Source organism: Undibacterium paludis, from assembly GCF_022568815.1.
GTDB lineage: Bacteria > Pseudomonadota > Gammaproteobacteria > Burkholderiales > Burkholderiaceae_D > Undibacterium.
Genome location: NZ_JAKZHX010000010.1, coordinates 172,287 through 229,957, shown reverse-complemented (window position 1 = coordinate 229,957; position 57,671 = coordinate 172,287). Strand labels below are relative to the sequence as shown.

Genomic DNA, 57,671 nt, shown 5'->3' with positions numbered 1-57,671 from the left:
ATGCGGGTCAGCGTCCTGCAATGGTCGGCTCATGAATGGCACATGGTCTGGAGCCATCATCACCTGATACTTGACGGCTGGGCATCGGGCCTGGTGCTGGCTGCGGTATCGCAAGTCTATGCCGCTTTGTTGCAGGGGCAGGATATTGTGTTGCCACCAGAACGCCCTTATGCAGATTTCCTGCAATGGCTGGGCAGGCGTGACAACCTGGCGGCGGAAGATTACTGGCGTCATGCCTTGCGTGGCCTGGAGCAGGCGACCAGCCTGCCAGTATTAAAGCGCAATGCCAGTCAGGGCGGGCCTGCCCAGGTCCTTGTCTTTGAAAGCGTACTGGCCGTTGAGGATGTGGCGGCACTGACCAGCCTGACGCAGCAGGCTGGTGTCACCGCCGTCATCCCGGTGCTGGCATGCTGGGGTTTGCTGTTGTCGCGGTATGCAGGCAGTCAGGATGTGCTATTTGGCGTTACCACCTCAGGCAAACCGGCAGAGCTGGAAGGGGCAGGGCAGATGGTAGGCCTGTTCATCAACACCATTGCCTTGCGCATGAAGAATGTGGAGGGCATGACCAGCATCGCAGACTGCCTGACAGAGCTGCATCGTTACCTGGCCGCTGCGCGCGAACATGAACACACCAGCCTGAGCCGTGTTGCCGAATGGTCAGAACTGCCTGGACTGTCAACAGCTTCGTCCATGTTCGACAGCATCGTCGTGTATGAAAATTATCCACTGGCAGCACAGGGCGATCATTTAGGCGCAGCACGCATTGTCGATTACCATCTGCAGGAGGAATCGAATTACCCGCTGACGCTGATTGCCGAACCTTCGGCTACAGGCTTGCACCTGCGCCTGCTGGCCGACAGTACACGCATCGCACCAGAGGCGGCGCAGGCCATGCTGGACCAGTATTGCTACCTGTTGCAGCAACTGGCCCACACCAGCCCGACACAGCCTTTGAAGGACCTGCATCTGCTGACACCGGCGCAGCGTGAACGGCAATTGCAGCAATGGAACGATACAGCTGCAGACTATGACACCAGTGCGACCCTGGCCAGTATCTTCATCGCCCAGGCCAGCCGCACACCGGAGGCGATTGCCCTGGTCGATGCGCAGGGCAGCATGAGCTATGCTGCATTGCAGGACCGTGTCAGCCAGTTGCTGGCGGCGATAGACAGACTCGAATTGCCTGCCGCATCCCCGATTGCTGTCAGACTGACGCGTGACCGTGAAATGCTGGTCGCCTTGCTGGCCGTGGTGGCTGCCGGTCACCACTATGTACCCATAGAGCCGCAATTGCCGGCAGCCAGGGTGATGGCCATCGCTGACAGCCTGTCCATACGTTGCATGCTTACCGTCAACAGCCTGGCAGAAAGCAGCCATGCGCTGTGCCGCCAGGCGCAATGGACCATGCTCTGCGTGGATGATACGGCGGCGCAGCCGGTCAGCAGCCTGCAAAGCCGTGCCCGGCCGCAAGACCCGGCTTATGTGATCTTCACTTCCGGTTCCACCGGCAAGCCCAAGGGTGTACTGGTCCTGCATCAAAAAGCCATCAACCTGATCAGCTGGGTGAACCGGAGCTTCCAGGTCGGTGCGCAGGACAAGCTGCTGTTTGTTACTTCACCAGCGTTTGATCTGTCGGTGTACGATATCTTTGGCATCCTGGCGGCCGGTGGCGTGGTCAGGATCGCCAGTGAAGCCGAACTGGCTGATCCGGAACGGCTGCTGCATATCATGGAACGTGAAGCAATCACGTTCTGGGATTCTGCCCCGGCAGCCCTGTGGCAGCTGGAGCCGCTATTACCCCAAATGCCCAGGCACATCGTCTCTGCCAGCCTGCGCCTGATCTTCCTCAGCGGCGACTGGCTGCCGCTGGCCCTGCCAGACCGGATGAAAGCAGTATTTCCCAACGTTTGCGTGGTGGCCCTGGGTGGCGCGACCGAGGCGACGATATGGTCCAACTACCACATCGTCGGCCAGTTACAGCCGGACTGGGTCAGCATACCCTATGGCCGCCCCATACAGAATGCCCGTTACTACATACTCGATGCCGATTTGCAGCCCTTGCCTGTCGGTGTGCCAGGCGACCTGTACATAGGCGGTGACTGTCTGGCAGAAGGTTATGTGGGCCAGCCTGAGCTGACGGCAGAACGCTTTTTGCCTGATCCACATGCTGGTAAAAACAAGCCCGAGGCTCGCATGTACAAGACCGGTGACAGGGCCAGGTTTTATCCTGATGGCGTGATGGAATTCCTTGGCCGTCTCGACAATCAGGTCAAGATACGCGGCTTTCGCATAGAGCTGGGTGAGATAGAAGTCGCCATGGGCAGGCATGCCGCCGTACGCGATGCGATCTGCATTGTCCATGATCATGACAATACCGGTCCCGCTTCCGGCAAATCGGACAAAGAATTGATTGCCTACTATGTTCTGCATCCTGGTCAGGATTTATCTGCAGAGGAGCTGAAACAGCATCTGCAGCAGCAACTGCCTGCCAGCATGTTGCCCGCACACTTCATCCGTCTCGACAGCATGCCGGTATCGGTGAATGGCAAGGTTGACAGAAAAAACCTGCCGTTGCCGGAGCGTCAGGGTAATGCTGTTCAGCATGCAGGCGCTTCAAACAACACCGTGCAGGACATGATCGCTGCCGCCTGGTGCGAAGTGCTGGCACTGTCCAGTGTGCAGCCTGGTGACGATTTCTTTGCCCTGGGCGGCCATTCGTTGCGTGCCACCGCAGTCATGGCGCGCATGCGCCTGGCCTTTGGCAAGGACCTGCCCTTGCGCCTGATTTTTGAATACCCGGTCTTGCAGGACCTGGCCCTCGCGGTGCGCGAAGCCATGACCGGTCAAGAACAGCAACAGGTCGCCAGCCTGTCTGCGCTCGACAGGGCCGGCGGCCTGCCCCTGTCGCGTGCACAATCGCGTTTGTGGTTCCTGCATCAGATGGAACCAGCCAGCGCCAATTACAACGTGGCGCTGGCCGCCAGGCTGGATGGCAATATCGATGAACATGCATTCGTACGTGCAGCACAACAGGTGATAGCGCGCCACGAAATACTCAATACCCGCATCAGCCGACAGGGTCAGACTGCCTGCATGGTCTCGCTGGACGATGGCGGACCGCAATGCATGCTTGAAGATATCAGCATGCAAAGACCTGATGAAGCGCAGATCAATGCACGTCTGAAAGAACTGGCCGGCCAGCCTTTTGATCTTGAACGGCAGCGCCCGGTACGTGTCAGTCTGTTGCGCACGGCGGCGGCGCAGGCTTATGCATTGATACTGATACACCATATCGCCACAGATGGCTGGGCTATTGCCCTGTTTGCCGAAGAATTATTGCTGGCTTATGCAGCTCAGGTCAGTACATTGAAGCAGACAGAGCAGCCCGCCCTGCAATATGCAGACTTCATGAGCTGGTGGGAACAGCAGTTGCAGGAGCACTATCTGGATCATGAAATGCGTTACTGGAAGCAGCAACTGGCCAGTCTGCCACGTCTGAACCTGGCGACAGATATGGCAAGACCCGCAGTCAGCACACATGCCGGTGCGCGTCTGGCTTTCACGCTCGATGCCAAGCTCTCAGAAGACTTGCGCCGCTTGGCGCGCCAGCATTCGGCGACCCTGTTCATGGTCTTGCTGACGGCATTTGAAGTCGTCCTGCGGCATCGCTCCGGCCAGGACGATATCGTCATCGGTACTGATATCGCCGGCAGGGATCATCCGCTGGCAGAAAAAATCCAGGGCTTCTTCGTCAATCAGCTGGTCCTGCGCTGTGATTTTGCCGGCACGCAGAGTTTTGCCGATATGCTGGGCAAGGTCAGGCAGAGTACGCTGCAAAGCTTCTTTCATCAGCATCTGCCCTTTGAGAAACTGGTCGAAGAACTGAACCCGCCACGTGATGTTGGCGGCATGCCTTTGTTCCAGCACAAGTTCGTTTTGCAAAATGCCCCGCTGGCGCAATTGGCCACGCCGCATTTCAGTATTACACCTGTCGACCTGCATACCGATACCGCCAAGTATGACTTGCTGCTGACCGTGATTGACGAAACGCAGTTAAGGGGCACGCTGGAATTCAGCACCGAGTTGTTCAACAGCACAACGGCAGACAGCCTGGTGAGGGAGTTCCTGGCCGTGCTGGGCCAGGCCGCAGCCGATGCCAGCATCAGCTATGCCAGCCTGGCCGCCATGCTGGCGCTGGATGGTAGCGAGCGGCAGGATGCAGCAAAACGCGACCTGCGAAAAAGTGGCCTGCAAAGACTGAAAGACTTGCGCAAACCAGGGCAGGTATCATGACTATGGAACAAAACAATATCCCGCAACAGCCACCAGCCTTTACCTGTCATGACGTCGACCAGGTATTGTGGGACATCGCCATCGATGCCCCTGATCTGCTGGCAGCACTGCAGCATGATCTGCCAGATTTGCCGGCCAGACTGGAGGGCTTGCGTCGGCAACTGCCTTGTGCGCGCAGCATCAACCCTTTTCACAGCGATGACCTGCAAAGACCTTACCGCCACCTGCGTGCGTTTTATCAAAACACTGGTGTGGGCTCGGCAGTGCTGGCGCACAAGGGAACAGAAGTCCATGCGCATGACCGTGACCAGCACCTGGCCGTGCTGGCCGAATTCCGTATCGATTATCCTGTGCGCGGCAAATCACTGTTTTCTGCTGCCGAACATTTTGCCCTGGTCGAGCAAAAAATCCCGCTGGCGATCAGCAGCGTGGAAGCAGTGGAAGACGCCAGGGCAGCCTGCCAGCTACAGCAGGCGCACTGGCAGCGCTTCGGGCAACTGGCATGCATACCGACCCCCTTGCTGGTGATACAGTGGCCTGCTGCGGTGCGTGACAGCCATTTGCAAGCCTTGCGCAACCTGCTGTCCGGGCGCGCCATGCATATTGTCGACACCATGACGGCACAGGGGCTGGCGGCCATCATCTATCATTACCCCAGCCTGCCTTTGCGGGTGGCGCACCTGCCGGTTGAACTGAAAAAGCAGGGGGGCGGTACCTGGCTGCAAAGACTGGCCAGCCTGACCGCCAGTTACGGGCTGACGCCAGAGCAGGTGGTCGAACGCTGGATAGACCTGGTGGCGCGCATGCTGGCCCTGGGCTTCTTACCAGGTCGTACCGAGCACATAGGCATAGGCCATTGCCTGGAAATGCAGAACGCCGTCGTCGATGGCGGCTTTGTTGATCTTGGCTCCGTCGTTGCCATGACAGAGGTCAAATCCGACAGCGCCTTCATGGAAATGCTGATGGCCGCCTTTGCCGACCTGGCCAAGACCGTGCGCCACTTCATGCTTGGTCCCGTGCCGGATGTCGAGGCTGAATACCGTAATCCATCGCTGCTGATGCTGGCCTGCCTGCAAAGAGTGGTGCCGGCGCTCCTGCAAAGACTACGCACTTACCCTGACCTGGAACCGCGCCTGCAAGCCTACCTGGACCGTAGCGAGTCCACCTGTTTTACGGCCCTGGCAGAGGAGTTGCAAAACCTCAGTCCCAGGATGCTGAACCCGGCGGAGCATGCATGATGACAGAGCGACTGCTGACGACCATGGTGCCAGGCCTTGACGCCATGTACAAGCCGGTGGACCTGGTGCAAAGACCGACACCACTGAGCCGCGAAAGCAGCCTGGCGGCATGCTGGCAACTGGCTGACTTGTGGATCAAGCGTGATGACCTCAGCTCACCCGTGTATGGCGGCAGCAAGGTCAGGAATCTTGAGTATTTCTTTGGTGACGCCATCAGCAAGGGCGCCAGCAGCGTCGCCACCATGGGGCCTCTGGGCAGCCATCAGGTGCTGGCGACAGCCACTTTTGGCCGCCTCAATGGCCTGCACACCCGCGCCTTGCTGACGCCGCAGCCGAATGTGCATGAGGCCGGCCTTAACCAGCGCCTGTTGCCTGCGCTGGGCATGGAATTTTTGCGTTGCGAGCGTTTCATCGATGTGCCGCTGGCCTTTCTGCGCATACGCTATCAACGGCACCAGGGACAACGTCCTTACTGGATACCGCCCGGTTCACATCATCCCATCGGTGTACTCGGGGTGATTGAAGGTGCGCTCGAAATTGCCGCCGCCATTCGCAATGGTGAACTGCCCATGGTCGATGATATCGTTGTCCCCACCGGCACCTGCGCCACTGCTGCTGGCGTCTGGCTGGGTATCGCCATGGCTGGTCTGCCCATACGTACCGTGCCGGTACGCATGGTGCCGATGATGATCACCGGCCCCGGCAAAATGAAAAAGCTGGCGATGAAAACCCTGGCCCTGTTGCGTCAGGCTGGTTACACGGCAGAGCCACAATTTGGTGAGATACTCTGGGTCGATGATTTTGCCGGGCCCGGTTACGGGCAAGGCAATGCCGATGCCGAGCAGGCCGCCAGGGATGTGGCCCAGGCTGAGAATTCCAGCAACTTCAGGACCGAGACCACCTACATCGCTAAGACCCTGGCCATGTTCCGCCACCAGACCCTGCGGGGGCGGCGTGTGCTGTTCTGGAATACCTATAGCGCGGTTGATCCCGATCCTTCCACTCTCACGGCAAAGGTGGCAGCATGAGTGAACTGACTTTATCCCTGCTTGACCTTGGCATCATCGCTCCTGGCCAGGATGGCAAAGAAGTGCTGGCGCAAACCTTTCGGATGGCGCAGCTTGCAGACCAGCTCGGTTATGAACGCCTGTGGCTGGCTGAACATCACGAATCCCATTTCTCATGGGCAGCACCGGAAATGATGCTGGCTGCCATCGCCCGGGCAACGCAACGCATAGGTCTGGGTTCAGCCGCCGTATTGCTGCCCCTGTACAGTCCTTTGGCCGTGGCAGAAAATTATCGTGGTCTGTCGGCCTTGTCCGGTGGGCGCGTAGTGCTGGGTGTTTGTGGCGGTGTGCCTGCTGATCCGGTTGCGCTGGCTGCACTGACTGGCAATGATGACGCGCCCGCCATCATCACCAGGCAGTTTGCCGACAAGCTGGCAGCGCTGGTGAAATACCTGCATGGTGATTTCCCCGATGACCACCGTTTCACTCATGCCGCCACACCCTGTTTTGCGGCAGCGCCGCCGCTGTGGGTTATGGGGTCTGGTTTTGGTACGGCGGAACTGGCCGCCAGGTCTGCGGCCAGTTATGCCTATTCCCTGTTCCATCGCGCCAGTACTCAGGATGCAGCGATTACCGCCGCCTATCGCCGCCAGTTTGCCCAATACCAGCAAGACAGCAATGCAGCCAGGATTGCCGTTGCCCTCAGCTGCGTCTGTGCAGACAGCGAAGAGGTTGCCCAGACGCAAAAGCAGCAGGTGGAAAGCTGGATAGGCAACACCATGCGCGTCAATATCTGCGGCACGCCGACTTCCTGCCGCGACCAGATACTGGCCATACAGGAAACCTATGATGCCGACAGCATCATCATTTACCACATGTGGCATCTGGAAGAACGCAAACGGGCCGCAATCACAACGTTGGCTGAGCTGTTCCAGCTAGCTGCCATGCCATCATAGGAGTACGCAGCCATCATGACGACTTCTGTGCTGACACTGCTGGATAAATTTTTCCTGGATATTGCCTGGGAAGCCGATGCCCCCGCCATGTCCTGGATGCCGGAACGTTCACAAGATGCCATTGAGCATCTGAGCCGCGCCGCCCTGCATGATGCCAGTGAAGACATCGCTCGCGGCCTGTTGCAACTGGACTGGTCCTGCGACAGACCACGCATGGCCATCCTGGCGTTTTCCCCCGGTCTTGATTTCATCAAAGCCTTTCTGGCCTGCCAGATGGCCGGCGTGATCGCCATACCGATTGCCATGCCCAGGATGGGGCGCGAAGCCCATATACTCGAAGCCATCGTCAGCAACTGCGGCGCCGGCGTGACCCTGACCAGTGCCAATGAAACGGCACGTCTGCAAGAGGTGTTTGCATCGTCAGCAGCCCTGGCAAACATGCAGGTCATCAGCACGGTGCATTTGCAGGAGCTTGGCGTTGGTGGCAGCCTGGACAAGCGTATACCGCAGGACCATGCCTTCATCCAGTACACCTCTGGCTCCAGCAGCCTGCCCAAAGGCGTACTGGTCAGCCACGCCAACCTGGCCGCCAACCTGGCGCTGATACAGAAAGACTTCAGGGTTGATGCTGAATTTGTGATGGTCAACTGGCTGCCGCATTATCACGACATGGGCCTGATCGGTGGTTTGCTCACGCCCCTCTATGGCGGCATCCCCTGTGTCAGCATGGCGCCTTCTGCCTTCATCAAGCGCCCGGTGCGCTGGTTGCAATTGATTTCTGCGCAGGAAGAAGGGCGCAAGATCATGTCCGGCGGCCCCAATTTTGCCTACCAGCTTTGTGCAGACCGGGTGGCAGCAGAGGATATCGCCAGCCTGCAACTGCAAGCCTGGAAAACCGCCTATAACGGCGCGGAACCGATACGCGCCCTGACCCTGCAAAAGTTCGAACAGCGTTTTGCCAGAGCAGGCTACCGCACCGCCAATATGCTGACCTGCTATGGCCTGGCAGAAACCACCCTGTTTGCCACCGGCAATCATGACCCCGCAATACTTACCGTATCCATACAGGGGCTGGAGCAAGGCCTGATCAGCCCACCCTCTGATGAGGCCGATAGCCGTCAACTGGTAGCCAGCGGTCATGCTGACCCGGAGCGCATTGTCATTGTCGATGCACTCACCAGGACAGCTCTGGAACCTGGCCGTATCGGTGAAATCTGGATCACCGGCCCCAGCGTGCCCGCACAGTATTTCAATAATGAAGAACAAAGCAGACAGACTTTCCACGCCCGTCTGGGAGATCAGGCAGAACCGCGTTTTCTGGTGACAGGCGACATTGGTTCCATTGTTGACGGGCAACTATATGTCACCGGGCGCAGCAAAGAGTTGTTGATTGTTAACGGAAGAAATATATATCCCCATGACATAGAAACTATGGTGCAAAATGCCGTCAGCGGGATTGAGGATGTGGCCGTTTTTTCCTATGATGATGCGCAGGCAAAGAGTGAAAGCATCATCGTCATTTGCGAACTGCCACGTTCAGCCAGGAGCTGGTTCAAAGAAGGGGATGACCAGTCTTTGAGTGCTGAACTGGACAAGCTGGCAAACCAGGTCAGGCTGGCCGTTGCACCTGCTGAAATAACGATACATCATCTGCGTTTTGTTGGCCCCATGGGGATCAGCAAGACCACCAGCGGCAAGACCAGCTACGGGCAGAATCGCCGCAGCTTTGCTGATTTGCCGGTCAGCATCAGGCAGCGTCCGGTATCGGCAGAATTCCGCAACAAGGACTAAAACGTATTCGGGGCAGATGATGACCATGCAAAATGCAGACAAACAATGGAATGCAGAACAGCTCGAAGACTGGCTGATACGGCGTGTCGCCGCCATCCTGGGGCAAGACGCCGATGATGTCGATCCCGACATGCCCTTCAACAGCCTGGGACTTGATTCCATCAATGTCATGGACCTGATCGTTGAACTCGATGACCTGCTGGGTATCGAAATTGAATCGACGATCGTCTGGGATTACCCGACCATACGTCTGTTATGTGAATATGTCGCCACCTTGACCAACGAGACACACGCACTGAAATGAGGCCATCATGTCAGTATCTTGCCAGGCAGCCAGCGTATCGCCGAAATACCTGTGTTCAAACGATGTGGCAGCACCTGCATGCAGGCTGCTGTCCGGCCTGCTGCTGACCTGTATTCTCACCGCCTGCGGTGACAAACCCAAGCCTGTCCAGACTGATATTACTCCACGGGTCAAGACCATTACTGCCCAGGCTGGCGGCGAGCAGCGTTATCGCTCCCTGGTCGGTGAATTGCAACCGGCTGAAGTCTGGAACCTGGCCTTCCCCATACAGGGGCGAGTCACTCAGTTGCTGGTCAATGAAGGCGACAAGGTGAAGAAAGGGCAATTGCTGGCCAGGCTGGACCCCATGGCTTACGAACTCAAACTGAAAAACGCCCAGTCAGGCTTGCAGAGCGCCATCAGCGAACGCAAGGAAAAGCGTGATGCCCTGGCTGCCCAGACCCTGCTCAAGGAACAGGGCTACATGACCGGCAATATGCTGGAAAAACTCAGGGTCGACCTGGCGGCATCAGAGACCCGCCTCGCCAACAGTGAGTCAGCCCTGGCCTTGGCCAAGCGTGATCTTGACTACACAATGCTGCAGGCTCCTGCAGACGGCACCATATCCGGCCGACTGATTGAACCGTTTGCCGATGTCAATGCCGGTCAGGCCATCATGCGGCTCGATGGCGCAGCCGGCCTGCGCGTCGCCATACGGGTGCCGGACAAACTCATGCAGGATTTTGCACTGGGTACGCCGGTCAGCATACAGCTGGCAGACCGCAAGCTCGAAGGCAAGGTCAGCCGTATCGATGCGCGCGCCAGCGCCGGTGATTCTTTCCCCAGCTATGTCAGTATCACTGGCGACACCACAGGTCTGCGCCCCGGTGTCACGGCCAGGGTGCAATTTGCCGTCAATGGTAATACCGGCAGTGACGCAGGCAAGGACGTGCAGGTGAAGAGAAATATCCTGGTGCCGCTGCAGGCCATCGTTCCCGGCAATGCACCTGGCCATGGATTTGCCTTTGTGTTTGATAACAAGAACAGCAAGGTCAGACGGGTGGAAGTCCGTATCAAGGCTGTCAATGACAGCGATGTTGAAATCGATGAAGGCCTGAAAGCCGGTGATGAAGTCGTGGTGGCCGGTGTTGCCTTTCTGTCCGATGGTCAGGTAGTCAAGCCCATGGCGAAAGAAGGCAAGGGCGGCAGCAAGACTTGAGGTCATCTGATTGATGGTGGCAGCGGCTGCCTGTCTTTTTGCCCCGCCGCCACGCAGTTATACGAACCTGAATTTCCCTGATGTGGTTTTATCATTCTTCGTGAATCCGCTTCTTCGGTGTAAAGAAACAGAGAGAGACAGATGATCAACCTTACCGCTTATGCATTCAAGAATCCGCGCCTGCTGATTGCCTGCATAGTCATCATTACCGGTCTGGGTATCAGCCTGTTCCTCAACTATCCGGCGCAGGAAGACCCACCCATCAAGGTCAGGGAAGCCATCGTCAGCGCATCTTTCCCCGGCATGTCACCCGAGCGGGTAGAGCAATTGCTGACCCGCCCGCTGGAAGAAAAAATCCGCGAAATCCCTGAAGTGCAAAGAATCACGTCGACGGCTTTTACCGGCGGCACCATCATCAGCGTCAAGCTGTACGACAAGTACTTCCAGCTTGAACCCCTGTGGCAGAAACTACGCAACAAGATGGCGGATGCGCGCTCGTCCTTGCCCGACGGTGTCAGCGGTCCCAGCGTCAACGACGATTTTGGCAACGTCGCCATTGCCACCCTGGCGATTACTGCTGAAGGTTTCACCATGGCGGAGATGCGTCAGGTAGCATTGAAAATGCGCGATAACCTGACGACCCTGCCCGGCGTGCGCCGGGTGGAAGTACATGGCCTGCCGGCTGAGCGCATCTATCTGGAGGGTTCGCCCGCACAACTGTCGCGCCTGGGCCTGTCGCTCGGCGATGTGCTGGCCAGCCTGCAAAAGCAGAATGTGATCCTGCCCGGCGGCCAGGTGATCGCCAACAAGGCTATCGTCACACTGGAACCGACCGGCAATTTCAGCGACATGGCCGATATAGAAAAAACACCGATACTGATACCGAAGAGCGGCCAGGCGATTGCCCTGTCCGACGTACTAAGCCTGCGCCGCGCCTATGTAGAGCCGCGCAGCAGCGGCGCCATGTTCAATGACAAGACCGCCATCGTGCTAGCCATTTCCATGGCCGAGGGTGGTAATGTCGTCGCCTTTGGCAAGAGCCTCAAGGCCCGTATTGCCGAGATCAAGCCCGGCCTGCCACTGGGTTTCATGCTCGATTTCGCCACCTTCCAGCCCGAGGTTGTCAGTCACCTGATTGCCGATGTCGAGCGCACCCTGTATGAAACCCTGGTGATCGTGCTGGTCGTGGTCATGGTGTTCCTGGGCATGCGCACCGGCCTCATCGTCGGCACTATCGTCCCACTGACCATGCTGATGTCATTGATCATCATGAGCATGATGAACATAGAATTGCAAAGGGTATCGATTGCTTCCATGATCATTGCCCTGGGTTTGCTGGTGGACAATGGTATCGTCATTGCCGAAGACATCATGCGCCGCTTTGTCGCAGGGGAAGACCGCAAGCAGGCATGCATTGCCGCCGGAGTCAGTCTGTCCACTCCCTTGCTGACATCGGCACTGACCATCGTGCTGGCTTTCATGCCCTTGTTGCTGGCGGATGACCAGACCGGCGAGTATGTGCGTTCGCTGGCGCAGGTGACCAGTATTGCCGTGCTCAGTTCCTGGGTGCTGGCGCTGACCTTCACGCCGCTGGTGTGCTACCACTTCATGAAAGTCTCTGCCGGTCATCAGCAGGAATCAGACGAGCATTACGACAGCCGTTTTTATCGCGGCTATCGCCGTCTGCTGGAAAGTGTACTCAGGCACAGACTGATTTTTCTTGGCGTGGTCGGTTTTGCCTTTGTGCTGTCACTATTGGGCTTTGGCAAGGTGCCGCAGCAATTCTTCCCGAATTCAGAACGCAATCAGTATATGGTGCTGATCAATCTGCCAGCCGGTTCACCGTATGTGGAAACCGAGCAAATGGTCAAAAAGCTCAATGCCTGGCTGCTCGATAACAAGACCAATCCCGAAGTAAGCAGTGTCGTGTCCTATGTCGGTTACGGCGGCCCGCGCTTTGTGCTGGCCATGGCCCCCGTTGCAGGTGCGCCGCATCGTGCCTATCTGGTCGTCAACCTGCCCCAGGGCGGCAATGTCGACATACCGCTGGAGCGCACACGTAACTACCTGTTCGCCAATTTCCCTGAACTGCGGGCCGAGGTCAAGAAGTTCTGGCTCGGCGGTTCAGAGACTGGTCTGGTCGAACTGCGTATCACTGGCACCGACGCCACCATACTCAAGAACCTGGCCGAACAACTCAAGCAGCAATTGCGCAGCCTGCCCGATACCATCGACGTCAAGGATGACTGGGAAAACCGTACCTGGAAACTGCTGGTCAAGGTCGACCAGGCCATGGCAAGGCGTGCAGGCATTACCTCGGCTGATGTGGCGCTGTCATTGAATGGTGCTCTGTCCGGCATACAGGTCAGCGTGTTCCGCGATACTGACCAGACCATCCCCATCGTCATCACCGGCAAGGACAAGGAACTGATCTCTTACGACAGACTGAAAACCCTGAATGTGTTTTCAGAAAACGGCCAGACTTCCGTCCCCCTGACCCAGATAGCCGAACTGATAGGTGTGCCGGAAGACGGTGCTATACGCCGACGCAATGGCGTCAGGACAGTGACCGTATCAGGCAAGAGCCTCAGCATGTCAGCCAATGCCCTGGTCAAGGCCATGCGCCCGCAGATAGACAGGATCAAGCTAGACGATGGGTACCGCATCGGTGTCGGCGGTGAGCTTGAGACTTCCGGTAATGCGCAGGGTGCTCTGGTCAAGTTTTTGCCGGTGGCGCTCGGGTCCATCCTGCTGCTGATGCTGTGGCAGTTTTCGTCTTATCGCAAGGTGGCGATTATCGCCATCACCATTCCGCTGTGCCTGGTGGGGGCAGTGGCGGGCCTGCTGGTCACGCGGGCCAATTTTGGTTTCATGGCCATCATGGGTATCCTGGCGCTGGCGGGCATCATCATCAACAATGCCGTTCTGCTGCTAGAGCGCATAGCCGAAGAACTGCATGAAGGCAAACCACATTATGAAGCAGTGGTGATGGCGGCGCTAAAGCGCCTGCGTCCCATCGTCATGACCAAGCTGACCTGCATACTGGGTCTGGTGCCGCTGATGATTTTTGGTGGTGAATTATGGTTTGGCATGGCTGTCGTCATTGTCGGCGGCCTGGCTTTGGGAACGGTATTGACGCTGGGCGTCATACCGGTGGTGTACACAATTTTGTTCAGGGTTAAAAAACAGACCTGAATGGCGATCCGTTCAGGCAGACATCGATTGCAGTGATATTGAATCCGTAAACTGGAGCCAACATGAGTGAACAAACAAGCGCAGCCAAACCTGAAGCAGGCAAGGCGCAAGACGGGGAGCACAAGGTCACATTCTGGGCCTTTATCGGCCAGGCGCTAAGGCTGGCGTTTACCTATCGCCTGCTGGCCAGTCTGGTGGCCCTGGCCCTGCTGGTGCAGATAGGCTTCAACCTGCTGATGCCGCTGAGTTACCGCTACATCTTCGACAAGGCCATCGTCAACAAGGACATGCCCTTGCTGGCTATCCTGCTCGGTGTGCTGGCAGTCGGTTTTTTACTCAATGCCGGCGCCGGCCTGATGCAGGACTTTGGCACGGCCACCATAGGTTCCAGGGTATCCAAAAGCCTGCAAGAGCAAATGTTCAGTAACCTGCAAAAGCAGTCGACCGATTTTTTCAGCAAGACACCGCAGGGTGACATCATCGCCTGCTTTGGTCCTGACGTGATGGCCATAGAAACGGCGCTGGTGCGCGGCCTGCCCAGTTTCTGCATGCGCCTGGTGACCATACTGACCAGCCTGACTCTGCTGTTTGTCATCGAATGGCGACTGGCCCTGGTCGCGCTGGCGCTGATGCCCATGATTGCCTTTGCCCCCAAACCATTTGGACCCAGGGCACGCAAGTTCGGCCGTTCACGCGACGACCTGCAATCAGGCAATGCTGGCATGGTGCAAGAGAATTTGCTCAACCACCTGACCATACGTACCTTCAATCTCAGCGACTACCGTGCAAAGCAATTTGGCGAACGCCTGAGCCGCTTGCAGGAAGATGATTTCAGGGCCAATTTCTTCACCTCCATGATAGGTCGTTCCACCAATGTCGCTGCCGGTTTCTTGCAGATTGGCGTGCTGGGTGTCGGTGCTATCCTGGCTGTGATGGGTTTCCTGACCACCGGTCTGTTGATTGCCTTCATCGGCTTGTTGCTCAATATTGGTGGTGCAACAGATAACCTGACCCAGGCTATTCCCTTGCTGGTGCAGGGCATGAACAGTTATTCGCGCATACAGAAACTGCTGAGCGCCAAACCCGACCTGTCAGATGGCAAAGACGCCAGAGCTTTGCCTGCGATCAATGAAAATCTCAAGCTGCAGGGTGTGGAATTTTCTTACCAGGCCGGTCACCCGATATTACGCGGTGTTGATATCGAAATACCCGCCGGTCAAACCGTAGCTATCGTCGGCGGTTCCGGTTCAGGCAAGTCCACCGTCCTGTCGCTGCTGATGCGACTGTACGATCCCGTTCGGGGAAAGGTCATGCTAGACAACATGGACCTGCGTGACGGTACTGAGGCATCGTTGCGTGCGCAAACCAGCGTGGTCCTGCAAAATACCGCCTTGTTTGACACGACTATCGCAGAAAACATACGCATGGGCAGGCTTGACGCAACAGATGAAGAAATCGTCGCCGCAGCCAAGGACGCAGGCATCCATGACCTGATTGAAAGTTTTCCTGACGGTTATCAAAGTGTGGTCGGTAGCCAGGGCGGCAGTCTGTCTGGCGGGCAACGCCAGCGTATCGCCATCGCTCGCGCTCTGTTGCGCCAGCCACGCATACTCTTCCTTGACGAAGCAACATCGGCGCTTGATGCCCATACCGAAGCCGAGATCGGTGCTACCCTCGATGCCATTTCTGCCGACTGGACCGTGGTGTCAGTCACACATCGCTTTACCCACATCACTGGCTATGATCTCATCATCGTCATGGAAAAAGGCCTGGTGGTGGAGTCAGGCACGCATGAAGAATTGCTGGCCAAAGACGGGCGCTACGCCATGCTGTGGCGCAAGCAGAGCGGCTTCACGATTACCGACGATGGCAAGGCCAGCGTGTCGGTGGAAAGATTGCGCGAGATTCCTTTCCTGTCAGAATGCAATGACGAGATTTTGCAGAAGCTGTCCAAGTCCCTGGTATCAGAATCTTTTGCAGCAGGCAAGACAGTATTTGAAGAAGGCGAACCTGGCAGCAAGTTCTATATTGTCGCCCGTGGCAAGCTGGAAAACTATGTGAAGCTTGAGGGAGACAAAGAAACACCGCTGGGCATGCTCGACGACGGTGATTACTTTGGTGAAATGGCGCTGATACGCCCGGTACCGCGCACCTGGTCAGTCCGTGCCGTGGTGGACAGCACCTGTATCAGCATAGACAGGCAGCAATTCATGGAATTGATGGACGCCGACCCCAAACTGAAAGAAGCGGTAACGACAACCGCTTATGAAAGAGCGGCAGAGTGGACCCAGGCTATCATGGAAGCTGCTGACGTATAAGTCTGGTGCAAAAACAACAAAGCCCCTGCATATACAGGGGCCTTACTATCAGAGTAGCTAGTCGAATTGCGGTGGATGGCGTTCAGAAGCGCGCCAGCGCCGCATCCTTGCTGGTCTGTATATCGAGTATGGCATTGAAGCCACTGACCAGGAACACTTCATTGATCGATTCATTCAGGTTGCACAAAACCAGTTTGCCGCTACTGGCCTTGGTTTTTTTTGCAGTCAGCAATACGACGCGCAAACCGGCGCTGCTGATGTAGGCCAGGTCGGTAAAATCGAGCAGGATATGGTTGTCACCTGCGTCAAGTGCTGCGAGAAGTTCTTTCTCAAATGCAGCAGAGTTGTTGCTGTCGAGGCGACCTGCTGGCGTAAAGGTTTTTATGTTTGGCATATTGATCCTGAGAGGAAAGTTTTTTAGAACCTGTCTACGATCTTACTGTACTGATTGTCACTCTGGTGACGTTCGCTACAGAGCGTAATCGGATTCTGGAACTTGATGTTGCATATTCTAGACGTAATTTCCAACTATTCCGAATTTTTTACAACGCAAAAATAATAATATTTTTTTTGGCTTTGTTAAACACTAGACATCATTTCTGGGGGCGTGTAGTATGGCTTCGCTGCCTAAAATTTGAGCTTGATTTCGATCTGAACTCAGAGCTGAAACAGGCGGCGTTAAGTTTCGTTTCATTCCGATGTTATCTTCGTTGAACCACGTAAACTAGGGGTAATAAAAATGGCACATTTATACGACCAACTCGCATCTGCAATCGCAAAATCCGCACAAGATCCTGCATACCGTACCAAGCTGCTGTCTGACGCAAATGGTACTCTGAAAGCTGACGGCGTTGACATCGGCGGCGCAAAAATCACCATGGAATGGACAGAAATCACCAACGTCCTGAGCATCCTGGTAGAAAATGGCGGCGCCAACTGGAACGGTTCCATCGTTCTCGCCATCAAGAAATAAATTCCCCGCTGTAGAAAAAAGAGCACATGGCTCATCCGGGCTATGTGCCTGATGCGATAATTCGTTCCTCTTCAGTTACTCTTCAATTGGTTCCGGCGAGTAACCACCGGCAAAGAAATCTTCAATCGCAATAGGCCCGTAATAGAGGTAGTGCATCATGTAATAACGGTGCTTGCCTTACTCTCGCGCTTCCCCGATTCCTGGCTGGTGTTCTTGTTGCCAGAGCCATCATATGCTGGTCGTCGTGTTGCCTCAGAGAGAATTCCCAGCCCGCATCTGCCTGATTCGCGAGGCCATGTATCAGGTTCACCTGATCATCTGCATCGATACTGAACAGTACTGAGCGTACATTCGCTGACAGGCCATCACCTGTTGCTTTCAGATACGCCTCTTTCAATACCCAGTAGGCATAGAATCTCTGTGTCACGGTTTTATCAGACGGGCGATAGATATCGGTAATTTCATCAGGGTGACAAACTACGTCCGCCAGCTCCCTGATATTGACGTCGTGGTGCAATAATTCGACATCGACCCCGATATCGGCAACGAGGCCAAGCGCCACCACCACCAGTTCACCGGCATGGGAAATACTGACGCCCGGTACTGGCAAGTGCTCATTGGCAAGCAAGACAAAAGGCTTGCCAGACTCTTGCACAGCGATGCTGACATCGGCCAGGGGAGTCCGGCAAAACTGGGCCACAGCCAGTTTGGTCAGCGCCCGCCCACCCATATAACGGTCCCTGTCGTCCTGCTGCCTGTAGCGCTGGCAGCGCGCCTGTTCTGCTGCGGTCAGCAGATTTTGCAGCTTGTCCCGGTATTCACGTAAATGTGCCAGGCTGCACGTCCAGATTTCTGTAGCCCGGTCGCCGGTCAGTGATGATGTAGTGTCAGACATGATGCGTTTTCAGTCAATTTGCGGCATGATGTTTTGTTTTGCAAACCGCAATTTTAATCCAGTCCTAGTCGGGAGCCTGGAGTTTATTGATCAACGCCACAGGAATATATCGCTTGAAAATCATCGCCTATCCTTTTGCCGGCGGCAGCTGCTACAGCTATGCCAGTCTTGCCCGTGGTCATGATCACGAATGGATCACGCTGGACCCGCCCGGCCATGGCAGCAATATGCGTCAGCCTTTGATGCACAGCATACCTGACATGGTGACCGCCCTGCTGGAGCCGACCCTGCGCGCCAGCGCCGGCCAGCCCTATGTCTTGTTCGGCCACAGCATGGGCGCCTACATCGCCCTGGTGATGCTGGACAGGCTGGCGGAACTGGGCGCGAGCCTGCCGCAAAGGCTGGTGTTGTCTGGTGCTGCCGCACCACATAGCCGTGCACTGGAACACCATGCAGACTTACCGCAAAAAGAATTCCTGGAATGGGTTGGCAACATGGGCGGCATCTCGCCAGAAGTGCTGGCAGAACCGCAATTGATGGAATTATTTGAACCCATACTGCGCGCCGACATAGAAGCAGCAGAAGCCTATGTCGACGGCAGCGAACGCGACCACGATGTACCGGTACGCATACTGCTGGGAAAGAATGACAGGATAGCCTATGCCGATGGCAAGCCCTGGGCAGAATGTTTCAGCAACCCACCAGAGGTACATATCTTTGATGGCGGGCATTTCTTTTTGTTTGATGAGGTGGGCAGGGTACGGGATTTGATAGTGTGAACTGGGCCGTTTTTGATTTTGGCTCCTTCCCCTTCAAGGGGAGATTTGTGGGAATTCGCAAAGCATAGCTTTGTGCCACAAATTTCTAAGCAGCTTGCAAGCTGCGCCGTGGAATGGCTGGGATGGGGTTTTTGCCGCAGTTTGAATGACGGACAATTGACCAGACCCCCACCCCCTCCCTGACTCTCCCCTTGAAGGGGAGGGAATACAATGTTGCAGTCTGCGAGGTTGTAGAATGCCAGCAAGCATTTGCTGAACGGACTTACCGGTATGGAATCATGTGATTACGTGCCAAGGTCATGATGCTGCGTAATTTTGATTCAATCATGAATAATTCAGATCAAGAATATTTATTGCAAAAAGCAAGAGAAAAAATCGAGGCTGGTGCTTGCCGGGCCGCTTATAAAATCCTCGCGCCACTCATAGTAGCGAAATGCCCGGAAGCCTTATATTTGTACTCCACGTTTAGACTTATTCGCAAAGAAACTGATGAAGACTTCGAGAAACGTTCACTCGGTATATTGACTGAGGCCGCCAATTTAGGGAGCCCTGAAGCTCAATACCGCCTTGGCGCTTATTACGACGTTGGGGATGTGGTAGATAAAGACCGGGAAAAAGCTGCCCAGTTATTTAAATTGGCAGCTGAAGGTGGACATTCAAAAGCTAAGGCATTCCATGGGCTTGACCTTTTTTATGGATTAAATGGCATCTCTCAAGACAAGGCATCAGGGATGGGATTTCTTCGCCAGGCCGTTGACGAACATGTTGATGGGGCTGAATATGAGCTGCAGCGAATGTATGATACTGAAAACCAGACAAACTAATATCAATTAATCGGAGGTCTCTCATGACTGCCACATCTTATGCAGAACAATCTTTGCTTCGTGCGCGACTGTCTATAGTTTTTATGTTTGTCACAATTTTTGTCGGTGTGTTTTCAGGCTAAAAGAATTCGCTTGGAGCGGTAGTTGGATTATGTGCTTATCTCCTTGCTTTTTTTGCTGCACATGTGTTCCTTGGCCAGGCAGCGTCACGATGCGGCAGAAGCTGGGTCTACTATGGTTTTCTTCCTGTCCTTGTGCCGATATTAGGTAGTTTATTGTCATTTGGCGTATTGCGTAGCAAGATACCTTACGCAAAGACTGAGGCTTAATATAACTTTTGACTGTATGGAATCGAAATGAAAAGCGGACTTACCTGACAGGTAAGTCCGCTTTTAAAGCAGTTTACGTTGCTTGATGAACTAACAGATACTAAAACCGATACAACACCGAAGCCTCAATCGCACGGCCAAAGATAGGGCGGGCAAAGACCACGCTGCTGCCGCTGCCGATGACGCGGGAATTGCCTTCTGTCAGGCCAAGTTGATTGGTCAGGTTGGTGCCGGCCAGGCGGAATTCCAGGTTGTCGCCAAGTCCGACCAGGATACCGGCATCAAGTGTGTAATACTTGGGCAGGGATTGCTGGTTTTCTGCGTCGGCAAAGCGGGCATCGACATGGGTGTAAGTGCCGTAGAGCTTGATATCGGCATTGTCCAGGGGGATGCGGTAGCTCGGCGACAGGCGGAACTGCAGCTTGGGCTGGCGCTTGACTTCATGGCCGGTGTTGCTGCCATAATTTTCATACTTTGATTGCTGGTAAGCACCGCTCAATGAAATCTGGAAGTTCTTGACCGGGCGTGCCGCCACTTCAAATTCCAGGCCAGAGCCGCTGGAGCCGCCGATGGCCGTGACATTGCTGCCATCCGCCAGGAACTGCTGGAAAGGCAGGCCGGTGAAGGTGTTGTGGAAGAAAGTCAGGTAGGCGCTGACGTACTCAGACACGCTCTTCAAGCCAATTTCATATTGTTTGACCTTGGTCACCGGTGCAGTGACGCCATTGTCGCGTATGGTGTCAAACTGCGGCAGGGCAAAACCGGAATTCATACGGGCAAAGACGCTGAAATTTTCTGACACCTTGTAGTTGCCGCCCAGGGTGTAAGAGACTTCACTGTCGGTACGGTTGACCGGTGTATTGCTGCCGCTCAGTACCGATGCGTTGTTGTTGTACAGGGTCAGGGGGTTATTATCCAGGTCCACTGACTTGGGGTTGGAGATGACTCCATTCAAGCGGCGGTTCTCGGTACGTACACCGGCATCGATGCGTATTGCATCATTGATCTTCCATTCATCAGCCAGGTAGAAAGCCGTATTCTGTGCCGAGAAATTTTCATTCAGGGTGTAGAAGGATGCTCCGTCATGGCCATTGCCGCTGACTACCACGCCATTATTCAATTGCAGGTTGATCGGACGGGCATTCGGTGTCGCCGTCATCAGCACACCATTGCCCAGGTACCACATGTCCTTGGATGAATAATCGGCATAGTACAGACCGGCTGTCATGGTGTGGTCTTTGATGATTTCTTTGCTGACACGCAGTTCATCGGTGAAGGAACTCAGTTTCTTTTCCACCGACCAGATACCGGCCGACATCACTTGCTGGTCAGCAGCGACTGCGCCGCCACCATTGAGGTAAGTTGCCGTGCCCGATGTCGCCTGCTTGCCGCCAGCAGCAGCGACCACGTTGGCCTGGCCATTGGCAGACTGGATGGCGCTATTGATGTAGGCGGACATGCTCATTGGGCTGTTGCCGGTAAAAATCGCCAGGGTAGGGGCATCGCCAGAGAAATGGTTGAGTTTGTTGCTGACGGTCCAGCCATTGATGTTCTGGCTGAAGTCGACACCAAACAGATTGGCCTGCAAGCCACGACCATTCGCCAGGTCCTTGTTGATAACCTGGCCGGGGCCGACTTCGAGTGCGACATTGCGCAATTCGTTGCCGTACAGGGAACCGGTCAAGGGATCAAAACCAGGGAAGGCTGTGGGCTTGCCACCAGCCGTAGCAGCAGAAATCAGTGGTACACCGGTATAGAAAGTATTCTTGTCATTAACTGTACGCGCATAGAAAGTCAGCTCACCCTGGTCCAGTCTTTTTGTGACACTGGCAGTGACCTGGCCGCCTTCATCCGCAGGGTATTGTCCGTCACGTACACCCTGGGCGACGCGATAAAAACCGCCTATGGTGCCATACCAGCCATCGGCGATCTTGCCGCCATAATAACCGTCAATACGGCGCAGATTGCCCGTGCCCACGGTAGCGCGCAGACTGCCTTCAGCAGTGTCGCGACCTTTTTTGAGCAGGAAGTTCATCGTCGCGCCAGGCTGACCATTCGAGAAAATGGGGCTGGGGCCGCCGCGCAAGACTTCCACTCTTTCTACTGTATCGTCAATGCGGAACAGGGATGACCCTTCCAGGAAGGACAGGGTGGGCGGCGGGAACAAAGGCGAGCCATTGAGCTGTATGGTCACAAAAGGCGCATCACCATCGATAGGGAAGCCGCGCACACCGATATTGGCGCCGGCATTGCCGCCGCTGGATTCGGCATAGATGCCGGGGACGATCTTCAGCAGGTCAGCCGTGCTGCTGGGGGCGGCTTGTTTCAACTGTTCTTCATTCGCTGTCGTGATGGAATAGGAAGCATCGATCTTGCGCTGGCCGCCATTGCGGGCATTACCAGTCACGACGATCAGCTGGACTTCTTCCGGTTTGCCAGGCTTGGCGTTGCCGGCGTCGGCCTGGGCTGCCGTGCTGCCTTCAGCCTGGGGTCCTGACGGAGGTGTCGGTTGAGGTGCTTGTGCGTGAGCCTGGCTCATCAATGTCATCATGGCGAGCGTGATCGCCGACAACCGGAAGTGGTTGTTACAATTCATGTTGTACTCCTGAATATTATTAAAGTTTTTGTTTCGCCATCCGCAGGCTGCAAGCTGGTACTGCTACAACTCCCCGGCTGCCTGACACCACTTCCTAAATGAGTCTGGTCATTGTAGTCCTGACCTGATTTTCCCTGGCACTCAAGTGATGAGATGTAAAAACAAGCTCATTGAAACAAGAAATGTTATCGATGTCAATTTAAATGTTATCGATGTCATTTATTCGACACAAATCCTATTTGTGGTTTCATTGCTCATTGTTCCGATGGAAATTTCGGTTTTGCAAGCTGGTCCTGCGCCAATCCTGACACAACATTTGCCGAATATCTGACGCAATTATTGCTCTTGCAGTCGCGCCTGTTTGCTCGTCCACTTCCTTGCTGCCTTGCCGACTACCAGCTTGATACGCCAGGTCGCAAAGCAAGGTCAGCGAGAGATGGGGGGGGCTTTGCTCTGGGGTGCGAAATATTCCTTAGCCCTGCAAGCTCTGTCATAATGCGCCTGAAAATCTGATGTTTGCGCTTTGCGTATATATAAACGCAATAGACAAGAACATCGATACAACGAACACTGGAACAACAAACAGGCAGGGTCTTTGCATGGCAGCAAAAAAGAAAGGCGCACCCAATCCCGAATCCGGGGTAACGATGGAACATCTGGCGGCAATTGCCGGTGTATCCACCATTACGGTGTCGCGTGCCCTGCGCAATAGCCCCCTGGTGACGGAAGAGACGCGCGAGAAAATACGCAAGATTGCCGGGCAGCAGGGCTATCGCTTTAACGTCAGCGCCCGCAATCTGCGCCTGGGGCGCAGCCATTCAGTTGCCGTCGTAGTGGAAATGACACCCGCCAGCGACAGACCCATGTCTGACCCTTATCCATTGGAGCTACTGGGCGGCATCACCCAGGAACTGACCACTGCCGGCTATAGCGTGGTGCTGACTTCCATGCAGCTCATTGATACGCCGCCTGTGCAGGGGGCAGATGGCATGATCCTGCTCGGCCAGGGCTCGCATGGTGAAGCAGTGCGGCATTTGCAACGGTCCGGCTTGCCATTGGTAATCTGGGGCGCGCCGGATGCCAACCAGTCCTGCATCGTGGTCGGCAGTGACAACCGCAAGGGCGGGGCCAGCGTGGCGCAGCGCTTTATCGAGCAGGGTCGTCGCAAGATGTTGTTCATTGGCGATATTGATCACGCTGAAATCCAGGAGCGCTGCACCGGTTTTATGGAAACGCTGGAGCAGCAAAGCGGGCAGCAGCATGCAGTCAGCATCCTGCGTCCCAAGGCATTTACCTTTGAGGCGGGATTTGACTGCATGTCAGCCTACCTGGAAAAAGCAGACCAGTCCTTTGATGCTGTTTTCGCCGCCAGTGACTTGCTGGCCATGGGGGCGATACGCGCCATCACTGAAAAAAATCTCAGCGTGCCGGGGCAGGTGTCTGTCATCGGTTATGACGATACGCCCGGTGCAGCCAGCTTTATCCCTGCGCTGACCAGTGTGCACCAGTACCTGCGTGATGGCGGCATCCTGCTTGCCAAGAAGATCCTGGGGCTGATCAATGAAGAAACAGTCGAGTCCGAGGTCTTGCAGACCAATCTGGTGGTGCGCCAGACTTGAGGGGCTGACCTGGTCCGAGCGTCAGGCAAAGTTCTCGTCTGCCTTGCCTGTTTCCACGAGTCTTCCGCTGACGCAAGACTACAGTGATTTGTGTTTTCAATGTTCTCTGACGGCCGTGTTATTGCTTGGACATCAAATAAATTAGCATTGCGGCAAGGCATATTTCGGCCTGTTGTTCACCCTGGCATTCCCCAATTAATCACATACCTTGCCATTCATCTGAAAATAGTTTATTGACTTTTAAAACCGGTTTGAATAGAATTAATTTTAAATCCAAACCGGTTTGAGTTTTTCAATAAACAAGAAATAACCGGATTTCACTACTAAATGGCCAAATGCAACAAGCAATTGCAACAGCCAGACACAATAAAAATGAAGGACGACACTGTGCAATTATCTGATGCCACGCATCTGTCTTTTCCGCCAGAAAGCTGGGGGCTTACCGAGCAAAGTCTTGCTGATGTGAATAATCAGCTCAATGAAACCCTGTTCGCTCTTGGCAATGGCTACATAGGTTTGCGTGCTTGCGCTGAAGAGGGTGAGCAGCGCGCCAATGTCCCTTCCTTGAATGGCAGCTACCTCAATGGCTTTTATGAATCTGAAGCCATACAGTACCCGGAAAATGCTTACGGCCTGGCGCGTACCAATCAGTTCATGCTCAATGTGCCCAATGCAAAATGCATAGAACTGCACATCGAAGATGAAGTCTTTGACTTGCAGCGGGGCAGTCTTGACCAGTACCAGCGTCATCTCGATTTCAAGACCGGTTTGCTGACACGCACTCTCCAATGGACATCTCCCAAAGGGCGCAGCATACGTCTGCACAGCCAGCGTCTGGTCAGTTTTGACAACAAGCATCTGTTCGCGATTTCTTATGAAGTCACGCCATTGAATTTTTCTGGCCGTATCAGCCTGACATCCAGTATAGACAGCGCCGTCAAGAATATTGAAGCAGGCGATGACCCGCGTGTGGGCTCCGCCATCAGCGGCCCCGTGCTGCACAAGCTTGAAGTGATGCAGGACGGTGACTTTACCGCCACCTTGCACCGCACCCATAATAGTGGTCTGTGTCTGGCGACGGCCCAGCAGAACTGCCTGCACACCACCGCGTCCTACACCAGCACGTTGCAGCAGTCAGGCGAAAAAATCGGCCAGCGTTTTGATGTGGATGCCGTACAGGGCCAGGTCATCTGCCTGGAAAAGTTTTGCAGTTATTATTCTTCCCGCGATTTTCCGGCGGCATCGCTGCTGACAACAAGCAAGCAGGCCCTGGTCATGGCGCAGGTACAAGGCTTTACGCAACTGGCAAAGGCGCAACGTGCTTATCTTGATGATTTCTGGGCGCAGGCGGATGTACGTGTCTCAGGCGATGCCGCCTTGCAGCAGGGCATACACTTCAATATGTTCCACCTGCTGCAATCTGTAGGCCGCGACGGTAAAACCAACATCGCTGCCAAGGGGCTGACCGGTGAAGGTTATGAAGGCCATTATTTCTGGGATACAGAAATCTATATCTTCCCCTTCTTCCTCTACAACAAACCCGAGATTGCCAAAAAACTGCTGGAATACCGTTATCAATACCTGCCGCAAGCCAGGGAACGGGCGCGTCAGTTGTCACATGCCAGCGGCGCACTTTACCCATGGCGCACCATCGATGGTGAAGAATGCTCTGCCTACTTCCCGGCCGGTACGGCGCAATACCATATCAATGCCGACATTGCCTATTCCATCAAGCTGTATATGGAAGCCACAGGTGATACCGATTTTCTCTTGAAGCAGGGTGCAGAAATCGTATTGGAAACAGCGCGCCTGTGGATGGGGCTCGGTCACTTCACCCGCATGCGTGGTCAGCAGCAAGAAGTGTTCTGCATCAATGAAGTCACTGGCCCTGATGAGTACACGGCGCAAGTCAACAACAATTATTACACCAATGCCATGGCGCAAATGCACCTGCGCTTCGCTGTTGATATCGTCACGCAATTGCAGACGCAGCATGCAGAGGACTATCACCAGCTGGCAAAAAAAATCAGCCTGGACAATGCAGAGCTTGATGCCTGGCAGCGTGCCGCTGCACTGATGTTCCTGCCCTATGATGCAGAGCGAGGTATTCATGAACAGGACGACAGCTTCCTCAATAAAAAGCCCTGGGACTTTGCCGCCACACCCAAAGACAACTACCCGCTGCTTTTGCACTACCACCCGCTGGTGATCTACCGCCACCAGGTCTGCAAGCAGGCTGACGTGCTGCTGGCCCTGCTCCTGCTCAGTGACCAGTTCGCGCTTGACGACAAGCGCCGCGATTTCGATTTTTACGAAGCTGTGACTACCCATGATTCGTCGCTGTCCACCTGCATCTTCAGCATCATCGCGGCAGAAGTCGGTTATCACGACAAGGCTTACGATTACTTCATGCAAACCGCCAGACTGGACCTCGACAATACCCACGGCAATACGCATTATGGTGTACACACTGCCGCCATGGGCGGCACCTGGCTTGGCATCGCCTACGGTTTTGGCGGCATGCGCATCAGGCATGTACACACTGAAGGAGGCAGTGGGGAGCAAACCAGGGCGCAACTGAGTTTTGCGCCGGTATTGCCAAGACAATGGCAGGACTATCAGTTCCGCGTCCACTTCCAGGGGCAATTGCTGGAACTTGAAGTCAACCAGTCGCATGCCACCTATCGCCTGCTGCGCGGTAATGGCGTCAAGCTGAACCATGGGGGGCAAGTGCTGGAATTGACAACGGAGCAGCCGGTATGGATGTTGTCCATGCCTGCACAGGAGCCAAACCATGCGTAAATATGCCTACCGCGCCGTGATCTTTGACCTGGATGGTGTATTGACCGACACTGCCCACTATCATTACCTGGCCTGGAAAAAACTGGCCGACAGCGTAGGCGCCAGCTTTGATGCCGCCTTCAACGAACAACTGAAAGGCGTGGACAGGATGGGCTCGCTGAACCTGATCCTGCAGGCATCGGGTAAAGAATTCAGCGAAGCAGATAAACTGGCCCTGGCGCATCGGAAAAACCTTGATTACCAGGACTTGATCTCCGCCCTCAGCCCGGCCGATCTGCTGCCCGGCGCGGCGGCTGCCTTGCAGTCCATACGTGCTGCGGGCCTGAAGACGGCGCTGGCATCCGTCAGCAAAAATGCCCAGGCAGTGATAGAGCGGCTTGGTATTGCTGACCAGTTTGAATTTGTGGTTGATGCTGCCAACATACGTAACAGCAAGCCAGACCCGGAAATTTTTCTGGCGGCAGCAGCGGGCCTGGGTTTGCAGGTGCAAGACTGCTTTGGTGTGGAGGATTCGATAGCCGGCATACGCGCCATCAAATCCGCTGGCATGTTTGCCCTTGGCGTAGGCAGCCCGGCGGTATTGACCGAGGCAGATGTGGTGATTGCCGGGCTGGATCAGTTCAGTTTGCCGGATTATCTGAAAGAATGATTGTATGTAGCTGATGTTGGTGAATGGGATGGGATCGGGTTGTCATTGAAATGATGAAAATTGACTGAAACCCCATCCCCACCCCGACCCTCCCCTTGAAGGAGGGGGAATAAAAAATAAGACGGAGACAATATGTATGACACTCAGGCGTCACCCGCAGAGGTGAGCGAGCAGATACAAAGCCAGCAGATGCGCAGCCAGCACTATAACCGGCGGCGCATCATCCTGGCGCTGTTCCTGCTGTACTTTGTATTCGCCATTTTGCTCAACAGCGTTGGTACGGTGATACTGCAAGTCATCAAGACTTATGGTGTCAGCAAGTCGGCGGCCAGTGTGCTTGAGGCTTTCAAGGACTTGCCGATCAGCATAGTCTCGTTCTGCGTGGCTTCTTTTCTGCCGCGACTGGGTTATAAACGCGCCATGCTGACTGGCCTGGGCATTGTCACGCTCAGCTCTGCCACCATGCCGCTGTTGCCCGGATTTTTGATGAGCAAGCTCCTGTTCTTGAGCGTAGGTGTGGCCTTTGCCCTGGTCAAGGTATCTGTGTATTCCACCATAGGCCTGGTCAGTGCAGACCGCAAGCAGCATGCCAGCCTGATGAATACCCTGGAAGGCTTTTTCATGGTCGGTGTGTTGAGCGGCTACTGGATATTCTCTTACTTCATCGATGCTGACAACCCTGCATCAGCATCATGGTTGCATGTCTACTGGCTGCTTGCTGCTCTGTGCGCCACAACCTTCATGCTGATTGCCACCACCCGCTTTGAAGAATTTGAAGCAAGGCTGGTCAGTGAAAGAAACAAGCAATACAGGCAGGGCCAATTGGGTCAACCCGGCTTGTTTGACGATTTTGCCGATATGCTTAAACTGATGGCGCGTCCCCTCGTCTGCGTTTATATCATCTCGGCGTTTTTATATGTGTTGCTGGAGCAGGGCATAGGCACCTGGCTGCCCACCTTCAACAATGAAATCCTGAAGATGCCGGTCGCCATGAGCGTACAGGCCACCAGCATCTTTGCCGCCTGCCTGGCGATAGGCCGGCTCAGTGCCGGTGCTGTCATGCGCAAGCTGAACTGGTACCTGGTATTGAACATCTGTCTGCTCAGCATGGCTGCCCTGGTTTTGCTGACCCTGCCCCTGACGCATGACATCGTTGCCAACCCTGACCTGCGCTGGAGCAATGCACCCCTGGCAGCCTTCATCTTTCCTCTGATCGGCCTGTTCATGGCGCCGGTCTACCCCGGCATCAATTCTGTCATGCTCAGTTCTTTGCCCACGCATCGGCATGCGGCGATGACGGGTTTGCTGGTGCTGTTTTCTGCATTGGGCGGCACCAGCGGGTCCATGATTACCGGTTATGTCTTTGGCGCGCTGAGCGGGCAGACGGCTTTTTACCTGTCGCTGTTGCCGCTCAGTGTTATCCTGTTAAGCCTGTTTTTCTTCAGGCGTGCCATTGCCAGGCTGGAGCAGCCGGACAGAGTGAGCGGCGGTATATAATCCAGCTTTCGATTGTCATTGCCGCCATTACCCTATGCCCATAACCCTCAAGGAGCTCGCCGCCAGCCTTGGCATGTCCAAGACCACAGTCAGTCGCGCCTTGAACGGCTACCCAGAAGTCGGTGAGCAGACACGCAAGAAGGTCATGGCGGCGGCAGAAAAGTTTGGCTACGAAGCCAACCCCATGGCGCGCAGCCTGGCGGTCGGGCGCACCAATGTATTTGGCCTGATCTATCCCTTGCAGCCGACGGACCTGGGCGACCCCATGTTCCTGGGCGTTGTCGGCGGCATGGCAGAAGCGCTGGAAGCACGCAAGATGAACCTGATGATTGCGCCTGTTTCACCCGGCAATGAACTGCCATCGTATGAGCAGATGGTCAAGGGCAGGCGCGTCGACGGCCTCATCGTTAGTCGTACCATGGTGCAAGACCCGCGTATTGCCTACCTGTCCAAGCAGGGCTTTCCCTTCATTGCCCATGGCCGCACCCAGACCGACAGGCCCTATGCCTGGTTCGACTATGACAACGCCAATGGCATACGGCTGGCTGTGCAGCACTTGCTGGCCCTGGGCCACCAGCGCATCAGCCTGGTCAGCGCACCGCTGGAACTGAACTTCGCCCGCCAGCGACGCAGCAGTTTCATCGAAGCCATGAGTGCAGCCCATCTTGATATCGATACCCGTTACCTGATCCAGGATGCGCTGGACAGGCGCAGTGGCTACCTGGCCGTGCAGACGCTGTTGAATTGCACACCCAGGCCCAGTGCCATCATTGTTGATAACCACCTGTCCGGCGTCGGCGCCATGCGTGCGCTGATGGATGCCGGTGTCGACATAGGCAAAGAAATATCCGTCATCGTCTGGGGCAATATGGAAGACACCCTGGTCGGCGACCAGGTCACCACCATCGATCAACCAGACGCCAGGGCCGCCGGTGCAAAGATGAGCGAAATGCTGCTGGCCCTGATCAATGGCACGCCGGCAGCAGACCTGCAAGTGCTGTGGCAGCCGGTGCTGTTGACTGGCAGCACGACCGGTCCTTGTGCCTAGCGATACTCATTCCTCCTCATCCTGCTCTGCATGCTGTGTTCTGGCTCGTCTGGGAAATAATGCCAATTCCATACTGAAAATTCTCGTTGATACACAACAGACGAATAATTTCCCGCAAAACCGCCAGGACTTGTCATAATGCTTGCCACTTTTCTTGAAGCGACTTGAGTCAGATCAAGTGAATCATTTTGAGCATGATTGAAGATCATGGCTCATCAGACGTAATATCACATTACTCACATTACTATTACACATTACTATTTTCAAAATTATCCATGTTAAATACAAAATATCTCGCCATTCCCTTGTTGCTGGTGTCTGCCGTCCTGACCGGCTGTGCCACCAGCCGCAGCGAAGTCAAACTTTCAACAACCGCTACAACCCCAGCGACCGCAACAGCTGTGTCTGCCCAAACCCAGAGCGCCAGCAATGGGAAGACAGTTTTTATCCGCTCGGTCAAAGATGAGCGTGTTTTTGAAGAAGCGCCCAAAGAACCAAGTACGCCTTCATTGGGATCCGAAGGCGCCAAGGGGTCACCAGAATTGATCAAGGCAAAAGCAATTGCCCGCAAGCGCAATACCTTTGGCAAAGCCCTTGGCGATGTATTGCTGGGAGAAGGTCAGACTGTGACCGGCGTAGTAAAAAATGACCTGAAAAACGCATTGAAAAAAGCCGGCTATCGTGTCGAAGAAATAGACGCTTCCCGTCCTGACATGATCGTGCTGGATGTTCACATCAAACAATTCTGGGCATGGTTTCAACCTGGCTTCTGGGCGATCAAGCTCAATGCCAATATAGAGACCGTGATTGATGTCTCCGGTTCCGGCTCACCGACAACGGTCAGCGTCCATACCGAAGATTCCAGGCAGGTTGCCACTGACAGTGCCTGGATTGAAGCCGTAGACAAAGGTCGTCAGGCTTATGAGGCAGAAGCCGCGATCAAACTTAAGGATTTGCAGAAGTAAGTAATTGGGTCTGGCAATTGAATAGCCAGACCCGGTAAAGCATGCCGGGAAATCATCATGAAGATGGTTTCCCGTATTCATAACACTTACTGATCCTTCAGATACTCCAGCAAATCCAGCCTCTCTTCCTTGCTCAGCATGGGCAGGTCTCCGGGGTTTTTGGGCGCCTTGGTACCATAGTCGTGACCGGTATTGAGGTTGCCGGGCAGACGGGTATCGAAAGTGAAGCCCTGGTAGCCGGTACTCTTCAGGCCGACTTTTTCTGCATCAAATTCACGTGAACCAACCTGGAATTTTTCTGGCCTGCACTCGCCATCTTTCTGCTCGGATGAACAGGCTGGCAACAGCAGGTCGTACAGGGTAGGCACTGAGCCATTGTGCAGATAAGGCCCGGTCGCCCAGATGCCATTCAACGAACGGCCCTTGTAAGCTTGCAGTGACGAATACGGGTTCATCGTCGTATCCGGGATATAGTTGCCATGCTTGTTGGAGTCCTTGATCTCATTACTGAAGAACGCCGTGATGATGTTGTACAGCCATTCAGACCAGCGGCGTATGAAGCCCTTGTCGGCATCCGGTGTTGTCACCACACCCAAAGTGGCCTTGGTCAGGAGAGCAGCAACCGGCGCTTTCTTATCGAGCAGCACATCGCCGACACCCGCACCCACGTACTGATTGCGCAGGATGCCTGAATAACCGGTGTAGTTGACACTGTTATTGGCCATGGTCGGGTCGGTGCCGACCTCTTCCAGTTTGGACATATGGGCGACCACGCGGCGCTCGGGCGAACTACGGTCAATCTCTGCATGGCAGCTCACGCAATATTTGTCGAACAGTCTGGCGCCGCGCTTGATGCGGGTCTGGTCCAACTTGCCCAATATGTCTTGCGGCCATTTGGGGGATTGCAGATCGACCAGCTGGCTTTCTATGCGGCGCAGGTTTTGTGTATTGATAGAGCTGTCATATTCGACGGTTTTCTTTTTCAGGCCCTGTCCGGCAATCAGCGAAGCCAGTGAAAACCGCGAACCCTCATGCCAGTCCAGTGAGCCGAAGACGCCGATCACTTCACCGGTATTGCGTCCCAGCGGCCCCAGACCGCCATTGCCGCCCAGGCCATTCCACTGCACATAGTCATGCTGGGCGATGTCCCACAAAAACGGATAGCTGACCGGCGCATCCGCCTTGATGAACAGTTCCTGCCTGAGCTTGACGATCTGTTTGGGGGAAGTGGCCACACGTTCGATGATCTTGTCCCTGTCACTGGAACTGATGTTTTCGCCAAAGCCTTCCAGTGCGGTCTTGACTTCAGCCTCACTCAACAAATTGCCCAGTACTTCTTCTATCTGCTTACGGTTGAGCAGGTGTTCCAGCGTACGGTTATAGATGCGGCCAAAGGCGTCCAGCCTTGCATAACCATAATCGACAGGGCTGTGGTTGATGATGTTGTAGCTGGTCAGGCGCAAGGTATAGGTCTTGATGTCGGCAATGACCTCAGCTTCAGAGCTGTAAGAGCCAAGCTGCATGACTGCCCGCACAAAACGTTTCTGCACTTCCGGCTTGTCGCGCACGGCGACCATGGCTTCGGTCAGTCCCTGCAAAAATCCGGACATGTCGGCTGTTGCCGGGCCGCCGTCAATACGCATGCCGGTGCCTTTGTAATTGATTTGCGCTGTATGGCAGGCTGCACAGGTAAAACCCATGTAGTCTTTTTTCAGGTAATTGTCTTTGACAAAGCCGACGGGCAGGGCGTCCGGGTTGCTTGAGGTTTTTTTCTGCGGCAGGTAGCGGTAGCGGTTGATGTTTTCATCACTGCGGAACAATTCTGGTTTGCCTGCCTGTTCCAGTACCAGGAAAAAATCATAAGGCAACAGGTTGGAACCCTGGGTGGTGGTGTAAAACCACAGGCTCTGCGCAGGTTTCCAGTTTTGTTCCAGGTAGACGATCTTGCTGGCACTATCGCCAAACACATCGTTTTTGACTGTTGTTGCACCACGGTCAGGGTCATCATCAGATACCTGCCAGCGTTGCGCCAGTGCAATCACCAGTGGCGGGATGAGGAACAGCAGAATCAGCACATACAGGCCATGTCTTTTTTTGAGTTTTACTTCAGGGATTTTCATGTGGACTCCGCTAATTGGCAAATAGTGGCAATGCAAGGACTATCGTCAGAATTGGAATATTAAATTGCAAATTTAATATCTATTTCAATTATAGGGATTTTTCCCGGTTGCTCATGAATTTGTGTAAAAATAACAACAATTTGACAGGCGCTACTTGACATGCCGAATGAAGGCTGCAGGAAGGGAGCTTTGATGCATCAGCCATGATCAGGGCTGTCAGTGCATTGAATAAAATCGCCGGGTACACAAAAAAATGATCACAGTCATTGGCATGAACTGTGATCATCAGAGCAGATTGGCAGGCAGTATTGCAGTGAGCTTGCCTGCTCAATAGTCTATTTCTTAATAGTCTATTTCTTAAGGATGGACACGACTTTCTTGTTAAAGTCCACTCCTTTGCTGCCTATCATGACGACGGCCTCATTGCCTCTCACGCTGACCTCAACCGGCGTTGCAGAGCAATCTTCACGTACTACGGTGACGGCGGTGATTTCCTTGCTTGGGGCTGTCGCCGTGGAACGCAGGTGATACTGCGGTGCCGAAGGCTTGTCCGGTGGGACGTCAACCTGATCAGTCGTTGTCATCACCGACGGGAAATTATGGTGTGTGATGCAAATCGACGACGGGTTATTGACAACCTTGGCCATGCCGACCGTATCAAGGCTAAACGGCTGCAGTGCATGGAAGTTCAGTTCCCAGCTGCGCGCTGTTGCACTGTTGGCCCAGTCATAGATGACGGTAATACGCTCATCCTTGAAGTAGGCCATGGAGCGCACGGCATTATCCAGCAGGGGTGCCCATGTCGATGGGGTACCGCTGGTGACCAGGCGGCGATAAGCCTTGCTGGCGTCACCTGTGACAATGGCAACGCCGTTGCTCTCCCCGCCGTTATAGAGCTGACCTGCGGCATCCGATGTATATACCGGGGCAGTTGGTTTGGGTGGCGACACCGCTGTCGGGGCTTCTGACTGACCTATGCCGCCGTCAAAGGTCAGTGCGTTCTGTGAGCGGGTTGAGCGGGTCTGACGGTGATGCTCTGAATCATAGGAGTAATAATAGCCGCTGCTGATGAGCATGTCGCGCCCCCTGGACACCAGGGTAAAGCTGTTCTGGTCAGCATGCGAATGATTATAGGCCCCCCACTCACTGGACCTGAAGGCGACGCTGGACCTGTTCGCATCGGTGAAGCTGCTCGTCAGCGAGGCGATGCCGGCATTCGGGAAGAACCAGTTGTCACGCGCCGGAGCAACGGGCGTGACGGGCTTGGCTCCCATGGCCACCAGGTTGAAATAATACAGCGGGCGGGTAGGCTGGGCGGTGAGATTAGCCGGGTTTGCGCGGTAATACCATTCATGCGTGGCGTTTTGCGTCAGCAAGGCAAATGGCTGCAAGGTGTCGAATGAATAGGCCTGGTAATCATAGTTGTAGATATGATCGTCACCAAACGGCGTCATCAACTGCCTGTACAGCGGTGCGGTGAAAGCCATCAGGTAGTCAATGTACTTCGCATAGTAAGGCTGGTTGCTGATGTCGTAGCCTGTGACAGACTTGATGTTGATCAGGGTTTCGAGCAGGGTGGCGACATACCAGCCATAACCCGTACCATTCTGGAATGCACCATCGTCACCACCCTGTGCAGTGCTGCTGACCAGGAAGGTCGTGTAGGTATCACGCAGATATTGTTCTGCTTCCGGGAAGTTCTGATCACCCGCCAGCAACAGCAATACGTTCAGCAGAAAACCGACATTGGTCACGCCATGTGAGTCTTTTTTGTGCAAATGCTGGGTGGCCACCAGCGGCAGCATCTGCTCGATTCGGGTCTTGATGACAGCGATAACCTTGTTTCTTTCCGTCGCGCTCAGGTCATCATAAAAATAGTCATAGCCCTTGGCCAGCCCCAACAAAACCTGGCGTGCCGCCTGGTCCTGGAAGGCATAGTTGCTGACACCATTGACCGGGTCCCAGTCCGCCAGGGCCAGCAGGCGCGCCTTGCCGGCCGCTGCCATGCCAGTGTCATTGGTCAGCTTGGATACATACCCGAGGTAATTCATGTCACTGGCGGCGGCTGAGGCTATGCCGTTCAGCGAGATCAGCCAGGTCGTATATTCAATCGGGGTCGGTGTGTTGACAGGCCGTTTCTGCGGTTCCGGATCAATAGGCTTGGTCTGTATGGCTTGGGCCTTGGTTTTCAGAATGGCAAACGGGGTGCTGGCAGTCAGGTTGATATTGGCCAGCATGGCTTCTTTGCTCAGACCCCTGGGGAACATGCGTGGCCTGGCAGCTGTTTTTGCTGTGCTGACGATCTGGGTCGGCGTGTAACTGGCGACATCAATGGCACTGGCATCGACATAGAAACGCCTTGTCTGGCTCTGCGGCGTCGTACCATTCCTGTTTTTGTAGCTGACCGTCCATTCGTAACTGCCAACAGGCAGGTTGCCTGGCAACTGGTACTGCGGGTACTTGCTGGTGGCCGACAGATAGGGCTGGCCATCCTTGATGATGCTGATACTCCAGGGCTCTGCAATGGAGGTATTCACCGGCAGATAACCCTCAGGCCATTGCAATACCGGGGACTTGGTTTTTGAGATACCGCAATCTTCAGGATAAACATTGCCATAAAGCTGGGACAGGCCGGAAATAAAATCCGCCACCTGATTCGGCGTACAGGTTTGATTGAATCTCGCCTTATAGATATTGCCGTCATACGTTGCCACGACTGTGACGCCTGCTGGTGGTGCCTGCAGGACCAGTTTTGCCGGCATCTTGCCCTTGGCACTGTCAGCAAATGCATCGCCGCTGCTGACTGTTAGCAGGAAGACCGGCAGGCATGAACAAAAAACCGGCATAATTTTAAAAAACTTCTTGATATGCGCTTGCAGATACATAGTTTTTACTCACTTTCTTGTCATGAAAATGACTGCGTATATTCATCTGGATTCATTTTTTTTAGGTTCATGGGCCAGCTCTGGCAACGATGCCTGGCTGATGTGGTCATTGCCCCGGTACTCAAACCATATCTTCATGCACCTCATTAACCGCCCAGCTTGTTATATAGCAAGTTGTTTCTCTATTATTTCAATTTTACAAGTTGTTGCAATTTTGCCATAATGCGCACGGGTAATTTTTTATTAATGAGTGACGTAAAATGAAACAAATCAAATTAGCGGGTTTTAGCGCAATCATGGCCATGTTGCTGGCTGCTTGTGGTGGTGGGTCTGGTGGCAGTACGCCTGCGACTGTGGCACCGGCAGATACAGGCACAGGTCCGTTGAGCAAATATGCTGGCGTCTGGAACCAGGGGTGTCAGGGACGCATCATGGAAACTACCACGATCACTTCCGGCAGTGGCGGATCTGCGTTGTCGGTTTCGCGAAAAATTGAGTACTATGAAAACCTCAATTGCGCAGGCGCCGTTGTTGCTATGGGCACTTACAATGCACCGATCCTGTCAGCGCAGCATGTCAGGACAGAAGCCAATGCCAGCGTCAAAATGCTGACCGGGGAAACCGTCGCTTCTTCGGTTGATGTCGTCAATGCCAGTGCCAATGGCGCCGTGATCAGTTTTGTTGGCAATGCCGTGTCATCTTCAGTCGTCAATGGCAAGAGTGTCTGGAAAATTACACTCAAGGACACGGTATTTACCTGGACTGAAGAGGTTGCTTCCGGCAGTAGTCAGGGCGCTTTCATGCTGCGCAACGGTGAGCTGTTTACCATACAGGCCGTCGGCAATTCCGCGACAACATTTGCTGTCGAGAGCCGTTATGTACGCGCCTGAACGCTGATGTCATTACAGCCAATAAGCTGCCTGGAGGGGGCTTATTGTTTTCCGATATATGGTTATAGAATAGTCGGACAAAACACTTGCGGCGCAAGCCAGGCCCTACATCTATAAGGTATCTGTCATGTCACTTACCCTCTATGGTCACCCATTCTCTTCCTATACACAGAAAGTGCTGATTGCGCTGCACGAGAACGGCACGCCGTTTGAATTCCGCTGCATAGGGCCGGATACGCCGGAACATGTGGCAGAGTGGTTGCAGCGCTGGCCGCTGGGCAAGTTCCCTTTGCTGGTCGATGATGGACAAGACATCGCAGAGACCAGCATCATCATCGAGTATTTGCAACTGACTCATCCCGGACCAGTACGCCTGCTACCGGTAGATGCAAAAGCGGCGCTGAATGTGCGCTTCATGGACCGTTTCTTTGACCTGCACGTCATGACCCCGGTGCAGCATGCAGTTGGCGGTGCCCTGACAGGTGATGTCGTCAAGCGGCAGGAAGCGCAGGAGCAGGCTGTTACCAAACTCGAACTTGCCTACGCCTGGCTGGAAAAACATCTGGCAGGCAGAACCTGGGCCAGCGGCGACAATTTCACCATGGCAGACTGCGCAGCGGCGCCTTCATTATTCTATGCCGACTGGACCCATCCTATAGCTGACAAATACCCGCTGTTGCGCGCCTACCGCAGCCGCCTGCTGGCTCGCCCATCCTTTGCCCGGGCAGTAGAAGACGCGCGGCAATATCGCCCGCTGTTCCCGCTTGGTGCGCCAGACCGGGATTGAACAATCAGGCCGCCCTGTCTTTGGGCTGACAGGCGGCCGATTGCTTAATCGGCTTGCGCAGGGTTTTTCTTGCGCAGCCCGTCAACATAAATCCCCAACCCAAGCAGGCTGCCGCCGACCAGCAGCAGATGGAAAAACCACAGCGACGGTGATTTGCTGACCAAAAACTGGAAATAGAAAGTGTACAGATTGATCATCAGAAAAGTGTAGGCATAGCCGCGCAACAGTTGCAGGTTGAAACGCGTGCCGGCCCATACTGATCCACCTGCCACTGCCGCCCACAAGACAGAAAATATGAACCGTTCACCTTCTGTATCGTCCCAGCGCACGTCATGGTTCTCGTAATAGCCAAACACGCTTAAAAACCAGAGCGACAGGTTGATCAGCAACAGACCATAGTGAAAATACACCCGCGCAAACGGTGCCAGACGGCCACGTAAAAATTCCACATGCACCCAAGCCAGACACAACACACCGGCACCAATAGCAAGGAAGCGGGCAGGGTAGGTCATGCCCAGGTAATATGCCCCCCAGCCAGAGACATAACCCGTCTCTGCGCCACAAAAGAAAAAGAACAGCGCCAGTGAATACCACAGCAGCAGGCGGTTAGCCAGCGCATATGCCATCACCAGCAACAGGGCAGCATCAACGCCCACCAGTGCAGGCCAATTCTTGCTGCCACTGGGGTGATGCAAAGCCAGCACGACGGTCAGACCCTGCAAAGCCATGCCGCTTGCCAGTTCCAGCGCTTCTGCCAGGATGGGCATGTTGCGGCTGGTTTTAAGCCAGTGCGCCAATGCCAGGCAACTCAAAGAAGTACCGGCCAGGGCAGCCTCGCCCACCAGCCACCAGTTCATGTGTTCACGCAGCAGAATGAGTATGCCTGCTACGCAGGTCAGTACACCCAGCACGGTGAATGAACGTACCAGGGCCAGCATATTCCACGCCTCGGCCGGATAACGCAGTTTGATCTGTTCAGCCTGTACGGCGTCGATGATCTTCTGTGCGACCAGGTCATCAAGTTCATTGTGTACGGCACGGTTGAGGCTGCGCTGGTTCATGCTGCACCTCCATCGATGTGTTGAACGCTGTGGTCAGCACGGCTCAGGCTGCGCGTGAGGACTTCCATCAGCGCACCGGTGACCAGCAACAATGCCCCGCCAGCAGCCAGGTAGGTGCCCAGATCAAGCTGGCTCCAGAAATGTTCATGAAAACGCGTGAACAGATTGATGCCAAAGAAAGTGATGCCAAAGCCGCGCAGCAAACCACTGTGCAATCGCGCACCCGCCACGATCTGGGCAACAGTGGCGGCGCTGAAAACGATGACCCAATACCCATTCTCACCCTGATAATGGTGCCAGATCGATAAAATCAGCAAAGACATATTCAGGTACACCAGCCCGACTGCCTGCCATGCCTGGTAAAAACGTCCCGTGGCAGGGTAGGCCTTGCGTTCATGCTCAAAACCTATCACCACGGCGATAAAGGCAAGCACACTCATCATCTTTGGGTCCTGGATCTCCAGTGCATAAGTGGAGCGGCCAAACATGGACGACCATGAACCGGCCCAGTGAAACAGCACCAGCAAGGCCAGGACCAGCAGGTAAGTATTATGACGCTGGTACGCCAGGTAAAAGGCCAGCGGTATCGTCAGCAAGCCGGTGGTCAGCAGCACCGCGCCTTCCTCAAGATGCAAAACTCCACCCAAAAAAGTTCCTGCTGAACCGGCCCACATGCCTATGCCCAGCGTGACAATGAACTTCGACGAAGTGGCATAGCGCTGCTGCACATCGTCCGCCAGCCGCAAACCACCCCAGGTCAGACCGATGCTGACGGCTGCCCCCACCAGCGCAGCGAACGCCACCGACTGCGACAAGGCGCTGATCAAACCCATCAATCCCAGAAAAGCACAAAAACCGCCAAAAATACCGCAATACTTCACCACACCGATCAGACCGAAACTGCTCACCTCATAGCGACGGGACAGAATTTCATAGGCAGGTTTCTCGATCAAGCCATCGGCATGCCAGAGCGCGATGTCTTGCTGTAGTTGTTCTTTGACTGATTTGCTCGTCATAATTTTTTTGGGAGAGTGTTAACGTCAAACGTTACAGCTTGGTTATTGAATATGTGATCAATGATTTTTGTCTGCTGCTGCCGGCTTTCACCACGTGTCAAAAGCCGTAGCCTCAATTGGATTTCCTGCTCAAGTAAGGTCTTCAATTGTCAGAATCAAAGTATCGCATAATAAATCATGATGAATCATGATAAGTCGATACATTTTCGCCACACATCAAAGTACCATGTTTCCATAGCGAATCGATTGAGAAATGACAGGGACAGCCTTGAGTCCGGTCCGGGCTTCTTCGTCGATTGTGGCAGATCATCGGGTAAAGCATTCATGTCCACCAGGGAAAAGTGATGCAGTCAGTGTCACTATGCCCAGGTCGACGTGAGCACAGCTTGCAGCGCATATTTTCTACAAATGCTGGCACAGTGTTAAAGTGCACTATTTTTTTGTACTTTAATTGCGCTTTTGTGCAGTAACCCTCGATTTCTATGTCAACCAAGCCAGTACCAGCGCCATCTGCATCTGTTTCTTCAATATTTGCCGGTGATGTACCATTCCGCCTGCAATTCCTTGATGGCTTGCGCGCCGTAGCTGCGCTTTGGGTATTGTGGGGCCATTGTCGGTTGTTTGCCTATGGCTGGGATTCTCACAAATCCTTGTGGATGAAGCCCCTCAATGTGCTGCTTTACCTGCACCTGGGCGTGGTCGTGTTTTTGGTACTGTCCGGTTTTTGCCTGGGCTTGCCCGTAGCCAGGAACAAGAACCACCTGACTGTGAGTACAAAAGCTTTTTTCAAGGCGCGGGCTTTCCGTATCTTGCCGCCTTATTATGCGGCGCTGGTCTTGATCTTACTGGTCAATTTTTTCGTACCAATAAGCGCCTGGGGGCGTCATCCCACTGGCCTGACACCCACGATATCCTGGCAGATACTGCTGACCAATTTTGCGCTGATACAGGATTTTTTTCCTTTGCTCAATACCATCAACACACCGTTCTGGAGCATTGCGCTCGAATGGCATCTGTATTTTCTTTTTCCGCTGCTTGTCTGGATATTGCGCCGCAGTGGCGGCACTGCCTTCCTGATCACAGGGGGCCTGCTGGCTTGGGGGTTGACCGCGACATCAAATAATCTGCCCCAGCCTTTGGCCGACTGGCAGATGACGGTACTCAGGCCACCGTATTTCTTGTTCGTCTTTGTGATCGGCATCGTTTCTGCATGGTTTGTCCACGGAGAAAACCATCAGCAGCGCATGCAAAAGAAATGGCGTGTGCTGGCGCCTGTCGGCCTGTTCTTCCTTGTACTGTTTGTCGTGCTGATGCAGCGCTACGCCATTGTCGACGCCCAGTCGGTCGGGCCTTTCTTTGCGCGCGAAAAAATAATCGACATCACCTTCGCCACCCTGGTCGCCATTTTCCTGATCTGGATGAGCAGTATTGCACCGGACCATACTGCAAGACGCTTCCTGGAAAATAAAATCCTGACCAGGACAGGCAGTTTTTCCTATTCACTCTACCTGGTACACATCCCCATCGTGGCCGCCACCCACCATGCGATAGAAAGCCTGCACTTGCCAACCAACTACCAGCACCTGCATTTTGCCCTGCTCGTGGTGATAGGCACAGGTGCTTCAGTTGCCTTTGCCTGGGTATTCAGCCGCGTGTTTGAAACAGGTCTGTGGTGGCGCCTGCTCAATCGAAAACCCGGTGCATTTCAACGGGACAATCCGGTGCTTGACTGAAAAGGCAATAGAACAAAATGTGATCATGTGCAGTGTTGTATTTTTTCAGAGGGCCGGTTTTTCAGACCAGGATTTTCAGACCAGGAAATAGACAATACTGCAAATCGCTACAAGCATGAAGGGCAAACCAAACAAGGCAATTTTCATGAAACCCGCATGCGCCGGCCTGGATGGGAATCCCGCTTCAAGAAATGAAAAAGTCACACCCCGCGCGGTTTTGTATTCCAGGTTCCATAACAAGCCTGCGCTGAAATACAAAACCGACGAAGCGTAGATATTCGCGTCCCAGGTGATCGGGTATTGCCCGTCACGCAGCAGCAAGTACAGGTCATAACACCAGCTGGCAGAAAACATCCACAAAGCCAGCGCCACCATTACTTGCCGGACGCCAGCCTTGCCACGCAAACCCAGGTAAATGCAAGCCACCGCCCACGGCGCAGTCAAAAACGTCAGCACCGACATCATGGCTGCGTCAACATAGTCCCAGGTAGGGTCAGCCGTATAAGGCGCAACCACGGTGATACCGGTTGCAGCGATGCCAAACGTCAGCAACTTCCACCGAACAAACAAGAAAGCCTTATAGCCTTTGACAGGGTATGATTTTCTGTCTGCATACAACAGGTAAGCGCACAGGGTGCAATAGGTGATCCAGGCGCACAGATAAATTTTCAGCTCGATTGTCATGGGTGGATCATGTCATGTCTGGAGAAGGGCGCATCCATGGTTGCCATCAAATTTCTGGCAGGTTGATATGATATCGTTGTCAGTATCCCATGTCCTGCGCTGATCATGGTGAAGACTGCTCGCGGATGATGGTATCTTCAATGAGCACGACAGACAGATGTTTATCGCGATCAGTGACTGTCGTAACAAGAAGAGCATTGATGCCAGCAGCGAATTGGGTTAAGGTCTGGCGCATGTTGACTTTAAAATCCTTGCGCTATCTGAAATGAAAACGAAGCAATTTGCCCTTTTGATCACTCTGGTGAGCGTATTTTCTGCTATGCCTGACGCTCAGGCTCAAAGTACTGCCAGCAAGAATAATCTGACACCGGTTGCAGTGAGTAATGCAAGTAAAACAGCCGCACTGACCATATCACTGACTGCAAAAGGGGATTATGTTCTTGCGTCAGAACAGGATAAAAACCTCCACAAGTCAGGCAAGTTGGGTAGCGCAACTGATATTGAGGCATTAAATAAAAAATTGCAGGAGATGAGAAATGGTACAAGCGATGTGAGCATCAACATCAAAGCCGGGCAGGGCGTCAAGTTCCGGTCACTGATCGATGTCGCCTCCACAGCGCTCATGCAAACCGTCGACAAATTTACCATCACCACAGAAACGAGCCAATGTACCGTGCGAGTACCGGCAGACAGCCCGGTCAGGAATGCTGCCTACCTCAGTGTCCAGATTGATGCCAATGGTGACTACGCCATGCAATTGAGCGACAAAGACGGAAAACTAAAAGACGGAAATATAAGCAACAAGCACGAAAAGATGACCAGGCTGGCTGACGCAATCGTGCAGGCAAAAAAATCAAATCCAGGTGTCTATGCGCTCATCAGTGCAGATAAAGAGTCGCCAATTCAAGCCTACGTAGATTTGATCAACATGTTGCATTCGGCATCCATCGATAAATACATGATCGTCGTCCAGAGCGCTGGAAATTCAACACGAAATACAACAGAAGACAAGCAGCTCAAGACACAGCAACTACGTGTAACCGAACTCGAGGCACAGCAGAAGCAGTTGCTGGAGCAACTGAAGAAGATGAAGTAATCGTTACTTGTCAGCACGCTAAAAAGTACTTCTCACTTTTCAGGTGTCGGGTTTCGGAAGGTACATACTCTTGATGCGCAGGAGTGCACAAATGCCCGCCCTGGCGCAGACAATCCGCGTCTTGCTCCACGTTTTGCGTCCGCATGGATAGTGATATTACCAATATTGCAACAAAATATTCAGATGTAAAAATTACATTGACAAAAAATAAAATTAATATCAATATTTAAATTCTCGAATGGAAACGTTTCCAATTAAATGTAAATGAAATGGCGATTAAGCAGGAATTTTAAGCAGGAATTAAATGGAAGCCAGTTCGGGAATTGATATCAATGGTCTTTGCACACGGTCCAGACAGACGTTTATTGACAGTGCTTTTCTATGTCAATCCGTCTCATTCATTCTTTAAATTGAACAATACGGAGGCACGATGAAACAGCGGGACAATCATCTCAACAGACTTAAACACAGCTTCACACTGACAGCCATCACCGCCAGTATCTTGCTGGCCTATGGCCCGCAAGCCAATGCCAGCGTCACCAATCCTGTGATAGGCAAACTGCTCTGGTCAGAAGAATTCAATGGCGCCAGCCTCAACAACAGTTTGTGGACAGCCTATGACGGCAATGGCTGCCAGATCAATCTGTGCGGCTATGGCAACCAGGAACTCGAATACTACAGCCCCAACAATGTCTCGATACAAAACGTTCCCTTTGAACCCGGCACGCGCGCATTGGCCATCCAGGCAAAAAACCAGGTCATAGGCAGCAACGTCTTCACCTCTGGCAAAATTTCGTCTGCGGGCAAAGTACAGGTCCAGTACGGCATGGTGGAAATGCGCATCAGCACACCGCAGGTCGGCACAGGGCTGTGGCCCGCTGCCTGGATGCTGGGCACCAGCCCGCAAACCTGGCCACGCAACGGCGAAATCGACATCATGGAAATGGGCCATAGCAATGCCGGCAGGGCACTGGCTGGCTATCCGGCCATCAACAATTATGTCGGCTCCAATGTCATCACCTATCAGGACGCCGCCTGCGTGCCGGGCAACCCCAGCTGCGCCGCTTCAACTGCATGGCAAACCAAGAACTGGTACATCGCCTCAACCCCTTTGATCAACCGCTTCGTCACCTACCGTCTGTACTGGACCGATACCCAGATGCGCTTCACCGTCACCGATAACGGGGTAGAACGCGATATGTATCAAAACCCCTTGCCCGTCAATTCCACTTCGCTGCAGGCACCGTACTACCTCTTGTTCAACCTCGCTGTCGGCGGCAATTTCACTGATGCGGCAACGCCTGCACAAGTCACCACACCCTTGCCTGGCACCATGTATGTCGATTATGTGCGCGTCTATGAACTCGATGGCAAAGGCTCGGTAAAAGTCGGTAACCCCAATGTGCCCGAGGTTGGCAAATTTGGCGTCTTCACCGACCTGACGGCCGTCAATAACAAACAGACGGTAGGCGTCAGCGCCGACGTGTGGAACTGGAACCAGGCATCGATGTCAGCAGGCACGACCGCACCGTATGAAGGCGGTAACGTCATCGCCTGGAACTACACTGCTGCCAACCAGTGGTTTGGCAGCAGCATACAATCACGCCAGGCGCATGACATGAGCAACTATAGAAACGGCACGCTCAAGTTCAAGATCAAAATCCCCGCCAACGTCTCCTTCAAGATCGGCATTGGGGACACCTATACCAACCAGGGCGCTGTCACTTTCCCTGCAAACGTGGCCACCTACGGCCTGGTACGCGACGGCAACTGGGGCACCGCCACCATCCCCATTTCTGCACTCGCAGGCAACCTGATCGCCCTGCAATCCATGTCTGACCTGTTCCAGATTTTCAGCGTTGACGGCAGCCTGCCCGGCAGTACTTTCCAGTGGGCGGTTGACGATATTATCTGGGATACTGGTGTACCGACTCCAACGCCGACACCAACCCCTACACCTACGCCTACGCCGACACCCACTCCAACCCCAACGCCGACTCCTACGCCCACACCGACCCCCACGCCTACGCCCACACCGACCCCCACGCCTACGCCCACGCCTACGCCGATTTCAAGCAGCGCCACACAGATCAACGCAAGCACGCTGCAATTTGGTATCAATACATCGTCGTGGGCAGACGTGCACTACACAGTCAATGGCGGCGGCCAGCAAAACTTTCGCATGACGCAATCCGGCGGTAACAACAGCTATACAGTCAGCGGGCTTAAGGCGGGGGATCTTGTGAAATACAGTTTTACTTATTGGGATGTTGCGAAGAACTATGCGGTTGATACGGGGCAGCAGAGTTTTACGATGAAGTGATTTTTTGGGAGGATGAAAGGAACAGTCGTGAAGGTTTTGCGGCTGTTCTTTTGATCGCAAGATGTGTGCGAATTATTCCCTGCAACACCTTGATGAATATTGACAGGCACAGGTGGATTCCCTGTCCAGTTGTCATGAGCAAACAATGGTCGGATTGTTTATTGTGCAGGAGGTTTGTAATTACGCACCCAAAATGCCAATGTACTCAAAGTCTTGTGTGCATACGATGAAGATGCATCGTCAATCAGTTCTTCAACCGCTTTCATGACAGTATCTTGCCCAAATTCACGACACAGATACCAGGGGACTTCTTCGACACTGAGATTCCAGTTATCTAATAGAGCGGACAAAACTTCTTTGGCTGGTAAATGACAAGAATGCTTGCCTGTCCATAGTAGATAACCGGCAAGTTCCTGTTCATCGAAATTGTCACCAGCATCCGTCGGTGTAGTAAATACAGCTAGTGCTGCTTCCACTGCTTCAACAGCAGGGAGTTTGTTGTAGAGGCGGGCGAGGTAATCCGTCTGCTGTACATTACAGCTGCCGAATTTGCGGGCGCGTTCTTTGATTTGTCTGGTCAAGTCCAAATTTTCACCTTATACGCTTTACAAATCTAACTCCGCTCCACGCATGCGCAGCCATTCTTTTCGGTCACGATAGTCAGGTAATACCTTGTCCACTTCGTTCCAAAATACTTCCGAGTGGTCACGATGGTGCAAATGGCATAACTCGTGAACGATGATGTAATCGATGATAGTCAATGGTGCCATAAGACACTTCCAATGAAAGTGTAAATCACCGTTTTTAAGGCATGATGCCCAGCGATAACCGATATCTTTGATGTGAATAGACCCAGGCGACTTGCCTACCTTACTTGCAAAAAAAGCGACGCGCTTTTTGATTCTGGCCAAGCCTTTTTCTAAATAAAAAGCTTCAAAAGCTTTATGTGCGGCCTCACTACCCCCCACTTCAATGATAGAGCGCAATAGGCAAAAACGACCATCTTTCAGTTTTAATGGTTCGTCTTGTTCTTTTACTAGTTCCAGGCGATAACTGCTGCCCAAATATAAAAATGATTCACCACTGACCCATTCGCGCGTTACTCTGGTGGCATTCAGATCGCGCCAATCTGCAAGGTTGCGGTAGATCCACATGCGCTTTGACAGTACTGTCTCATCTACCTGTTCCGGCGTCATCCGAAGTGGGGGGCGTACTGTGATCATACCGTTGCGTTCAATTACAATATCTGTCGTCTGCCTGTCAGCTCCCGGTAGTAATTGGTATTCGATATCACGTACTTGTCGTAGCTGCATTTAATTACCCCCAGCTTTTAGGTTACGTATCAACTCATTGTGGCGATTTTTTGCCAATTTCATGATTTCGACTGTGACGCGCTCACGGTTTTGCTTAAGCTCATCTATAGTAGTTTTAGCGATTTCAGTTTTCAGAAGACCACGCACGCGTTTTTGTTTATCCGGATTTTGCCAGAAATCAACGCTGGCTATAGTTTCTTGTAATATCTCAACAACGGTTTCCATCAATGCCTTAAAGCTCGGTTTATCACTAACTTCGACAGTTGCATTGGCAAACCCCACCTGAATGATATGCGCGTAGAAAGTGGTCGCCTCTTTTCCCATGCCATCTTCTCCCTTTTGTCGACCAGTGATGACTTCGGTGCGTAGTTCTGCCAGTTTTTCAGCAAGCAAATCCCACTCGTCCTGATGTTTCTCTATTAATGCGTCAATTTTTTCAGACAGGCTTTTGTAGAAGGCAGGGTCTTCGTCATGATGCACAGTGCAATGCTTGCGGATGGCATGTTCCATTTCACTGGCTTTGGCTTCATTGTTCTGGCCAGAATGCGCCGCCAATTTTTCCATGAAATCTTCTGACAATAACTCTACAGGGGGCACTTTGGGATTAATGCCCAGGCTGATCAGATGCTCATTGATCAGTGCCTTTACCTTCTCACCTGCATTGCCCAAATCCAGGCTGCTGTCCTTGTAGCGTTCTTTGCAAACTTGCAGAATGTAGCCAAACCGTTTAACTGGTACACGGAATGTTTGTGCTGCACTGTGTGGCAAAATGATATCCATGCTCATCAAGAGTTTCTTGAAATATACCTCAAAGTCAGCACGCTGTTTTTCATCTTTTAGCGCTTTCACTGCGTCATGAACTACTGCTGCGTCTGCATCAAGATCAGCCAGTTTTCCGTTAACGAAAGGTTCTATGTTCTTGACGCCCAGTGCAACAAAGTGCTGAATAAGTCGTTGATAGCGCTCATCCAGAATGGGCAATTCTGAGCTGATGTTTTGCATACTATCGTGTAATTCTTGCGATTCGTCGCTAGCCGCGTACAGTGTTAACGCTTCTGTCAGATGATTAGCCAGACCGATATAATCGACGACATAGCCGCGGTGTTTGCCTTTTTTAACCCGATTGGTGCGAGCTATCGCTTGCAATAGACTGTGTTCACGCAGTTTTTTGTCGATATACATGACCTGCTCTATAGGGGCATCAAACCCCGTCAACAACATATCACATACGATCAGAAATGCTATACCCGTATTTTCTTTGTCTGGCTCATCCAAATCAAAGCTGCGACAAAAGTTCTCGACGGCATTCAGGCGTAGCGCTTGTTTTCGCGCATTCGAAATATAGGCTGCTTCGTTCGTGCCATCTGATGACACAAGTACTGCTGTTTTTAAAAACTGCAATTTTTTGATGAGCTCAATATCTGGTATGGCCTTAAGTTTTTCTTGCTCTATTCGTTCCAGCAGCGCTGCTTTGATACCGACTTGGTAACGCACGCATGCCAGCTTGGAATGGCATACCACCTGTGCCTTGAAACCATTTGGCAGAATGTTGTCGATATAGTGCTGAACCAAGTCCTTGGCAATTGCATTGATGCGATTTTCAGCTTCCAGAATATCGCCAGTTGCACCATATTTTTTTTTGATGACTTGTAATTCTTCTTCACTGCGGTCGCGAAACAAATCCTCAAAAGCTTCATCGAAAGCGTGCTTTTCGTTTAACGCACTGTCAGCTGTTTTACCTTCATACAGAATCTGCAAGGTTGCGCCATCATTGACGGCATCCATTAGTCTGTAAGTATCAATATATTCACCAAAACGCTTATTGGTTTTTTTCTCTCCATGACGTTCATGCTTTAACGGCGTACCAGTGAAGGCAATGCGTGTCGCGTTGGGAAATGCTTCAAACAGATTGTCACCCAGGTCTGAGCTTTGCGTGCGATGCGCCTCGTCAATCAAGAGAATAATGCGATCTGAGGTATTCACTGTCCCAAAAGTCTTATTCGCTGGCATTGCAAGGTAAGTGCCCAAGGCTTCGGCCACTGTATTGCTCAGGGTTTGTTTGTGTTCCTGAAACTTATGCACCATCACCATATTGATGTCTGAACTGTCCGTGGCCAGATGGTTGCGCAGGCCCTGGCGGGTCTCGATCACATTTACCCGTCCACCGATCAAGGTTGCCGTGTCACCCAATTGTTCTTCCAGATCCTGTCGGTCATTCACCAGTACGATCTTGTAATCATTCAAGTCGCGGCTGGCACGCATCATCCGCGCCAAAAATACCATCGTCAATGATTTGCCCGACCCCTGGGTATGCCATACCACACCGCTGCGACCCATGGCAGTCTCGCCCGTGCGCAGGCGCTCCATGATTTTATTTGCAGCACGGAATTGCTGGTAGCGACAAACCACCTTTACGCGAGCGCCACCATCCGTATCCATGAAGACTGCACTGCTGCGCAAAATTTGCAACAGGTTGGCCTTGTTTAACATACCGGCAACTAGTTGCTGTTGAGCATTCAATCCCTTGAGTGCTGCATCATCCTGCGGGTACAAGGTCTTCCAGGCGTAGAAATGCTCTTCGCCTGAACTGATGGTGCCGTAATCAGCTTCTAATCCACAAGTGCGGATCAGCATCAGGTTACTCTGGAAAAGGCGGGGTTCACCTTCTTTCAAGCCCGCAGCTTCGGTTTCCACGCGTTTGCGCATATAGCGCTGCAATTGCACAAAAGCTTCCTGCATGGGGTTGGCACAGGTTTCAGAACCTTTTTTGCATTCCACCACCACCAAAGGGATACCATTTACAAACAACACAATGTCTGGAATGATAAACGCCTTCACGCAACCGGGCGTATCAATACGGAATTGGTTGATCGCATGAAATTGATTATTTTCCGGGCGCTGAAAATCGATTAACCTCACCACAGGATCAGCCTCGCCAGTCAGTTCATTGGCGTCCACTTGCGCCTTGAACAGTAGTGCCTGAATTGCTTCATTCACCTCCAGTAGCGTGCGATTGGACTGGCGTTGCAGTTGTTGTGCAAGCTCTTCCAGTTGGCTGTCTGTCAGCCAGGTACTTCCTTCATCTGTCCGGTTGATGGTGCGTATGGTTTGCTTGAATACCTCAGGCAGCAGGAATTGCTTAAAATTCATGCGCAGGCTGGGCGCAGCATCCTGTGGAATGCCAGAACTCTGGTCAATCACCGTCCAGCCCTGTGCGGCTAGTTGCTGCAAAAACGGTTGCTCAACCTCGCTGTATTCGCTCATTCTGCATCGCTCTCAGAGGTGTGGGTGTCCACCAGCTCCTGTTCCAGTTGTTCTATGCTGGGCAAGCTGGTTTGCAACTGAGCAGGCAGGGATTCTACCAATTGGTATTCGGCTATCCCCATAGGGCGGCTGCTGTCATGCAGTGCATATTCAGCCACCACCTTATTCTTGCTTTTGCATAACAGCAAGCCTATGGTGGCTGCGTCTTGCTCCTGTTTAATCTGCTTGTCCACTGCCGTCATGTAAAAGCTTAACTGGCCCAGGTGCTCAGGTTTAAACTTGCCAGCCTTGATCTCGATAACTACATAACAGCGCAGCTTGAGGTGATAGAACAACAGGTCAACAAAAAAGTCGTCACCACCCACTTCTACATGCACTTGCCGTCCCACATAGGCAAAGCCTGCACCCAGTTCCAGTAAGAACTGGGTGATGTGGCGAACCAGTGCCGCTTCTATGTCGCGTTCTTCAGCCTCTTTACCCAGGCCCAAAAAATCTAGCCGGTAGGGGTCTTTCAGTGATTCACGCGCCAGTTCAGATTGTGGTTGCGGCAGACGGGTCGCAAAATTACTCAGTGCAGCGCCTATCCTATCTTTTAACCTGGTTTCTATTTGTATTACCAGTATATTGCGCGACCAGCCATGCTCTATCGCCTGGGCCAGATACCAGTCACGTTCTTCACGGGTTTTGAGCTTGTCGATTAAGGTGCACAAATGAAACCAGGGCAATTGTGCAGCAGCCTGCTGCACAAATTCAGCTTCTGGCCACGCCTGTGCAAAAGCGCGCATATATTTCAGGTTGCGCGGAGAGAAGCCTTTCATGTCAGGAAAAGCATTGCGCAAGTCCTGTGCCAGACGATCTACTACCCTGGCACCCCAACCCTGTTGTTCCTGTCTTGCCAAAATATCGCTGCCGATTTGCCAGTACAACACAACCAGCTCGCGGTTGACAGCCAGTGTCGCACGTTGCTGTGCGCTATGGATACGGCTTTTCAGATCAAGCAACCACTCGGCATAGCCTGCCGGTGGTGGCGTCAGGGAAGCAGGGTGGTCGGTATTCATGTGCTTGTTTCCAGCTCAGGTTCGTCGACTTTTACTGGGACTTTGCCTGTGAGGAGGTCTTGCATCAGGCCTAGTTTCTTGAGTCGAAGTTTCATTGCTTTTTTCTGTTCGCTTTGCAATCTGCAATTTGCTTGATTCGATAATTCAATTATCCTATCTTGTTCCTTGATATTTGGCCAAGCAAAAAAAAGTTGACTTAATACTTCGCTATTTGCCACGTCGCGCCCACCACTATTAACGTGCGCCCGAATTTGAGCCTTTATGCGAGTATCATCAGCTAACATCATTTGAAGAAAGTCAGCGCGGGCGAGAGACTCGTCAATCGCAATACGCATCAGATTTGATGACATAATCCAACCAGCTTGATCCTCGCGAACAACAACCGATCTACCTACATCAGCAACGCGAGAAAACACGACATCTCCTGGTTTTAATTGGAAGTCAATCAAGCGTGCGGCATCTTTATCATCAACAAAGAACAATTCGTCGTAAGTGAAAACTCCGGCACCTAAAGCGCCGATTGTAATAACAGGATGGCCGTGGGTGCGCCAATGCTCTCCTTTCAGTGCTGAGCCAAACGGCCCCGTCCTTAACCAGCTTGTGCTAGATCTACCTTTTGAAGCAAGTCCCTTCACATCCCATTCGTTGGGAATCCACCCAATCGCAGTTTTTTGATATAGCTGCGGTGCTTCGCTGCGAGGAGGGCGCAGCTGCCCGTTAGGTAGCACGCCACGAGTGAATAGATCGTGCATCAGGCCGGTCTTGATCTGTTGATATTTGCTGATTAGAACTTCAGTTTTGTCGATCGCGGAATCAATGGCCGTGAGAATTGAGGCGATTTTTCTCTGAGCTGAAACTTTTGGAATATATGCAACCGCCTTGATCAGGTCTTTTGTTGAAAGATGTTTTACAGTTGTAGCAGAAGTAACATCATTGACTTTCTTTATGAAGGGGCCGAGCCAATGGAATAAATAATCCAATGTTAGGATCGATTCATTTGGGACTTCAACTTTTAGAACTCGTTGATTTAACAGAGCGTCAACACCAAGCCATTTTACAACGTGAAAGTCACCATCCATACCAACAAGGATATCCCCCTTCTTAATTAAATATCCAGACGGAATATACCCTTGAAAATATGTTTCTGTGCTTGATTCTAAGATATCTCTTATCCTAATGAGAGGAGTTCCCTCATTAGAAAATTGGGACGATGCAAAAGGGAATCCACTAGTGAGCTTTAGTTGTTTTCCAATGAAAACTTCCTTGAAATCACTCATACCCCAACTCCGCCAAATATTCCTGTAAAGCCTGTGCCGCTTCATCACGCGCAGCCTCAATTTGTTTGGCAGTTACTGCATATTTACTCCATAGATTTTCTATCGCGACAATGCAGGCGCGCTGATCGGCACGCAAATAGTGCTGATAACTATCAAACAATACCTTACCAAGACGCTTGACAATGATCACGCGGGCTTCGCTTTTGCTGATTTTGAGGCGGGCTGCTTCTACCAACGCATCACGGTTTTGTTCTGTGCTCTTTATCAATACCTTGAGGTTTTTTGCTTCGTCTTCCAGTTTTTTGTGGCGGGCCAGTTGTTTTTCTATGCATTCAGCTTCTTGCTGATGGTTTTGCCAGTCGCCAAAGGCGGTGTCGCGCTTGGCCAGTTTTATCATGCCCCTGGCTTCTTTGAGGCTGGTTTTGAGAGTCTTGACTTCATCCGCAGGCAAGACACCAGTGTCGTCGCTATCTTCGAAATCTTCTTCACTTGCGGCAGCAAACAGGGCTTGCAGTTCTGCCAGTCTGGTGTGTTGTTGTTCCAGCTCTGCCAGCACATCAGGGAACTGGCTTTGTAATATATCTTGATCAGGGATCAATTCTGCACCCCAGCCACTGGCGGCTATGGATTTAAAATCAGAGGCAAGCAATTTATAGTAATTGGCAAATGCACCGCGCACCTGATAACGCGTCAGCAGATGCTGGCTGGCAAAAGTACGCTCTATGCTGTCCAGCAGGGTAGCGCGCATTTGATAGACATTGGTGGTTTTACCATGTTGATTGTCAGCGTCTGGCGCCAGTGCCTCAACGATGGGTAAATGTTTTTGCCACCATTTTTCTAATACGGTCATGAATTTGGCTTGCCGCTGCAAAACGCCAGGGTGTTTTTTGACATGGTCTGCGATGGCGCGCTTGTCTTGTATGGCTGTACTAAAGTCAGCATACGCAGTGCCTGGAGCACAATTCGTGCGCGCTACAAAGCAGCTTTCACGCAAGCCTTCATAGTTTTGCCAGAAGTGGTTTAAGGCATCAATTTCGCTGACGGGCACACCACCTTTCAAATGAGCACGCACATCATGTGGTTCGGGTGGTGGGGCATTATCAACATAGCGGCGGATATTGCAGTTGTAATCTTCAGCCCTGATTTCACTGACAGGAACGCGGCGTGCATAGGACGGTATATCCTGACCGGCACGGTAAGCATGGACGATCTTGTCTATGTCTTCTGGGCGCAAGTGGTTTTGCGCTTTGCCATCACGGTATTCTCGGTCAGCATTGATAAAAAGCACATGGTCACGCTTTGCAGCACCCGCCTTGTTGAGTACCAGTATGCAGGCCGGGATACCGGTGCCATAAAACAGATTGCCTGGCAAGCCGATGACAGCTTCCAGCACGCCTTTGTCGATAAAGTGCTGGCGTGCCTCACGCTCTTCGCCACCACGGAACAGCACGCCATGCGGCATGACACATGCCATACGGCCATTGCCGTCAAGCACGGCTAACATATGCTGTACAAACATCAAATCTGCTTTTTTGCCTTTTTCTGGCATCCAGACATTGAATCGACCTGGGTAGGCAATGCTGACTTTTTTCTTGGTGCCGCTGCCATCATCCTTGGATTGGGTGCGTGCATAGTTTTGGCTAAAAGGGGGATTGGCCAGCACGCGGCTAAAGCGCTTGAGTTCGTTGTTTTGCTCTTTGTGTTGTGGGTCGGTCAATGTATCGGCATTGCGTATATCAGCATGTGAAATACCGTGCAGTAACATGTTCATTTTGCAGATGGACCAGGTGGTTCCCATCTTTTCTTGCCCATACAGAGAAAGCTCAGTTGGGTTTGCACCGCACTCACGCAAATAATCGCGCGCCTGTATGAGCATACCGCCCGACCCCACCGTTGGGTCATACACACTCATGCCTTCTTTGGGATCACAAATTTCTACGCAGATACGCACGACTTCTGCTGGCGTATAGAATTCACCGGCCTTTTTACCTGCAGAATCGGCAAAGTGCTTGATTAACCATTCATAAGCGGCACCTAGCAGATCTGGAAATTCAAAGTCTTCGTCCTTGAGCGGAATTTTTTCGAAATTCTGGATGAAATCAATCAAGGTGTCGTCATCAAGGGTATTCTGGCCTATCTTGCGGTTGAAATTGATGGTTCCTTTGAGGACATCTTGCAGTGCATCCGGGTTTTCTTCTTCCAAAGCTTCCAAAGCCTTGTTGAGCATGGAGCCAACATTTTCTTTGGTGTGTTTGAGAGCTGGTTGCTGATTACCTTTGTCATCCGTCCAGGTTTCATTCCAGCGCGCCCGCGGTGGCACAAAAAAATATTTACCTGAATACTGGTCCCTATCTTCCAGATTGATTGCGATATCTGCATCTGACAAGCCTGCTGCTTTGCCTTCGCGTTTGATTTCCGCCCTGCGTTGGTCAAACAGATCACTGGCTCGCTTCAGAAAGAGCATGCCAAAAATATATTCTTTATATTCACTTGCATCCATATTGCCGCGCAAATCATCGCAGGCGGTCAGTAATAGATTTTCGAGACGCGATAAAGTCAGTTTGTTATGAGACATTGATACTTGATTCCTCGGGGAATATGGAAAACATGCAGTAATTTAGCATTGCTAAAAATTTGATTACAAGAATTTTTCTTTGCTAATTACGGTTGATGTTTGTGCATCTTCCAAAATACTTGAAGGCAAATTGAAAAATAAAAAAACCACCCAAAAATTTGGATGGTTTTTCGTATTCTGGTGGAGACGGCGGGAATCGAACCCGCGTCCGAAAGCACTCTACAGACAGTTCTACATACTTAGTGCTGCCATTTGATTTAACCCTGACGACGCGGACGCACACGCTGCGGCAGGACGAGTTACCTATTATTTAATCAAGAGTCAAGTAACCCGGCTCAAGACGATTCCATATGAATGTCCTTACTGCTGTTGCCAGCCCACCCTATGGACGAGGTGGTGTAAGGTTAGCCGGTATTAAGCGGCTAATGCGTACGAGTTATCGTTTGCAGTTATATAGTTCAGATTGTATTTACGAGGTAGTCTGGCCTCGGTATGCCCTGCGCTGCTTTGCAACCCCCGTCGAAACCAGGTCGTCCCCAAAGCTTGATCAGTATACTCCATTTAGGGGCGGTCCTGCATTATTCAAGAGGCGATGGCCTGCAAATGTTTGGCGCGGACCAGTTCCAGCAGTTCCAGCGGGCTGTCGATGATGGCGTCGGCTTTCCATTGCTTGGGTTCGGTCGCGCCGCAATAACCCCAGGCGGCGGCGATGCTGGTCATGCCGGCGGCTTCGGCCGCCTGGATGTCGCGCAGGTCGTCGCCGACGTACCAGCAATGCTCTGACCGTATGCCCAGCTGCCTGGCTGCTTCCAGCAGGGGGGCAGGGTGGGGTTTGGAATGCGGTGTGGTGTCGCCAGAGATGACGCAGCGTGCCTCCTGCAGGTCCAGCAAGGGGATCAGCGGGCGGGTAAAGCGCATGGCCTTGTTGGTGACGATGCCCCAGCTGATGCCCAGAAAATCCAGTCCCTTGAGCAGGTCAGGTACTTGCCGGAAGAGCTTGCTATGGACGGCGATGGCGGATTCATACTGGTTCAAAAACTCTGCGCGCATGGCTTCAAAGTCGGGGTGTTCGGGTGTGATGCCAAAACCGGCGCCGAGCAGGCCGCGTGCACCGGCAGAGGCAAAGGGGCGCAGGCTGAGGTAGTTGGCCTGTGGTAGTTGACGGTTTTTACGCATGACGTTGACGGCGGCGGCCAGGTCGGGTGCGGTGTCTGCCAGGGTGCCGTCCAGGTCAAAAAGTATGGCTTGTGGAGTTTGCATGTTGCTGGGACTGGTCAAAAGTAGGTGCGGCATGATGCTGCCGCACATCTGGTTATTCTGGTTCGCTGGTGTGCAGTTTCAATATCGGTGTACGGATTGATGCAGTTCCTGTTCACAGCGGACGGGTGCAGGCCACCATGTAGTTGACGCTGGTATCTGCATTAATGGAATAGATTTGGGTCAAAGGGTTATAACTCAAGCCCTTCATGACCTGTAATTGCAGCCCTGCATTGCGTATGTCTTGCGACAGCTCGGCCGGGGTGATGAATTTGCTGTAGTCATGGGTGCCCTTGGGCAGCATTTGCAGCAGGTATTCAGCGCCGATGACGGCAAACAGGTAAGACTTGAGGTTGCGGTTAAGGGTGGAGAAGAAGACATGTCCGCCAGGTTTGACCAATTTTGTGCAGGCCCTGATGATGGAGGCCGGGTCGGGTACGTGTTCCAGCATTTCCATGCAGGTGACCACATCGTATGCGCCAGGTTCGGCTTCTGCCATGTCTTCGGCGGCGATTTTTTTATAACGCACGTTGATGCCGGATTCCAGGCCATGCAGGTCGGCGACTTTGAGTGCCTTGTCAGACAGGTCGATGCCGGTGACGTTTGCCCCTTTTTTTGCCATGGATTCTGCCAGTATGCCGCCGCCACAACCTACGTCGATGACTTGCTTGCCTGCCAGCGGCGCATGCTGGTTGATCCATTCCAGGCGCAGGGGATTAATTTCATGCAGGGGTTTGAATTCTGAGGTCGGGTCCCACCAGCGGTGGGCAAGTTCACTAAATTTCTGGATTTCTGCGGGATCAGCGTTCAGGGTGGACATGATGTGAAGTGAGTGGCCGGTAAGGGCGTAAGCAGCAAAGACGCTATTGTAGGTCATTTGCAGCAGAACCACATTGGCGAAAAATAAACTTATGTCGCTAAAAATGTATTGCAGGTGCACAACCCGGTGAGGCTTGTTGCCCGGCTCCGCACATTCTTACGGATTCTTGCAGATTTTATTTCGTGCCCATAAAAAAACCCCGCCTTGGCGGGGTTCTTCAGAAGCAGGGCTTCAAT

At 53.1% G+C, this 57,671-nt stretch carries 41 protein-coding genes and 1 other RNA gene (2 of these 42 cut by a window edge); 23 read left to right on the top strand and 19 right to left on the bottom strand.

The window, feature by feature from the left end; translation table 11 throughout:
* From LZ463_RS18320 to LZ463_RS18280, 9 genes are all read left to right on the top strand, one after another.
* Positions 1 to 4,293, top strand: partial view of a non-ribosomal peptide synthetase gene (locus LZ463_RS18320; RefSeq protein ID WP_241457256.1) — the 3' portion only. The gene continues 369 nt to the left of window position 1, outside the view; the window shows 4,293 of its 4,662 coding nt (coding positions 370-4,662); its start codon lies off the left edge, out of view; the stop codon is at positions 4,291 to 4,293.
* On the top strand, positions 4,290 to 5,531 hold the full coding sequence (locus tag LZ463_RS18315; protein ID WP_241457255.1) for a hypothetical protein: 1,242 nt from the start codon (positions 4,290 to 4,292) through the stop codon (positions 5,529 to 5,531). The genes LZ463_RS18320 and LZ463_RS18315 overlap by 4 nt, the downstream gene beginning before the upstream one ends.
* Positions 5,528 to 6,559 carry a 1-aminocyclopropane-1-carboxylate deaminase/D-cysteine desulfhydrase gene (locus LZ463_RS18310; RefSeq protein ID WP_241457254.1) on the top strand — a complete coding sequence of 344 codons (1,032 nt, stop codon included), beginning with the start codon at positions 5,528 to 5,530 and terminating at the stop codon, positions 6,557 to 6,559. The genes LZ463_RS18315 and LZ463_RS18310 overlap by 4 nt, the downstream gene beginning before the upstream one ends.
* A complete protein-coding gene (locus LZ463_RS18305) occupies positions 6,556 to 7,494 on the top strand; it encodes an MsnO8 family LLM class oxidoreductase (protein WP_241457253.1) in 939 nt (312 codons plus the stop codon). Before LZ463_RS18310 ends, LZ463_RS18305 begins: the two co-directional genes overlap by 4 nt.
* Before the next feature lie 15 nt (positions 7,495 to 7,509).
* Positions 7,510 to 9,285, top strand: coding sequence for a fatty acyl-AMP ligase (locus LZ463_RS18300; RefSeq protein ID WP_241457252.1), 1,776 nt, complete (start codon positions 7,510 to 7,512; stop codon positions 9,283 to 9,285).
* A 25-nt stretch (positions 9,286 to 9,310) separates the two neighbouring features.
* On the top strand, positions 9,311 to 9,589 hold the full coding sequence (locus LZ463_RS18295; protein ID WP_241457251.1) for an acyl carrier protein: 279 nt from the start codon (positions 9,311 to 9,313) through the stop codon (positions 9,587 to 9,589).
* A gap of 7 nt (positions 9,590 to 9,596) precedes the next feature.
* Positions 9,597 to 10,787 (top strand): efflux RND transporter periplasmic adaptor subunit, encoded by a 1,191-nt coding sequence (locus LZ463_RS18290; RefSeq protein WP_241457250.1) that lies wholly within the window; start codon positions 9,597 to 9,599, stop codon positions 10,785 to 10,787.
* A gap of 141 nt (positions 10,788 to 10,928) precedes the next feature.
* Positions 10,929 to 13,982, top strand: a complete 3,054-nt coding sequence (locus LZ463_RS18285) for an efflux RND transporter permease subunit (RefSeq protein WP_241457249.1) — start codon at positions 10,929 to 10,931, stop codon at positions 13,980 to 13,982.
* A 62-nt stretch (positions 13,983 to 14,044) separates the two neighbouring features.
* The gene (locus tag LZ463_RS18280; protein ID WP_241457248.1) at positions 14,045 to 16,300 is read left to right on the top strand and encodes an ABC transporter transmembrane domain-containing protein; all 2,256 of its coding nucleotides are present in this window, start codon (positions 14,045 to 14,047) and stop codon (positions 16,298 to 16,300) included.
* Between the two features lie 82 nt (positions 16,301 to 16,382).
* Here LZ463_RS18280 and LZ463_RS18275 read toward each other — a convergent pair whose 3' ends face one another.
* Positions 16,383 to 16,694 (bottom strand): STAS domain-containing protein, encoded by a 312-nt coding sequence (locus LZ463_RS18275; RefSeq protein WP_241457247.1) that lies wholly within the window; start codon positions 16,692 to 16,694, stop codon positions 16,383 to 16,385.
* 345 nt (positions 16,695 to 17,039) lie between these two features.
* Between LZ463_RS18275 and LZ463_RS18270 the strand changes: the two genes are divergently transcribed.
* Positions 17,040 to 17,273 carry a hypothetical protein gene (locus LZ463_RS18270; RefSeq protein ID WP_241457246.1) on the top strand — a complete coding sequence of 78 codons (234 nt, stop codon included), beginning with the start codon at positions 17,040 to 17,042 and terminating at the stop codon, positions 17,271 to 17,273.
* Positions 17,274 to 17,394: 121 nt separating this feature from the next.
* Here the strand turns inward: LZ463_RS18270 and LZ463_RS18265 are convergent, their stop codons facing one another.
* Positions 17,395 to 18,168 carry a 4'-phosphopantetheinyl transferase family protein gene (locus LZ463_RS18265; RefSeq protein WP_241457245.1) on the bottom strand — a complete coding sequence of 258 codons (774 nt, stop codon included), beginning with the start codon at positions 18,166 to 18,168 and terminating at the stop codon, positions 17,395 to 17,397.
* Between the two features lie 113 nt (positions 18,169 to 18,281).
* On the opposite strand from LZ463_RS18265, the gene LZ463_RS18260 reads away from it, so the two are divergent.
* Together LZ463_RS18260 and LZ463_RS18255 are read left to right on the top strand one after the other, a co-directional pair.
* Positions 18,282 to 18,947, top strand: coding sequence for a thioesterase II family protein (locus LZ463_RS18260; protein ID WP_241457244.1), 666 nt, complete (start codon positions 18,282 to 18,284; stop codon positions 18,945 to 18,947).
* Positions 18,948 to 19,273: 326 nt separating this feature from the next.
* Positions 19,274 to 19,771 (top strand): tetratricopeptide repeat protein, encoded by a 498-nt coding sequence (locus LZ463_RS18255; RefSeq protein ID WP_241457243.1) that lies wholly within the window; start codon positions 19,274 to 19,276, stop codon positions 19,769 to 19,771.
* A 429-nt stretch (positions 19,772 to 20,200) separates the two neighbouring features.
* Here LZ463_RS18255 and LZ463_RS18250 read toward each other — a convergent pair whose 3' ends face one another.
* The gene (locus tag LZ463_RS18250) at positions 20,201 to 22,696 is read right to left on the bottom strand and encodes a TonB-dependent receptor (RefSeq protein ID WP_241457242.1); all 2,496 of its coding nucleotides are present in this window, start codon (positions 22,694 to 22,696) and stop codon (positions 20,201 to 20,203) included.
* Positions 22,697 to 23,295: 599 nt separating this feature from the next.
* Here LZ463_RS18250 and LZ463_RS18245 point away from each other — a divergent pair.
* From LZ463_RS18245 to LZ463_RS18220, 6 genes are all read left to right on the top strand, one after another.
* Positions 23,296 to 24,315, top strand: coding sequence for a LacI family DNA-binding transcriptional regulator (locus LZ463_RS18245; protein ID WP_241457241.1), 1,020 nt, complete (start codon positions 23,296 to 23,298; stop codon positions 24,313 to 24,315).
* Between the two features lie 387 nt (positions 24,316 to 24,702).
* Complete coding sequence (locus tag LZ463_RS18240; protein WP_241457240.1) at positions 24,703 to 27,117, top strand: glycoside hydrolase family 65 protein; 2,415 nt, start codon at positions 24,703 to 24,705, stop codon at positions 27,115 to 27,117.
* Positions 27,110 to 27,766 (top strand): beta-phosphoglucomutase, encoded by a 657-nt coding sequence (gene pgmB, locus LZ463_RS18235; protein ID WP_241457239.1) that lies wholly within the window; start codon positions 27,110 to 27,112, stop codon positions 27,764 to 27,766. Before LZ463_RS18240 ends, pgmB begins: the two co-directional genes overlap by 8 nt.
* Positions 27,767 to 27,898: 132 nt before the next feature.
* Positions 27,899 to 29,263 carry an MFS transporter gene (locus LZ463_RS18230; protein WP_241457238.1) on the top strand — a complete coding sequence of 455 codons (1,365 nt, stop codon included), beginning with the start codon at positions 27,899 to 27,901 and terminating at the stop codon, positions 29,261 to 29,263.
* Positions 29,264 to 29,303: 40 nt separating this feature from the next.
* A complete protein-coding gene (locus tag LZ463_RS18225; protein ID WP_241457327.1) occupies positions 29,304 to 30,311 on the top strand; it encodes a substrate-binding domain-containing protein in 1,008 nt (335 codons plus the stop codon).
* 275 nt (positions 30,312 to 30,586) lie between these two features.
* Positions 30,587 to 31,276 carry a YajG family lipoprotein gene (locus LZ463_RS18220; protein ID WP_241457237.1) on the top strand — a complete coding sequence of 230 codons (690 nt, stop codon included), beginning with the start codon at positions 30,587 to 30,589 and terminating at the stop codon, positions 31,274 to 31,276.
* Positions 31,277 to 31,362: 86 nt separating this feature from the next.
* Here the strand turns inward: LZ463_RS18220 and LZ463_RS18215 are convergent, their stop codons facing one another.
* Positions 31,363 to 33,396, bottom strand: coding sequence for a di-heme-cytochrome C peroxidase (locus tag LZ463_RS18215; protein ID WP_241457236.1), 2,034 nt, complete (start codon positions 33,394 to 33,396; stop codon positions 31,363 to 31,365).
* Between the two features lie 350 nt (positions 33,397 to 33,746).
* Positions 33,747 to 36,242 carry a DUF4962 domain-containing protein gene (locus LZ463_RS18210; protein ID WP_241457235.1) on the bottom strand — a complete coding sequence of 832 codons (2,496 nt, stop codon included), beginning with the start codon at positions 36,240 to 36,242 and terminating at the stop codon, positions 33,747 to 33,749.
* Positions 36,243 to 36,541: 299 nt separating this feature from the next.
* Here LZ463_RS18210 and LZ463_RS18205 point away from each other — a divergent pair, with 299 nt between their 5' ends.
* Together LZ463_RS18205 and LZ463_RS18200 are read left to right on the top strand one after the other, a co-directional pair.
* Complete coding sequence (locus LZ463_RS18205) at positions 36,542 to 37,171, top strand: hypothetical protein (protein ID WP_241457234.1); 630 nt, start codon at positions 36,542 to 36,544, stop codon at positions 37,169 to 37,171.
* A 127-nt stretch (positions 37,172 to 37,298) separates the two neighbouring features.
* The gene (locus tag LZ463_RS18200) at positions 37,299 to 37,958 is read left to right on the top strand and encodes a glutathione S-transferase family protein (RefSeq protein WP_241457233.1); all 660 of its coding nucleotides are present in this window, start codon (positions 37,299 to 37,301) and stop codon (positions 37,956 to 37,958) included.
* Positions 37,959 to 38,002: 44 nt separating this feature from the next.
* Here the strand turns inward: LZ463_RS18200 and LZ463_RS18195 are convergent, their stop codons facing one another.
* Both LZ463_RS18195 and LZ463_RS18190 read right to left on the bottom strand, forming a co-directional pair.
* On the bottom strand, positions 38,003 to 39,019 hold the full coding sequence (locus LZ463_RS18195; protein ID WP_241457232.1) for a DUF2157 domain-containing protein: 1,017 nt from the start codon (positions 39,017 to 39,019) through the stop codon (positions 38,003 to 38,005).
* Positions 39,016 to 40,035 (bottom strand): hypothetical protein, encoded by a 1,020-nt coding sequence (locus LZ463_RS18190; RefSeq protein ID WP_241457231.1) that lies wholly within the window; start codon positions 40,033 to 40,035, stop codon positions 39,016 to 39,018. Before LZ463_RS18190 ends, LZ463_RS18195 begins: the two co-directional genes overlap by 4 nt.
* Positions 40,036 to 40,517: 482 nt before the next feature.
* On the opposite strand from LZ463_RS18190, the gene LZ463_RS18185 reads away from it, so the two are divergent.
* On the top strand, positions 40,518 to 41,768 hold the full coding sequence (locus LZ463_RS18185; RefSeq protein WP_241457230.1) for an acyltransferase family protein: 1,251 nt from the start codon (positions 40,518 to 40,520) through the stop codon (positions 41,766 to 41,768).
* A gap of 75 nt (positions 41,769 to 41,843) precedes the next feature.
* On the opposite strand, the gene LZ463_RS18180 is transcribed toward LZ463_RS18185, so the two are convergent.
* Entirely contained in the window at positions 41,844 to 42,452 is a 609-nt protein-coding gene (locus LZ463_RS18180) for a hypothetical protein (RefSeq protein ID WP_241457229.1), read from the bottom strand.
* A gap of 103 nt (positions 42,453 to 42,555) precedes the next feature.
* On the bottom strand, positions 42,556 to 42,687 hold the full coding sequence (locus tag LZ463_RS29130) for a hypothetical protein (RefSeq protein ID WP_277624092.1): 132 nt from the start codon (positions 42,685 to 42,687) through the stop codon (positions 42,556 to 42,558).
* Between the two features lie 30 nt (positions 42,688 to 42,717).
* Between LZ463_RS29130 and LZ463_RS18175 the strand changes: the two genes are divergently transcribed.
* Positions 42,718 to 43,548 (top strand): ExbD/TolR family protein, encoded by an 831-nt coding sequence (locus tag LZ463_RS18175; protein ID WP_241457228.1) that lies wholly within the window; start codon positions 42,718 to 42,720, stop codon positions 43,546 to 43,548.
* A 430-nt stretch (positions 43,549 to 43,978) separates the two neighbouring features.
* The gene (locus LZ463_RS18170) at positions 43,979 to 45,871 is read left to right on the top strand and encodes a glycoside hydrolase family 16 protein (RefSeq protein WP_241457227.1); all 1,893 of its coding nucleotides are present in this window, start codon (positions 43,979 to 43,981) and stop codon (positions 45,869 to 45,871) included.
* A gap of 158 nt (positions 45,872 to 46,029) precedes the next feature.
* Here LZ463_RS18170 and LZ463_RS18165 read toward each other — a convergent pair whose 3' ends face one another.
* The 10 genes from LZ463_RS18165 to ompA all read right to left on the bottom strand — a co-directional run.
* On the bottom strand, positions 46,030 to 46,452 hold the full coding sequence (locus LZ463_RS18165; RefSeq protein ID WP_241457226.1) for a hypothetical protein: 423 nt from the start codon (positions 46,450 to 46,452) through the stop codon (positions 46,030 to 46,032).
* A 24-nt stretch (positions 46,453 to 46,476) separates the two neighbouring features.
* The gene (locus LZ463_RS18160) at positions 46,477 to 47,184 is read right to left on the bottom strand and encodes a M48 family metallopeptidase (protein ID WP_241457225.1); all 708 of its coding nucleotides are present in this window, start codon (positions 47,182 to 47,184) and stop codon (positions 46,477 to 46,479) included.
* The gene (locus tag LZ463_RS18155; RefSeq protein WP_241457224.1) at positions 47,185 to 50,448 is read right to left on the bottom strand and encodes a type I restriction endonuclease subunit R; all 3,264 of its coding nucleotides are present in this window, start codon (positions 50,446 to 50,448) and stop codon (positions 47,185 to 47,187) included.
* On the bottom strand, positions 50,445 to 51,506 hold the full coding sequence (locus LZ463_RS18150; RefSeq protein ID WP_241457223.1) for a PDDEXK nuclease domain-containing protein: 1,062 nt from the start codon (positions 51,504 to 51,506) through the stop codon (positions 50,445 to 50,447). Before LZ463_RS18150 ends, LZ463_RS18155 begins: the two co-directional genes overlap by 4 nt.
* The gene (locus LZ463_RS18145) at positions 51,503 to 52,783 is read right to left on the bottom strand and encodes a restriction endonuclease subunit S (protein WP_241457222.1); all 1,281 of its coding nucleotides are present in this window, start codon (positions 52,781 to 52,783) and stop codon (positions 51,503 to 51,505) included. The genes LZ463_RS18150 and LZ463_RS18145 overlap by 4 nt, the downstream gene beginning before the upstream one ends.
* The gene (locus LZ463_RS18140) at positions 52,776 to 55,358 is read right to left on the bottom strand and encodes a type I restriction-modification system subunit M (RefSeq protein WP_241457221.1); all 2,583 of its coding nucleotides are present in this window, start codon (positions 55,356 to 55,358) and stop codon (positions 52,776 to 52,778) included. Before LZ463_RS18140 ends, LZ463_RS18145 begins: the two co-directional genes overlap by 8 nt.
* 178 nt (positions 55,359 to 55,536) lie before the next feature.
* Positions 55,537 to 55,896: a transfer-messenger RNA gene (gene ssrA / locus LZ463_RS18135) on the bottom strand.
* A gap of 44 nt (positions 55,897 to 55,940) precedes the next feature.
* A complete protein-coding gene (locus tag LZ463_RS18130) occupies positions 55,941 to 56,651 on the bottom strand; it encodes an HAD family hydrolase (RefSeq protein WP_241457220.1) in 711 nt (236 codons plus the stop codon).
* A 79-nt stretch (positions 56,652 to 56,730) separates the two neighbouring features.
* Positions 56,731 to 57,435 carry a bifunctional 2-polyprenyl-6-hydroxyphenol methylase/3-demethylubiquinol 3-O-methyltransferase UbiG gene (ubiG, locus tag LZ463_RS18125; protein ID WP_241457326.1) on the bottom strand — a complete coding sequence of 235 codons (705 nt, stop codon included), beginning with the start codon at positions 57,433 to 57,435 and terminating at the stop codon, positions 56,731 to 56,733.
* A 235-nt stretch (positions 57,436 to 57,670) separates the two neighbouring features.
* Position 57,671: a 1-nt sliver of an outer membrane protein OmpA gene (ompA, locus tag LZ463_RS18120; protein WP_277624091.1), read on the bottom strand. 659 nt of this gene lie beyond the right edge of the window; a 1-nt sliver of its 660-nt coding sequence is all that appears in the window; the start codon falls outside the window, past its right edge; only part of the stop codon is in view: it crosses the right edge, with 1 base visible at position 57,671.

Bases quoted from the DNA above. Each gene is read 5' to 3' on its own strand.
- LZ463_RS18155 (WP_241457224.1), bottom strand. From the start codon at position 50,448: ATGAGCGAATACAGCGAGGTTGAGCAACCGTTTTTGCAGCAACTAGCC.
- LZ463_RS18220 (WP_241457237.1), top strand. From the start codon at position 30,587: ATGTTAAATACAAAATATCTCGCCATTCCCTTGTTGCTGGTGTCTGCC.
- LZ463_RS18195 (WP_241457232.1), bottom strand. From the start codon at position 39,019: ATGAACCAGCGCAGCCTCAACCGTGCCGTACACAATGAACTTGATGAC.
- LZ463_RS18150 (WP_241457223.1), bottom strand. From the start codon at position 51,506: ATGAATACCGACCACCCTGCTTCCCTGACGCCACCACCGGCAGGCTAT.
- LZ463_RS18315 (WP_241457255.1), top strand. From the start codon at position 4,290: ATGACTATGGAACAAAACAATATCCCGCAACAGCCACCAGCCTTTACC.
- LZ463_RS18280 (WP_241457248.1), top strand. From the start codon at position 14,045: ATGAGTGAACAAACAAGCGCAGCCAAACCTGAAGCAGGCAAGGCGCAA.
- LZ463_RS18300 (WP_241457252.1), top strand. From the start codon at position 7,510: ATGACGACTTCTGTGCTGACACTGCTGGATAAATTTTTCCTGGATATT.
- LZ463_RS18130 (WP_241457220.1), bottom strand. From the start codon at position 56,651: ATGCCGCACCTACTTTTGACCAGTCCCAGCAACATGCAAACTCCACAA.
- LZ463_RS18305 (WP_241457253.1), top strand. From the start codon at position 6,556: ATGAGTGAACTGACTTTATCCCTGCTTGACCTTGGCATCATCGCTCCT.
- LZ463_RS18230 (WP_241457238.1), top strand. From the start codon at position 27,899: ATGTATGACACTCAGGCGTCACCCGCAGAGGTGAGCGAGCAGATACAA.
- LZ463_RS18175 (WP_241457228.1), top strand. From the start codon at position 42,718: ATGAAAACGAAGCAATTTGCCCTTTTGATCACTCTGGTGAGCGTATTT.
- LZ463_RS18275 (WP_241457247.1), bottom strand. From the start codon at position 16,694: ATGCCAAACATAAAAACCTTTACGCCAGCAGGTCGCCTCGACAGCAAC.
- LZ463_RS18185 (WP_241457230.1), top strand. From the start codon at position 40,518: ATGTCAACCAAGCCAGTACCAGCGCCATCTGCATCTGTTTCTTCAATA.
- LZ463_RS18140 (WP_241457221.1), bottom strand. From the start codon at position 55,358: ATGTCTCATAACAAACTGACTTTATCGCGTCTCGAAAATCTATTACTG.
- LZ463_RS18205 (WP_241457234.1), top strand. From the start codon at position 36,542: ATGAAACAAATCAAATTAGCGGGTTTTAGCGCAATCATGGCCATGTTG.
- LZ463_RS18265 (WP_241457245.1), bottom strand. From the start codon at position 18,168: ATGTCTGACACTACATCATCACTGACCGGCGACCGGGCTACAGAAATC.
- LZ463_RS18245 (WP_241457241.1), top strand. From the start codon at position 23,296: ATGGCAGCAAAAAAGAAAGGCGCACCCAATCCCGAATCCGGGGTAACG.
- LZ463_RS18310 (WP_241457254.1), top strand. From the start codon at position 5,528: ATGATGACAGAGCGACTGCTGACGACCATGGTGCCAGGCCTTGACGCC.
- LZ463_RS18190 (WP_241457231.1), bottom strand. From the start codon at position 40,035: ATGACGAGCAAATCAGTCAAAGAACAACTACAGCAAGACATCGCGCTC.
- ubiG (WP_241457326.1), bottom strand. From the start codon at position 57,435: ATGTCCACCCTGAACGCTGATCCCGCAGAAATCCAGAAATTTAGTGAA.
- LZ463_RS18210 (WP_241457235.1), bottom strand. From the start codon at position 36,242: ATGCCGGTTTTTTGTTCATGCCTGCCGGTCTTCCTGCTAACAGTCAGC.
- LZ463_RS18270 (WP_241457246.1), top strand. From the start codon at position 17,040: ATGGCACATTTATACGACCAACTCGCATCTGCAATCGCAAAATCCGCA.
- LZ463_RS18160 (WP_241457225.1), bottom strand. From the start codon at position 47,184: ATGCAGCTACGACAAGTACGTGATATCGAATACCAATTACTACCGGGA.
- LZ463_RS18295 (WP_241457251.1), top strand. From the start codon at position 9,311: ATGCAAAATGCAGACAAACAATGGAATGCAGAACAGCTCGAAGACTGG.
- LZ463_RS18215 (WP_241457236.1), bottom strand. From the start codon at position 33,396: ATGAAAATCCCTGAAGTAAAACTCAAAAAAAGACATGGCCTGTATGTG.
- pgmB (WP_241457239.1), top strand. From the start codon at position 27,110: ATGCGTAAATATGCCTACCGCGCCGTGATCTTTGACCTGGATGGTGTA.
- LZ463_RS18200 (WP_241457233.1), top strand. From the start codon at position 37,299: ATGTCACTTACCCTCTATGGTCACCCATTCTCTTCCTATACACAGAAA.
- LZ463_RS18250 (WP_241457242.1), bottom strand. From the start codon at position 22,696: ATGAATTGTAACAACCACTTCCGGTTGTCGGCGATCACGCTCGCCATG.
- LZ463_RS18255 (WP_241457243.1), top strand. From the start codon at position 19,274: ATGAATAATTCAGATCAAGAATATTTATTGCAAAAAGCAAGAGAAAAA.
- LZ463_RS18285 (WP_241457249.1), top strand. From the start codon at position 10,929: ATGATCAACCTTACCGCTTATGCATTCAAGAATCCGCGCCTGCTGATT.
- LZ463_RS18145 (WP_241457222.1), bottom strand. From the start codon at position 52,783: ATGAGTGATTTCAAGGAAGTTTTCATTGGAAAACAACTAAAGCTCACT.
- LZ463_RS29130 (WP_277624092.1), bottom strand. From the start codon at position 42,687: ATGCGCCAGACCTTAACCCAATTCGCTGCTGGCATCAATGCTCTTCTT.
- LZ463_RS18170 (WP_241457227.1), top strand. From the start codon at position 43,979: ATGAAACAGCGGGACAATCATCTCAACAGACTTAAACACAGCTTCACA.
- LZ463_RS18180 (WP_241457229.1), bottom strand. From the start codon at position 42,452: ATGACAATCGAGCTGAAAATTTATCTGTGCGCCTGGATCACCTATTGC.
- LZ463_RS18290 (WP_241457250.1), top strand. From the start codon at position 9,597: ATGTCAGTATCTTGCCAGGCAGCCAGCGTATCGCCGAAATACCTGTGT.